General features: G+C 64.4%; 56 protein-coding genes, 1 other RNA gene and 1 pseudogene (2 of these 58 only partly in view). 36 read left to right on the top strand and 22 right to left on the bottom strand.

What is annotated here, in order from left to right; genetic code table 11:
* The 6 genes from PE067_RS21605 to PE067_RS21580 form a co-directional block, all read left to right on the top strand.
* Positions 1–1018 carry the 3' portion of a M3 family oligoendopeptidase gene (locus PE067_RS21605; RefSeq protein ID WP_276191850.1) on the top strand. 818 nt of this gene lie to the left of the window's left edge, so the window shows 1018 of its 1836 coding nt (coding positions 819–1836); the start codon falls outside the window, past its left edge; it ends in the stop codon at positions 1016–1018.
* A complete protein-coding gene (locus PE067_RS21600) occupies positions 1015–1485 on the top strand; it encodes a GNAT family protein (RefSeq protein ID WP_276191848.1) in 471 nt (156 codons plus the stop codon). The genes PE067_RS21605 and PE067_RS21600 overlap by 4 nt, the downstream gene beginning before the upstream one ends.
* Before the next feature lie 63 nt (positions 1486–1548).
* Positions 1549–2757 carry a membrane dipeptidase gene (locus tag PE067_RS21595; RefSeq protein WP_276191846.1) on the top strand — a complete coding sequence of 403 codons (1209 nt, stop codon included), beginning with the start codon at positions 1549–1551 and terminating at the stop codon, positions 2755–2757.
* Positions 2758–3054: 297 nt separating this feature from the next.
* Positions 3055–5019 (top strand): DNA topoisomerase IV subunit B, encoded by a 1965-nt coding sequence (parE, locus tag PE067_RS21590; protein ID WP_276191845.1) that lies wholly within the window; start codon positions 3055–3057, stop codon positions 5017–5019.
* Positions 5016–5342, top strand: coding sequence for a YnfA family protein (locus PE067_RS21585; protein ID WP_276191844.1), 327 nt, complete (start codon positions 5016–5018; stop codon positions 5340–5342). The genes parE and PE067_RS21585 overlap by 4 nt, the downstream gene beginning before the upstream one ends.
* 230 nt (positions 5343–5572) lie before the next feature.
* Positions 5573–7087 (top strand): YifB family Mg chelatase-like AAA ATPase, encoded by a 1515-nt coding sequence (locus PE067_RS21580; RefSeq protein ID WP_276191842.1) that lies wholly within the window; start codon positions 5573–5575, stop codon positions 7085–7087.
* 17 nt (positions 7088–7104) lie between these two features.
* On the opposite strand, the gene gshB is transcribed toward PE067_RS21580, so the two are convergent.
* The 3 genes from gshB to rsmI form a co-directional block, all read right to left on the bottom strand.
* Positions 7105–8073 carry a glutathione synthase gene (gshB, locus tag PE067_RS21575; RefSeq protein WP_276191841.1) on the bottom strand — a complete coding sequence of 323 codons (969 nt, stop codon included), beginning with the start codon at positions 8071–8073 and terminating at the stop codon, positions 7105–7107.
* A gap of 78 nt (positions 8074–8151) precedes the next feature.
* The gene (locus PE067_RS21570) at positions 8152–8568 is read right to left on the bottom strand and encodes a YraN family protein (protein ID WP_276191840.1); all 417 of its coding nucleotides are present in this window, start codon (positions 8566–8568) and stop codon (positions 8152–8154) included.
* Positions 8565–9539: a 16S rRNA (cytidine(1402)-2'-O)-methyltransferase gene (gene rsmI / locus PE067_RS21565; protein ID WP_276191839.1), complete on the bottom strand. Its 975-nt coding sequence runs from the start codon at positions 9537–9539 to the stop codon at positions 8565–8567. Before rsmI ends, PE067_RS21570 begins: the two co-directional genes overlap by 4 nt.
* Before the next feature lie 101 nt (positions 9540–9640).
* Between rsmI and PE067_RS21560 the strand changes: the two genes are divergently transcribed.
* From PE067_RS21560 to murJ, 3 genes are all read left to right on the top strand, one after another.
* On the top strand, positions 9641–10843 hold the full coding sequence (locus tag PE067_RS21560) for a penicillin-binding protein activator (protein ID WP_276191838.1): 1203 nt from the start codon (positions 9641–9643) through the stop codon (positions 10841–10843).
* Positions 10844–10923: 80 nt separating this feature from the next.
* On the top strand, positions 10924–13635 hold the full coding sequence (locus tag PE067_RS21555; protein WP_276191880.1) for a [protein-PII] uridylyltransferase: 2712 nt from the start codon (positions 10924–10926) through the stop codon (positions 13633–13635).
* 13 nt (positions 13636–13648) lie between these two features.
* A complete protein-coding gene (murJ, locus tag PE067_RS21550; protein WP_276191837.1) occupies positions 13649–15193 on the top strand; it encodes a murein biosynthesis integral membrane protein MurJ in 1545 nt (514 codons plus the stop codon).
* Positions 15194–15196: 3 nt separating this feature from the next.
* Here the strand turns inward: murJ and PE067_RS21545 are convergent, their stop codons facing one another.
* A complete protein-coding gene (locus PE067_RS21545; protein ID WP_276191836.1) occupies positions 15197–15907 on the bottom strand; it encodes a rhomboid family intramembrane serine protease in 711 nt (236 codons plus the stop codon).
* A 109-nt stretch (positions 15908–16016) separates the two neighbouring features.
* Here PE067_RS21545 and trpS point away from each other — a divergent pair, with 109 nt between their 5' ends.
* Positions 16017–17036 (top strand): tryptophan--tRNA ligase, encoded by a 1020-nt coding sequence (trpS, locus tag PE067_RS21540; protein WP_276191835.1) that lies wholly within the window; start codon positions 16017–16019, stop codon positions 17034–17036.
* Positions 17037–17080: 44 nt separating this feature from the next.
* On the top strand, positions 17081–18061 hold the full coding sequence (bmt, locus tag PE067_RS21535; RefSeq protein WP_276191834.1) for a betaine--homocysteine S-methyltransferase: 981 nt from the start codon (positions 17081–17083) through the stop codon (positions 18059–18061).
* A 254-nt stretch (positions 18062–18315) separates the two neighbouring features.
* Here bmt and PE067_RS21530 read toward each other — a convergent pair whose 3' ends face one another.
* Positions 18316–19395, bottom strand: a complete 1080-nt coding sequence (locus PE067_RS21530) for a PA0069 family radical SAM protein (protein ID WP_276191833.1) — start codon at positions 19393–19395, stop codon at positions 18316–18318.
* A 162-nt stretch (positions 19396–19557) separates the two neighbouring features.
* Here PE067_RS21530 and PE067_RS21525 point away from each other — a divergent pair, with 162 nt between their 5' ends.
* From PE067_RS21525 to PE067_RS21505, 5 genes are all read left to right on the top strand, one after another.
* Entirely contained in the window at positions 19558–19773 is a 216-nt protein-coding gene (locus PE067_RS21525; protein ID WP_276191832.1) for a hypothetical protein, read from the top strand.
* Between the two features lie 485 nt (positions 19774–20258).
* The gene (locus PE067_RS21520; RefSeq protein ID WP_276191831.1) at positions 20259–21911 is read left to right on the top strand and encodes an OFA family MFS transporter; all 1653 of its coding nucleotides are present in this window, start codon (positions 20259–20261) and stop codon (positions 21909–21911) included.
* A 59-nt stretch (positions 21912–21970) separates the two neighbouring features.
* On the top strand, positions 21971–22741 hold the full coding sequence (locus tag PE067_RS21515) for a protein kinase (protein ID WP_276191829.1): 771 nt from the start codon (positions 21971–21973) through the stop codon (positions 22739–22741).
* Complete coding sequence (locus tag PE067_RS21510; protein ID WP_276191828.1) at positions 22707–23546, top strand: PP2C family serine/threonine-protein phosphatase; 840 nt, start codon at positions 22707–22709, stop codon at positions 23544–23546. The genes PE067_RS21515 and PE067_RS21510 overlap by 35 nt, the downstream gene beginning before the upstream one ends.
* Positions 23443–23688, top strand: a complete 246-nt coding sequence (locus tag PE067_RS21505) for a hypothetical protein (protein ID WP_276191878.1) — start codon at positions 23443–23445, stop codon at positions 23686–23688. The genes PE067_RS21510 and PE067_RS21505 overlap by 104 nt, the downstream gene beginning before the upstream one ends.
* 17 nt (positions 23689–23705) lie before the next feature.
* On the opposite strand, the gene PE067_RS21500 is transcribed toward PE067_RS21505, so the two are convergent.
* Together PE067_RS21500 and PE067_RS21495 are read right to left on the bottom strand one after the other, a co-directional pair.
* Positions 23706–24515 (bottom strand): EcsC family protein, encoded by an 810-nt coding sequence (locus tag PE067_RS21500; RefSeq protein ID WP_276191827.1) that lies wholly within the window; start codon positions 24513–24515, stop codon positions 23706–23708.
* Positions 24516–24536: 21 nt separating this feature from the next.
* The gene (locus PE067_RS21495) at positions 24537–25130 is read right to left on the bottom strand and encodes an N-acetyltransferase (RefSeq protein ID WP_276191826.1); all 594 of its coding nucleotides are present in this window, start codon (positions 25128–25130) and stop codon (positions 24537–24539) included.
* Between the two features lie 269 nt (positions 25131–25399).
* Between PE067_RS21495 and PE067_RS21490 the strand changes: the two genes are divergently transcribed.
* The 7 genes from PE067_RS21490 (at position 25400) to PE067_RS21460 (ending at position 29929) form a co-directional block, all read left to right on the top strand.
* Complete coding sequence (locus PE067_RS21490; protein WP_276191823.1) at positions 25400–26011, top strand: flavin reductase family protein; 612 nt, start codon at positions 25400–25402, stop codon at positions 26009–26011.
* Positions 26008–26589: an adenine phosphoribosyltransferase gene (locus PE067_RS21485; RefSeq protein WP_276191822.1), complete on the top strand. Its 582-nt coding sequence runs from the start codon at positions 26008–26010 to the stop codon at positions 26587–26589. The genes PE067_RS21490 and PE067_RS21485 overlap by 4 nt, the downstream gene beginning before the upstream one ends.
* Positions 26590–26650: 61 nt before the next feature.
* The gene (ispH, locus tag PE067_RS21480; RefSeq protein ID WP_276191821.1) at positions 26651–27613 is read left to right on the top strand and encodes a 4-hydroxy-3-methylbut-2-enyl diphosphate reductase; all 963 of its coding nucleotides are present in this window, start codon (positions 26651–26653) and stop codon (positions 27611–27613) included.
* A 138-nt stretch (positions 27614–27751) separates the two neighbouring features.
* Positions 27752–28081 (top strand): DUF1330 domain-containing protein, encoded by a 330-nt coding sequence (locus PE067_RS21475; RefSeq protein ID WP_276191820.1) that lies wholly within the window; start codon positions 27752–27754, stop codon positions 28079–28081.
* A 69-nt stretch (positions 28082–28150) separates the two neighbouring features.
* Positions 28151–28756 carry a glutathione S-transferase family protein gene (locus PE067_RS21470; protein ID WP_276191819.1) on the top strand — a complete coding sequence of 202 codons (606 nt, stop codon included), beginning with the start codon at positions 28151–28153 and terminating at the stop codon, positions 28754–28756.
* Between the two features lie 67 nt (positions 28757–28823).
* Positions 28824–29300: a ribonuclease HI gene (gene rnhA / locus PE067_RS21465; RefSeq protein ID WP_276191817.1), complete on the top strand. Its 477-nt coding sequence runs from the start codon at positions 28824–28826 to the stop codon at positions 29298–29300.
* 2 nt (positions 29301–29302) lie between these two features.
* Entirely contained in the window at positions 29303–29929 is a 627-nt protein-coding gene (locus PE067_RS21460; protein WP_276191877.1) for a trimeric intracellular cation channel family protein, read from the top strand.
* 158 nt (positions 29930–30087) lie between these two features.
* Here PE067_RS21460 and PE067_RS21455 read toward each other — a convergent pair whose 3' ends face one another.
* The gene (locus PE067_RS21455; protein ID WP_276191816.1) at positions 30088–30489 is read right to left on the bottom strand and encodes a group III truncated hemoglobin; all 402 of its coding nucleotides are present in this window, start codon (positions 30487–30489) and stop codon (positions 30088–30090) included.
* An 85-nt stretch (positions 30490–30574) separates the two neighbouring features.
* On the opposite strand from PE067_RS21455, the gene PE067_RS21450 reads away from it, so the two are divergent.
* The 4 genes from PE067_RS21450 to grxD all read left to right on the top strand — a co-directional run bounded on the left by PE067_RS21450 (position 30575) and on the right by grxD (position 35544).
* Positions 30575–31543 carry an SRPBCC family protein gene (locus PE067_RS21450; protein WP_276191815.1) on the top strand — a complete coding sequence of 323 codons (969 nt, stop codon included), beginning with the start codon at positions 30575–30577 and terminating at the stop codon, positions 31541–31543.
* Between the two features lie 167 nt (positions 31544–31710).
* The gene (ileS, locus tag PE067_RS21445; protein WP_276191814.1) at positions 31711–34722 is read left to right on the top strand and encodes an isoleucine--tRNA ligase; all 3012 of its coding nucleotides are present in this window, start codon (positions 31711–31713) and stop codon (positions 34720–34722) included.
* 193 nt (positions 34723–34915) lie between these two features.
* Entirely contained in the window at positions 34916–35158 is a 243-nt protein-coding gene (locus PE067_RS21440; RefSeq protein ID WP_276191813.1) for a BolA/IbaG family iron-sulfur metabolism protein, read from the top strand.
* A 23-nt stretch (positions 35159–35181) separates the two neighbouring features.
* The gene (gene grxD, locus PE067_RS21435) at positions 35182–35544 is read left to right on the top strand and encodes a Grx4 family monothiol glutaredoxin (RefSeq protein WP_276191812.1); all 363 of its coding nucleotides are present in this window, start codon (positions 35182–35184) and stop codon (positions 35542–35544) included.
* Between the two features lie 50 nt (positions 35545–35594).
* Here the strand turns inward: grxD and PE067_RS21430 are convergent, their stop codons facing one another.
* On the bottom strand, positions 35595–36326 hold the full coding sequence (locus tag PE067_RS21430; protein WP_276191811.1) for a phage holin family protein: 732 nt from the start codon (positions 36324–36326) through the stop codon (positions 35595–35597).
* Between the two features lie 13 nt (positions 36327–36339).
* Positions 36340–36774: a DUF883 domain-containing protein gene (locus tag PE067_RS21425; protein ID WP_276191810.1), complete on the bottom strand. Its 435-nt coding sequence runs from the start codon at positions 36772–36774 to the stop codon at positions 36340–36342.
* 290 nt (positions 36775–37064) lie between these two features.
* Here PE067_RS21425 and gdhA point away from each other — a divergent pair.
* Positions 37065–38425, top strand: a pseudogene (gdhA, locus tag PE067_RS21420) (NADP-specific glutamate dehydrogenase).
* A 163-nt stretch (positions 38426–38588) separates the two neighbouring features.
* Positions 38589–39158, top strand: a complete 570-nt coding sequence (locus PE067_RS21415; protein ID WP_276191809.1) for a CYTH domain-containing protein — start codon at positions 38589–38591, stop codon at positions 39156–39158.
* 30 nt (positions 39159–39188) lie between these two features.
* On the opposite strand, the gene PE067_RS21410 is transcribed toward PE067_RS21415, so the two are convergent.
* The 6 genes from PE067_RS21410 to PE067_RS21385 form a co-directional block, all read right to left on the bottom strand.
* Complete coding sequence (locus PE067_RS21410) at positions 39189–40412, bottom strand: glycosyltransferase family 4 protein (protein WP_276191808.1); 1224 nt, start codon at positions 40410–40412, stop codon at positions 39189–39191.
* The gene (locus tag PE067_RS21405; protein WP_276191807.1) at positions 40409–42004 is read right to left on the bottom strand and encodes an ABC transporter ATP-binding protein; all 1596 of its coding nucleotides are present in this window, start codon (positions 42002–42004) and stop codon (positions 40409–40411) included. Before PE067_RS21405 ends, PE067_RS21410 begins: the two co-directional genes overlap by 4 nt.
* A complete protein-coding gene (locus PE067_RS21400) occupies positions 42001–43107 on the bottom strand; it encodes an ABC transporter permease (protein WP_276191806.1) in 1107 nt (368 codons plus the stop codon). The genes PE067_RS21405 and PE067_RS21400 overlap by 4 nt, the downstream gene beginning before the upstream one ends.
* Positions 43107–44249: an ABC transporter permease subunit gene (locus PE067_RS21395; RefSeq protein WP_276191805.1), complete on the bottom strand. Its 1143-nt coding sequence runs from the start codon at positions 44247–44249 to the stop codon at positions 43107–43109. The genes PE067_RS21400 and PE067_RS21395 overlap by 1 nt, the downstream gene beginning before the upstream one ends.
* Positions 44250–44291: 42 nt before the next feature.
* Positions 44292–46376: an extracellular solute-binding protein gene (locus PE067_RS21390; RefSeq protein ID WP_276191803.1), complete on the bottom strand. Its 2085-nt coding sequence runs from the start codon at positions 46374–46376 to the stop codon at positions 44292–44294.
* A 190-nt stretch (positions 46377–46566) separates the two neighbouring features.
* Entirely contained in the window at positions 46567–47091 is a 525-nt protein-coding gene (locus PE067_RS21385) for a c-type cytochrome (RefSeq protein WP_276191802.1), read from the bottom strand.
* A 161-nt stretch (positions 47092–47252) separates the two neighbouring features.
* Between PE067_RS21385 and PE067_RS21380 the strand changes: the two genes are divergently transcribed.
* Positions 47253–48122, top strand: coding sequence for a prephenate dehydratase (locus PE067_RS21380; RefSeq protein WP_276191801.1), 870 nt, complete (start codon positions 47253–47255; stop codon positions 48120–48122).
* Positions 48123–48268: 146 nt separating this feature from the next.
* On the opposite strand, the gene PE067_RS21375 is transcribed toward PE067_RS21380, so the two are convergent.
* The gene (locus PE067_RS21375) at positions 48269–48730 is read right to left on the bottom strand and encodes an SRPBCC family protein (protein ID WP_276191800.1); all 462 of its coding nucleotides are present in this window, start codon (positions 48728–48730) and stop codon (positions 48269–48271) included.
* Between the two features lie 168 nt (positions 48731–48898).
* Here PE067_RS21375 and PE067_RS21370 point away from each other — a divergent pair, with 168 nt between their 5' ends.
* Both PE067_RS21370 and ffs read left to right on the top strand, forming a co-directional pair.
* Entirely contained in the window at positions 48899–50743 is a 1845-nt protein-coding gene (locus PE067_RS21370; RefSeq protein WP_276191799.1) for a bifunctional 2',3'-cyclic-nucleotide 2'-phosphodiesterase/3'-nucleotidase, read from the top strand.
* Positions 50744–50790: 47 nt separating this feature from the next.
* Positions 50791–50889, top strand: an RNA gene (gene ffs / locus PE067_RS21365) — signal recognition particle sRNA small type.
* A gap of 38 nt (positions 50890–50927) precedes the next feature.
* Here ffs and PE067_RS21360 read toward each other — a convergent pair.
* Entirely contained in the window at positions 50928–51524 is a 597-nt protein-coding gene (locus PE067_RS21360; protein WP_276191797.1) for an HNH endonuclease, read from the bottom strand.
* 158 nt (positions 51525–51682) lie between these two features.
* Entirely contained in the window at positions 51683–52003 is a 321-nt protein-coding gene (gene sugE / locus PE067_RS21355) for a quaternary ammonium compound efflux SMR transporter SugE (protein WP_276191796.1), read from the bottom strand.
* A gap of 124 nt (positions 52004–52127) precedes the next feature.
* Here sugE and PE067_RS21350 point away from each other — a divergent pair, with 124 nt between their 5' ends.
* On the top strand, positions 52128–52562 hold the full coding sequence (locus tag PE067_RS21350) for a VOC family protein (protein ID WP_276191794.1): 435 nt from the start codon (positions 52128–52130) through the stop codon (positions 52560–52562).
* 246 nt (positions 52563–52808) lie between these two features.
* Here PE067_RS21350 and PE067_RS21345 read toward each other — a convergent pair whose 3' ends face one another.
* From PE067_RS21345 to PE067_RS21335, 3 genes are read right to left on the bottom strand one after another with little or no spacing between them, the layout of a single operon-like run.
* Entirely contained in the window at positions 52809–53462 is a 654-nt protein-coding gene (locus tag PE067_RS21345; RefSeq protein WP_276191793.1) for an alpha/beta fold hydrolase, read from the bottom strand.
* 25 nt (positions 53463–53487) lie between these two features.
* A complete protein-coding gene (locus PE067_RS21340; RefSeq protein ID WP_276191790.1) occupies positions 53488–54111 on the bottom strand; it encodes a DNA-3-methyladenine glycosylase 2 family protein in 624 nt (207 codons plus the stop codon).
* On the bottom strand, positions 54111–54767 hold the full coding sequence (locus PE067_RS21335) for a GntR family transcriptional regulator (RefSeq protein ID WP_276191789.1): 657 nt from the start codon (positions 54765–54767) through the stop codon (positions 54111–54113). The genes PE067_RS21340 and PE067_RS21335 overlap by 1 nt, the downstream gene beginning before the upstream one ends.
* Before the next feature lie 64 nt (positions 54768–54831).
* Here PE067_RS21335 and PE067_RS21330 point away from each other — a divergent pair, with 64 nt between their 5' ends.
* The 3 genes in view from PE067_RS21330 to PE067_RS21320 are tightly spaced (at most 27 nt apart) and all read left to right on the top strand, a layout consistent with a single transcriptional unit that may run on beyond the window.
* The gene (locus PE067_RS21330; protein ID WP_276191788.1) at positions 54832–55518 is read left to right on the top strand and encodes a pyrimidine 5'-nucleotidase; all 687 of its coding nucleotides are present in this window, start codon (positions 54832–54834) and stop codon (positions 55516–55518) included.
* A 27-nt stretch (positions 55519–55545) separates the two neighbouring features.
* Positions 55546–55767 carry a hypothetical protein gene (locus PE067_RS21325; protein ID WP_276191787.1) on the top strand — a complete coding sequence of 74 codons (222 nt, stop codon included), beginning with the start codon at positions 55546–55548 and terminating at the stop codon, positions 55765–55767.
* Between the two features lie 7 nt (positions 55768–55774).
* A protein-coding gene (locus PE067_RS21320) for a UbiH/UbiF family hydroxylase (protein ID WP_276191786.1) crosses the window boundary here: on the top strand, positions 55775–55837 show its 5' end (the start). Its footprint extends 1128 nt past the window's final position; 63 of the gene's 1191 nt are visible here — the first part of the coding sequence; it begins with the start codon at positions 55775–55777; the stop codon falls past the right edge of the window.

The raw sequence follows: 55837 nt of genomic DNA, 5'->3' as shown, positions 1-55837 counted from the left end.
GAATGCTGTCGAGCCTGCGGTCGTGCAGGCCCTGCGCGATGCTGTCGTTGCCGCCTATCCGCGCCTGTCGCATCGCTATTACCGGCTGAAAGCGCGCTGGCTGGGGCTGGACAAGCTGCAGATCTGGGACCGCAACGCGCCCCTGCCGACCGAAACGCCGCGCCTGATCGCATGGCCCGAGGCCGAGGCCATCGTCCTGGACGCCTATGCCGGTTTCTCGCCCGAACTCGCCGATCTGGTCCGGCCCTTCTTTGACCGGGGCTGGATCGACGCGGGCGTCAAGCCGGGCAAGGCACCCGGCGCCTTTGCCCATCCGACCGTGACCACCGTTCACCCCTATGTGCTGCTGAACTATCTGGGCAAGCCGCGCGACGTGATGACGCTGGCGCATGAGCTGGGCCACGGCGTCCACCAGCGGCTGGCGGCGGCGCAGGGGGAATTGCTGGCCTCGACGCCCCTGACGCTGGCGGAAACCGCATCCGTCTTTGGCGAGATGCTGACCTTCCGCGCGCTGTTGAAAAAGACCTCCGATCCCGTCCAGCGCAAGGCCCTGCTGGCGGGCAAGGTCGAGGATATGATCAACACGGTCGTGCGCCAGATCGCGTTTTACGATTTCGAATGCAGGCTGCATGCCGCCCGCGCCCAAGGCGAACTGACGCCCGAGGATATCAATGCGATCTGGATGTCCGTGCAGGGGGAATCGCTTGGCGATGCCTTTGAATTCATGCCCGGTTATGAAACCTTCTGGACCTATGTCCCGCATTTCGTCCACACGCCGTTTTACGTCTATGCCTATGCCTTCGGCGACGGGCTGGTGAACGCGCTTTATGCCGCCTACGAAGACGGGCTTCCCGATTTCCAGCAGAAATATTTCGACCTGCTGAAGGCGGGCGGGTCCAAGCATCACAAGGAACTGCTGGCCCCCTTCGGTCTGGACGCGACCGATCCCGCTTTCTGGGGCAAGGGGCTGGCGATGATCGAGGGGTTGATCGACGAGCTTGAAAAGCTCGAATCGTGATCACGCTGGCACCGGTCTCGCGCGACGGCATCGCGACCGTCGCCCATATCGCCGTGCGCCCCGATCAGGAAAGGTTCTGCGGCACGATTGCCGATCATTTCGCGGCCGATGAACCCGGCTGCGATTTCCACATGATCCTGCGCGACCTGCACCCGGTCGGCTTCTTCAAGATCGACCGGGCCTTTCCCCTGCATTCCCCCTTTGCCGCGCCGGATGACATCGGCTTGCGCGGCGTGATGATCGACGCGCGCGAACAGGGCAAGGGCACGGGCAAGGCGGCGATGGCGCTGCTGCGGCCCTATATCTCTGCGCGCTACACGGGCGCCGCCAATCTGGTTCTGACCGTGAATGTCATCAACGGGGCCGCGCGGGCCGTCTATCTGTCGGCGGGCTTCGTCGATGGCGGAGAATTGTACCACGGTGGCAAGATCGGGCCGCAACATGTCCTGCGCCTGCCGCTTGGCTAGCCCTTGGTCGCGCATTGCCCTATCCTCGCGCGCAAAGAGCAAAAGCAAGGGCAGACCGGCGACATGATCAAACGGATAATCGGGGGAATTCTGATGCTGGCCGTGCTGGCCGTGGCCGTGGTGCTGATCTGGGGCCCCGCCTATATGGAACGCAGCCTGAACCCGGTCACCGTCCCGCCCGAAACCTGGCCCGTCAGCGATCAGGCGCGCGCCCTGCATGAACGGCTGGTCATCGGCGACCTGCATTCCGACGCGCTGCTGTGGGATCGCGACCTGCTGGAACGTGTCGACCGCGGCCATACCGACATTCCGCGACTGGCGCAGGGCAATGTCGCCGTGCAGGTCTTCACCACCGTCACGAAAAGCCCCAAGGGCCAGAATTACAGCCAGAACAGCGCGGATGCCCCCGACAACATCACCCGGCTGTTCATCGGCCAGTTGCGCCCCATCGCGACATGGAACAGCCTGCTGGCCCGCGCGCTGGAACAGGCACGGCAGTTGCATCTGTCCGCCGAACGCGACCCGCAGGCGCTGCGCGTCATCCGCACGCGCGGCGATCTGGCGGATCTGCTGGCCGCACGCGCAGGCGGTGCGAAAACTGTCGGCAGCATCCTGGGCAGCGAGGGCGGCCATCCGCTGGAAGGCGATCTGGCCAATCTCGCCCGGCTGGACGAGGCCGGTTTCCGCATCATCGGCCTGACCCATTTCTTCGACAACGAACTGGGCGGCAGCCTGCACGGAAACGAACTGGGCGGCAGCCTGCACGGAGAGACGGGCCGCGAGGGCGAGGGCCTCAGCCCCTTTGGCCGCAATGTCATCGCCAATATGCTGGAACGCGGCATGATCGTCGATCTGGCCCATGCCTCGCCGCAGATGGTGCGCGATGTCGTCGATCTGCCCGGCGTCGTGCCGATCCTGTCGCATACCGGGATCCACGGCCGATGCGCCAGCCCGCGCAATCTGTCCGATGATCTGGTCCGCGAGATCGCGCGCAAGGGCGGGATCATCGGCATCGGTTACTGGACGGATGTCAACTGCGGGTCGCGGCCCGCCGATATCGCCGCCTCGATCCGCGCGGCGATCCGGCTCGTGGGCGAGGATCACGTCGCGCTTGGTTCGGATTACGACGGTTCGGTCGATGCGCCTTTCGATGCGGCGCATCTGGTGGTGCTGACCCAGGCCCTGATGGATGCGGGGCTGACGGAAACCCAGATCGAAAAGGTCATGGGCGGCAATATGATGCGCTTTCTGTCGGAACATCTGCCGGAATGACCCTGCCGTCCCGGATGGCGTGACGGCAGCCGGACAACGACCCGAACCGTGGGCGACATGGCTGGCATGGCAGACGATCAGCGGATCGGTCTTGCGGGTGATGGAAACCGGCCTGTGCAGGGCTTGATCCCGGCACGGGGCGGCCTCGGGCGGTTGCGGCGCGGCGGGCCTTTGACCACAACATTCTGCGCAAACCGACAGCAATCCCCCTGCCCCTTGACGCACCCGCCACGCCAGCCCTTGCCCCCAAGCGCCCCGGCATGAGATAAAGCCGCCCAAACAGAAGACGAGCAGCAGATGGCAGACGATCTTTTTCCCGCCCAAGACACGACCGCCGAAAGCTATTCGGCCGCCTCGATCGAGGTGCTGGAGGGGCTGGAGCCCGTCCGCAAACGCCCCGGCATGTATATCGGCGGCACGGATGAACGGGCGCTGCACCATCTGGTCGCGGAAATCCTGGACAACTCGATGGACGAGGCAGTGGCCGGTCACGCCAGCCGCATCGAGGTCGAGTTGCATGACGACTACAGCGTCACCATCCGCGACAACGGGCGCGGCATCCCGATTGATCCGCACCCGAAATTTCCGGGCAAGTCCGCGTTGGAGGTGATCCTGTGCACCCTGCACGCGGGCGGCAAGTTCTCGGGCGATGCCTATCAGACCTCGGGCGGGTTGCACGGGGTGGGCGCTTCGGTCGTGAACGCGCTGTCCGATCTGATGGTGGTGCAGGTTGCGCGCAACAAGGAACTGTTCGAGCAGCGCTTTTCGCGCGGGATCCCGCAAGGCCCGGTCGAAAGGATCGGCGCCGCCCCGAACCGGCGCGGCACGACCGTGACCTTCCACGCCGACGAACAGATCTTTGGCCATCATCGTTTCAAGCCCGCGCGCATGATGAAGATGGTGAAATCCAAGGCCTATCTGTTTTCCGGCGTCGAGATCCGCTGGAAATCCGCCATCGACGACGGCGAAACCCCGGCAGAGGCCGTGTTCCATTTCCCCGGCGGCCTGGCTGATTACCTGACCGAGGTCCTGGGCAATTCCTCGACCTATGCCGACCGGCCCTTTGCGGGCAGCGTCGATTTCACCGAGAAATTCAACACGCCGGGCAAGGTCGATTGGGCGATCAACTGGACGCCGTCGCGCGACGGCTTCATCCAAAGCTATTGCAACACCGTCCCGACACCCGAAGGCGGCACGCATGAGGCCGGTTTCTGGTCCGCCATCCTGCGCGGCATCCGCGCCTATGGCGATCTGATCAACAATAAGAAAGCCGCCAATATCACCCGCGACGACCTGCTGACGGGCGGCTGTGCGCTGGTCAGCTGCTTCATCCGCGAGCCGGAATTCGTCGGCCAGACCAAGGATCGTCTGGCCACGGTCGAGGCGCAGCGGCTGGTCGAAGGCGCCGTCCGCGACCATTTCGACAACTGGCTGGCGGCGGATACGAAATCGGCGGGCGCCATTCTGGACTTTCTGGTCCTGCGCGCCGAGGAACGCCTGCGCCGCAAGGCCGAAAAGGAAACCGCCCGCAAATCCGCTACGAAAAAGCTGCGCCTGCCCGGCAAGCTGGTCGATTGCTCGGCCACCAACCGCGAGGGCACCGAGCTGTTCATCGTCGAGGGTGACAGCGCGGGCGGCAGCGCCAAGATGGCGCGCGAACGCACCTCTCAGGCGCTTTTGCCGCTGAAGGGCAAGATCCTGAACGTGTTGGGCGCGGCCAGTTCCAAGCTGGGCACCAATCAGGAAATTGCCGATCTGTGTCAGGCGCTTGGCGTCGGCATGGGGACGAAATTCAACATCGACGATCTGCGTTACGACAAGATCATCATCATGACCGATGCGGATGTCGATGGCGCCCATATCGCCAGCCTGCTGATGACGTTTTTCTTTACCCAGATGCGCCCGCTGATCGACAAGGGGCACCTGTATCTGGCCTGCCCGCCGCTCTATCGTCTGACGCAGGGTGCGCAACGCATCTACGTCTCGGACGATGCCGAGAAAGAGGCGATGCTGGCCAAGGGCATCGGCGGCAAGGGCAAGATCGACGTGCAACGCTTCAAGGGTCTGGGCGAAATGGACGCCAAGGACCTGAAGGACACGACGATGAACCCCAGGACGCGCAAGCTGATCCGGGTGTCCATCGACGAGGAAGAGGGCGGCGAAACCGGCGATCTGGTCGAGCGGCTGATGGGCAAGAAACCGGAACTGCGGTTCCAGTATATTCAGGAAAACGCCCAATTCGTCGAGGAACTGGACGTTTGACCCTTGCCGGGCCGATCGCGATCTATGTGCTGGCCGCATTGGCCGAAATCGCCGGCTGCTTTGCCTTCTGGGCATGGGTGAGGCTGGGGAAATCGGTCTGGTGGCTGGTGCCCGGCATGGCCTGCCTTGCGCTTTTCGCCTGGCTGCTGACCCATATCGACACCGATTTCGCCGGCCGCGCCTATGCCGCCTATGGCGGGATCTACGTCACCGCCTCGATCGGCTGGCTGTGGCTGACCGAAGGCCAGAACCCGACAAGATGGGACCTTCTGGGCGCCACCCTCTGCGTCACCGGCGCGGCCGTTATCCTTTTGAAAAACTAGGAATTCATCTGTTTTTCGGATGGCGCGGGCAATCGTCCGCAGTGACCGGCCCATGTCGTTCATGTCGGCCTATTCCGATGAACCCCTGTCCGCGCGACAAGGGCCATGCCCGTCGATGCACGCAACGCCGAACCGTCAGCCATCCGGCGGTCCAAAGACAGCTGCCGCGTTAACCTTTTTTTAAGCCGCCCGCTGTTAACCATTCCACAGGTTTGGTGTGCGGGATGAACATGGCGACAATCGCGTATTCGGTGGCCTTCGAAGGGGTCGAGGCCCGGCTGGTCGAGGTCCAATGTGCGGTCGCCAACGGTCTGCCCGCCTTCAACATCGTGGGCCTGCCCGACAAGGCGGTCAGCGAGGCGCGCGAAAGGGTCCGCGCGGCCTTCAATGCGATTTCGGTGGCGATGCCTTCGCGCCGGATCACGGTCAACCTGTCCCCCGCCGACCTGCCGAAAGAGGGGGCGCATTTCGACCTTCCCATTGCGCTGGCAATCCTCGCCGCGCTGGAAATCGTCCCGGCGGAGGAACTGGAACGCATTGTTTCCCTGGGGGAATTGTCGCTGGACGGGCGGATCGTCACCGTCGCGGGCGCGCTGCCCGCCGCAGTTGCCGCTGCCGAGGATGACCGCGCCCTGCTCTGCCCCGCCCCCTGTGGCGGCGAGGCCGCATGGATCGACAGCGTGCCGGTTCTGGCCGCCCGAACCCTGCTGGATGCGATCAACCATCTGGGCGGGCGCGCGCCGCTGGCCCGCGCGCTGCCCGCCGAGGCCCCGAAAGCCGCAACCCATCCCGACCTTGCCGATGTGCGCGGACAGGAAAAGGCGCGCCGCGCGCTGGAAATCGCCGCCGCTGGCCGTCATCATCTGCTGATGGTTGGCCCGCCGGGCGCGGGCAAATCCATGCTGTCGGCGCGGCTGCCCGGCATCCTGCCCCCGCTGTCACCGGCCGAGGCGCTGGAAACCTCGATGATCCATTCGCTGGCGGGGCTTTTGCAGGGCGGCGGCATCTCGCGAGAGGCGCCGTTTCGCGATCCGCACCATACCGCCTCGATGGCGGCCATCGTCGGCGGCGGGCGCGGCGCGCAGCCGGGCGAGATCAGCCTTGCCCATAATGGCGTGCTGTTTCTGGACGAATTGCCCGAATTTCCCTGCCATGTGCTGGACACCCTGCGCCAGCCCATCGAAACCGGAGAGGTCGTGGTTGCCCGCGCCAATGCCCATATCCGCTACCCCTGCCGCTTTCTGCTGATCGCCGCCGCGAACCCCTGCCGCTGCGGCTATCTGGCGGATGCGGCGCGGTCCTGCGCACGGGTTCCGGGCTGCGGGACCGATTACATGGGCAAGATTTCCGGCCCCCTGATGGACCGTTTCGATCTGCGCATCGAAATTCCCGCCGTCAGCATCGCCGATCTGGACAGCAAGGCCAGTGCCGAGCCGACCGCCCCGGTCGCCGCCCGCGTGGCGGCGGCGCGGGCCGTGCAAAGCAGGCGATTTGGCGACAGCGCATCGCTGCGGGTCAATGCCGATGCCTCTGGCAGCGTGCTGGAGGAGATCGCCACCCCCGATGCCGAGGGGCGCGACCTGATCAACCGCGCCGCCGAAAAGCTGGGACTGACGGCGCGCGGCTATCACCGCATCCTGCGCACGGCGCGCACCATCGCGGATCTGGACGGTTCCGCCGATGTCCGCGCGCCGCATCTGGCCGAGGCCATCGGATACAGGCTGGCCTTTGTGCCGGGTGGCTAGGGCCGGCGCGCCCCGGTTCAGCCCCGTTTCGCCAGCCGCCCCCGTTCGGCCAACCGCCTGTCGATCGCATCCCAGATCAGCGCGGCGGCGTTGATACCGTCGAAACGCTCCAACTCCTGAATGCCGGTGGGCGAGGTCACGTTGATTTCGGTCAGCCAGCCGTCGATCACGTCGATGCCGGTGAACAGCAACCCCTTTTCACGCAGGACCGGGCCGATACGGCGGCAGATTTCCAGATCCTTGTCGCTCAGCCCGATCTGTTCGGGGCGGCCGCCGACATGCATGTTCGACCGCGCCTCGCCCTTGGCGGGGACGCGGTTGATCGCGCCGACGGGTTCGCCATCGACCAGAATGACGCGCTTGTCGCCCTGCGTGACCGCAGCCAGATACTTCTGCGCGATCACCGGCTCGCGGTTGATCGCGGTGAAGGTTTCCAGCAGCGAGGACAGGTTCGGATCGTCGGGACGCAGATGGAACACCCCCGCCCCGCCATTGCCATAAAGCGGCTTGACGATGATATCGCCATGACGGGCACGGAAATCGCGCAGGTCATTGACATCGCGGGTGATCAGCGTCGGCGGCGTCAGGTCGGGAAAGTCCAGCACCAGCAGCTTTTCCGGCGAGTTCCGCACCCAGAACGGGTCATTGACGACCAGCGTTTCATCGCGCACCCGGTCCAGCAGATGGGTCGAGGTGATATAGGACATGTTGAAGGGCGGGTCCTGCCGCAGCCAGACCACGTCGAAATCGCGCAGATCGACCGCCTGCCATTCGCCGAACGTGACATGATCGCCCTGTTCGCGGCGCAGGGTGATCGGGCGGCCATGTGCCAGCACGCGGCCCTCGGAATAGATCAGGCGGTCGGCGGTGTATTGGAACAGCCGGTGCCCGCGTTCCTGCGCCTCGATGCCAAGGCGAAAGGTGCTGTCGGCGTTGATCGAGACATCCTCGACCGGGTCCATCTGCAGGGCGACATACAGGCTCATCAGGTTCTCCACCGCTTTTCGCGGCATTTCTGAACCCTGGGGGCGGGGGATGCAAGCCACGACAGGCTGGCAAACCCGTCAGCCCTGACCAAAGGCGCCCCTGATGATGCGGATATTGCCGTCGCGATCGACCAGCGCGGCATCAAAGCGCATCGGCGTGTCGTTGCCGTCCGGCATCCCGGCCATGAAGTCCTGTGCGGTGATGCAGATCCGCTCCATCTGGCGGCGCGACAGCCGCGCCGCAGCAGCGTCATGGTCGCGGGCCTTTTTCACCTCGACAAAGACAATCATGTGGCCGTCGCGGAAAATCAGGTCGATTTCGCCCCAGGCCCCGCACCAGCGCGTGGCCAGCAGGACCAGCCCCATATCGCGGTAATGGCGCACGACCGCCTCTTCGGCCAGCTTGCCCGCAGCGTGCCCCAAGGCACCGTTCCAGCGACGCTGCGTCTGTGCCGGATTCTGGGCTGGATTCTGTGCCGGACCCTGATTGATCATTCCCGTTCCTTTGCCAATGCGATGGCCTGGGCATAGATTTCCTTGCGCGGCAGGCCAAAGCGCGCCGCGATTTCGGTTGCCGCATCCTTGACGCTGCCGCGTTCCAGCGCAGCGCGCAGCGCGTCTGTCACATCGCCCTGATCCGGCGCCGACCGGACGGGCCGGTCGCACAGGATCACCACCTCGCCCCGCAAACCTTCGTCGGGCAGGGTTTCCAGCAGGGTCAGCGGCGTGCCCCGGATGATTTCCTCGAATTTCTTGGTCAGCTCCCTGCAGATGACGATTTCCCGATCTGGTTCAGTTTCGCCCAGATCCTCTAAGAAACCCCTAACACGCCTTGGGCTTTCGAACAGGATCACGGTGGCGTCGATCCCCGCCCATTCCGCGATCCAGCGTTTGCGCGCCCCCCGCGCGGACGGCGAAAACCCGACAAAGATGAACCGGTCGCTTGGCAGCCCCGCGACGCTGAGCGCGGCCAGCATCGCCGAAGGCCCGGGCACGGCATGGACGCGCGCGCCGGCCTCTGCCGCATCCCGCGCCAGCCGATAGCCCGGATCCGCGACCAGCGGCGTTCCCGCATCCGAGGCATAGGCGACGCTGAAGCCATCAGCCAGCGCGCGCATGATCGCCGGGCGGGCGCGGTCGCCGTTATGGTCGTGATAGGCGATCAGGCGGCGCCCGCGCAGCGCGATGCCGTGGATTTCCATCAGGTGACGCAGCACGCGGGTATCTTCGGCCGCCAGCACGTCGGCATTGTTCAGCACATCCAGCGCGCGCAGCGTGATGTCGCGGGCCGTGCCGATGGGGGTGGCGACCAGATGCAGGCCGGGGTCCAGCCGCTGCGCCTGAATGCTGGCGGCGACGGGCCGGGCGGGGGTCGGCCGGGCGGGGGTCGGGTCCGGCTGCTCTGCCCCGGCGGATGCGGTTGCGGCCCTGCCCCGGTGACGTCCCGTTTCTGCCGGTTCTCGCATGGGATGTCCTTTTCGCATGATCCGCAAAGTTGCCTTGCCGGGTTTATGCCAATACTGTTCCCGCGTTAAGTCTTGATCAGAATGTCGCGGGGAATCACAGAATGTCTTTCATCGAAACGATGCGTGGCGCGACCCTGATGCGCCGTCCTCTGGCCCGGTTGGGTGCGGTTGCAACGGCGCTGTTCCTGGCGGGTTGCCAGGCTGGCCCGATGGGCAGCAGCGGGACGCAGACCGGGCAGCAGATCGACCCGCGTCAGCCCGTGCCCGTGGCGCTTCTGGTGCCCGCCGGAACCGGCAGCGCCGATCTGGACTGGCTGGCGCGGTCGCTGACCAATTCGGCGCGCATGGCGGCGGCGGACGCGCAGGGCGCGACCATCGACCTGCGTATCTACGAGGCCGGTTCCGAACCCGGGCAGGCCGTCGCCAGCGCCAACCGTGCCGTCGATGAAGGCGCCAAGATCATCCTTGGCCCGCTGTTCGCCGACAGCGCCAATGCCGTCGGCAATACCGTCGCGCCGCGTGGCGTGAACGTGCTGTCCTTTTCCAACAATGCCGATATCGCGGGTGGCAACGTCTTTGTGCTGGGCAATACCTTTGACAACGTCGCGAACCGGCTGATCCGCTACGGCGTCCGGAACGGCAAGCGCCGGATCCTGCTGGTCGCCGAAGATGACACGGCGGGTCAGGTCGCCTCACGCGCGATCGAGGGCGCCATCAGCGCCAATGGCGCGGTGCTGGCGGGCAAGGCGGTTCATCCGGTGTCGACCTCGGGGATCGACGGGATCGTGCCGAATGTCGCCTCGGCCGTGGGGTCGGGCAATGTCGATGCTGTTTTCGTGACGGCCAATCAGGGCGCGGTCCTGCCCTATCTGCTGGACAAGCTGAACGGCGCGGGCGTCAACGCGGCCAGCACCCAGATGGTCGGTCTGACCCGTTGGGACCAGCCCGCCGCGCGGCTGCAACTGCCGGGGGTTCAGGGCGGCTGGTTCGCCGTGCCCGACACCCGGATGAAGGCGCAATTCGACCAGCGTTACCGTTCCGCCTATGGCGAGGCCCCGCATGAGCTGGGTTCGCTGGCCTATGACGGCGTTGCCGCGATCTCGGCGCTGGTGCGGGCGGGCAACCGCAATGCGCTGACCACCTCGGGGCTGACGCAAAGCTCGGGCTTCAAGGGCATCAACGGCACCTTCCGGCTGAAGCGTGACGGCACCAATGAACGCGCCCTGTCGGTTGCGACGGTGCGCAACGGCCAGTTGGTCATTCTTGACCCCGCGCCGCAAAGCTTTGGTGGCTTCGGGTTCTGATCTTGACCAACCCACCCATCGACACCCCGCTGCAAAGCGCCCCGGCATTGCCCGGGGCGCATGCGTTGTTCGATCCCGAAATCTTTCTGCCGCGTCTGGAGGGCGTCCTACAGGGGCTGGCCGATCCGCGCGTGATCCGCGCCGCCACGGTATCGCTGCTGGCCGAGGCCCGCGACGAGGCCATGGCCCGGATCGAGACGGGTTTCAACACCCATCCCCGCGCCGCCCGCGAAACCGTGCGCGCGATGGCCGCGCTGACCGATGCGACCGTGATCGCGGTCCATCATGTCGCAACCACGATCCTGCACCGCCAGACCAATCCCACCGATGCCGAACGGCTGGCGGTGCTGGCCATCGGCGGTTACGGACGCGCGGAAATGGCCTTCAGATCCGATGTGGACCTGATGTTCCTGACCCCGTGGAAGGTCGGGGGCTGGGTCGAAAGCGTCGTTGAATCGATGCTTTACATGCTGTGGGACCTCAAACTGAAGGTCGGGCAATCGACCCGTTCCATCGACGACTGCCTGCGCCTTGCGGCCGAGGACATGACGATCCGCACCAGCCTGCTGGAACACCGGCTGATCTGCGGCGATGCCCAGACCGGCGAACAGTTGCGCGAACGTCTGTGGACCGATCTGTTCGACCGCACCGTCCCCGAATTCATCGAGGCCAAGCTGGCCGAACGCTCCGGCCGCCACCGCCGTCAGGGTGGCCAGCGCTATGTCCTTGAACCCAACGTCAAAGAGGGCAAGGGGGGCCTGCGCGATCTGCAGACGCTGTATTGGATCGCCAAATACATCCACCGCGTCAACCGCGCCGCCGAACTGGTCGATCTGGGTTTCTTCACGCGCGAAGAACATCTGACCTTCTGGCAGGCCGAGGATTTCCTGTGGGCCGTGCGCTGCCACCTGCATCTGATCGCGGGGCGTCCGATGGATCAGCTGACCTTCGACATGCAGGTCGAGGTTGCGCGCCGCATGGGCTATCGCGATCAGGGCGGGCGCCGCGCGGTGGAAATCTTCATGCAGGATTATTTCCTGCACGCCACCCGCGTCGGCGAACTGACCCGCGTCTTTCTGGTCGCGCTGGAAAACCGCCATCTTTACAAGGCGCCGATCCTGAATGTCCTGTTCCGCAAGCGCCGCCGCATCCGCGCCGGTTTCCGCGAGGATCGCGGGCGGCTGAACATCGCGGATGAAACCGAATTTCTCAGCGATCCCCTGAACATCCTGCGCCTGTTCGAGGAGGCCCTGCGCACCGGCATCCTCATCCACCCCGAGGCGATGCGGCTGGTCGCCTCGCATCTGTTCCTGATCGACGACGACATGCGCGCCAACCCCGAGGCGGTGCGGATCTTTCTGGACCTGCTGTTGAAACACGGCAACCCGGAACGCAGCCTGCGGCGGATGAACGAACTGGGCGTGCTGGCCGCCTTCATCCCGGAATTCGCGCCGGTCGTGGCGATGATGCAGTTCAACGTCTATCACCATTACACGGTGGACGAACATCTGATCCAATGCGTCGCCGCCCTTGCCGCGATCGAACGCGGCAAGCTGTCCGAAGACCTGCCGCTGGTGTCCGAGATCATGCGCAAAAGCGGCGTCAACCGCCGTGTGATCACACTGGCCGTGCTGTTTCACGACATCGGCAAGGGCCGCCCCGAGGATCACTCGATCCTGGGCGCCCGCATCGCGCGCCGGATTGCCACCCGTTTCGGCCTGCCGGTCGATGAGGTCGAAACCATCGAATGGCTGGTGCGCAACCATCTGCTGATGTCGGATGTGGCGCAGAAACGCGACATTTCCGACCCGCGCACGCTGCGCGATTTCGCCAAGGCGGTAAAGACCCGCAAGCGGCTGGACCTGCTGACCGTGCTGACCGTCTGCGACATTCGCGGCGTCGGCCCCGGCACATGGAACAACTGGAAAGCGATGCTGATCCGCCGCCTGCATCAGGAAACCGTCATCGCGCTGGAAAGCGGGCTGGAGGAGCTGAACCGCGACAAGCGCACCGGCGAAGCCAAACGCGCCCTGCGTCACCTGCTGACCGCCAAGGGCTGGGAGCCGCGCGAGCTGAAAAACGAACTGGCCCGTCATTACGAAAGCTACTGGCCGGGCCTGCCGACCTATACGCAGGCGGTCTTTGCCGAAATGCTGCGCCAGCCGCCCGCCGATGACGAGGTCCGCATCGACCTGCACCCCGACACCGACCGCGATGCGACCCGCGCGGCCTTTGTTCTGGCCGACCATCCGGGGATTTTCTCGCGGCTGGCGGGGGCGCTGGCGCTGGTCGGCGCGAATGTCGTCGATGCCCGCACCTATACGACCAAGGACGGCTATGCGACCGCCGTGTTCTGGACCCAGGACATCGAAGGTCGCCCCTATGACGCCGACCGTCTGCCCCGTCTGCGCCAGATGATCAAACGCACGCTCAAGGGCGAGGTCGTCGCGCGCGAGGCGCTGGCCGGGCGCGACAAGGTGAAAAAGCGCGATTCCGAATTCCGCTTTCCGACGCATGTCACCTTCGACAACGAAGGCAGCGATATCTATACGCTGATCGAGGTCGACACCCGCGACCGTCCGGGGCTGCTCTATGACCTGACGCGGACGCTGGCGGAAAACCACATCCAGATCGTCAGCGCGGTGATCGCGACATTTGGCGCGCAGGTGGTCGATACATTCTACGTCAAGGACGCCTTCGGGCTGAAACTGCATCAGGCCCACCGCCGCGAGGCGCTGGAACGCCGGTTGCGCGACGCCATCCAGAAAGGCGCCGAGCGCGCGGGCAAATAGACCGGAGACCACCATGCAACCGATCCGCCTGATCCGGGGCTTTCTGTCCGTGGGTTCCTGGACGCTGCTCAGCCGCGTCGTGGGCTTTGTCCGCGACATGATGATCGCGGCCTTTCTGGGCACCGGCCCGGTGGCGCAGGCCTATCTGGTGGCCTTTACCCTGCCCAATATGTTCCGCCGTTTCTTTGCCGAGGGCGCGTTCAACACCGCATTCGTCCCGATGTTTTCCAAACGTCTGGAAAGCGGCGAAAACCCCCGTGCCTTTGCCGAAGAGGCGTTTTCGGGGCTTGCCACGGTCGTCATCGTGCTGTGCCTGATCGCGAACTTCGCCATGCCGCTACTGGTCTATGCGCAGGCGGCGGGTTTCCGGGGGGATGAACGCTTCGATCTGGCGGTGATCTATGGCCGGATCTGCTTTCCCTATATCCTGTTCATTTCGCTGACCGCGCTGCTGTCGGGTCTGCTGAATGCGGGCGGTCGGTTTGTCGCTGCGGCATCGGCGCCGGTGCTGATGAACGTGATCCTGATCGCCGCGATGGTTCTGGCCGACCGGCTTGGCTGGGACATGGGGCTGACCATGGCGTGGTCGACGCCGGTTTCCGGCATCGCGCAGCTTGCCGTGGTCTGGTTCGCGGCGAAACGCATGGGCTTTGCCCTGCGCCTGCGCCGCCCGCGCCTGTCGCCCGACATGCGCCACCTGCTGGCCATCGCCGCCCCCGCCGTGCTGGCGGGGGGCGTCGTGCAGGTCAACCTGCTGGTCGGGCGTCAGGTCGGATCGTTCTTTGACGGGGCGATTTCGTGGCTGACCTATGCCGACCGGCTGTATCAACTGCCGCTTGGCGTCGTCGGCATCGCCATCGGCATCGTGTTGCTGCCCGATATCTCGCGCAGGCTGAAGGCCGAGGATATTCAGGGCGGCCGCAACGCCTATAACCGCGCGACCGAATTCGCGCTGTTCCTGACCATCCCGGCTGGGGTTGCGCTGGTCGTCGCCGCAGGACCGCTGATTTCCGTGCTGTTCCAGCGCGGCGCATTCGCGCCATCCGACGTTGGCCCCACCGCATTGGCGCTGGCGATCTATGGTCTGGGCCTGCCCGCCTTCGTGCTGCAAAAAGTCCTGCAACCCTTGTATTTCGCGCGCGAGGACACGCGCACGCCATTCCGTTTCGCGCTCTGGTCGATGGTCGTCAATGTCGTGCTGGCGGTCGGTCTGGCGCCGCTTGTCGGCTTTTCGGCGGCAGCATGGGGCACGACCATCGCGGGCTGGACCATGGCCGCGCAACTGTGGCTGGGCACCCGCCGGATGGGCGAGGCGGCGCAGGTCGACGACCGGCTGCGCCGCCGCCTGCCCCGTATCGTCGCGGCATCGGCGGTGATGGGGGTGGCGCTGGTTGCGCTGGTCCGGGTGCTTGACCCGGTGTTCCAGCAGCCGGGCCTGCGCTATCTGGCGCTGGCCGGGCTGGTTCTGGGCGGCATGGCCACCTATGGGGCCGCGGCGATTGCCCTTGGCGCGGTGCGGCTGAGCGATCTGAAATCGGGGCTGCGCCGCCAGCGCTAAGCCTCAGCGATGCCGCAACTGGCTGCGCACGCGGGCAAAGCCGCCGGGGATCAGGACGAAGGACAGGATAAACCCCCAGGCAAAACCGGCAAGCTCGGCGATCCAGACCGGGCGGCCGTCCTGAAACAGGATGGCAAAGACCAGTTGAAAGGCCAGCAGCATCCCGATCAGGGTAAAGGCGCGCATCCGGTTGGCGTTTTCCTGACCAAGCCGCACCCATAGCAGGAAGGTGAAGGCACCGACGAAACCGTAAACCGCCGGATAGCCCCCCATCAGCGGCGGAAACTGCCATTGCGGAAACAGCGCGCGCACCACCGTATAGGTCAGCGCCCCGCCAATCGCCGATCCGAAAAACAGCGCCAGCACCGCCCAGGGCCGGAACTGGCTGGCGACCAGATTGCCAAGCGCCAGCAGAAAGACCACGACAAAGACCGCGTTCAGAAATGACGGGTGGACAAAGGAATAGGTCAGGATGCGATAGGCCTGCGACGGTTCAAAAGTGAACAGGTTCCACATCCGCAGCACCATCTCGGGGACAAAGGCCGTGCGTTCGACCCCGATCATGCGCATGGCCAGCCCCGCGCCCTGCCCGCCGCCCAGAAAACCGAACTGCGCCAGCGCAAAGGCGGCCTCGGTGGCGATGACCGGCAGCGCCAGGATCCAGACCACGGCGGGCACCGGGTTGAGGGGGGATTGATCGTATCCGGGGCGCATCGGGCCTTCCTTTCGGGCTGTCGTCATGCGGGCTGTCATGTCAGGCTGTTGCGCCCGACCGGGTCAAGGGGTAAGCCAGCCCTGACGATTTTCCAAGCAGGTAGTGTCCATGCAGACGACCTTTCAACCGCGCATCTTTTCCGGCATCCAGCCCTCGGGCGGGCTGACCCTTGGCAACTATCTGGGCGCGCTGCGCCGCTTTGCCGGGTTTCAGGGCAGCGGGGCCGAAACCATCTATTGCGTCGTCGACCTGCATGCGATCACCGTCTGGCAAGACCCCGAAAAGCTGCGCCACAACACGCGCGAGGTCGCGGCGGCCTTCATGGCGGCGGGCGTGGACCCGGCGATTTCGGTGCTGTTCAACCAGAGCCAGGTCAGCCAGCATGCGGAACTGGCGTGGCTTTTCAATACGGTGGCCCGCGTCGGCTGGATGTATCGGATGACCCAGTTCAAGGACAAGGCGGGCAAGAACAGCGAAAACTCCAGCCTTGGGCTGCTGGCCTATCCCTCGCTGATGGCCGCCGATATTCTGGCCTATCACGCGACCGCCGTGCCGGTGGGCGACGACCAGAAACAGCATCTGGAACTGACCCGCGACATCGCGGCCAAGTTCAACCACGACTACGGGCAGGAATTCTTTCCGATCACCGAGCCGCTGATCGAAGGCAGCGCAACCCGCGTCATGTCCCTGCGCGACGGGTCGAAAAAGATGTCGAAATCCGATCCTTCGGACGCCAGCCGGATCAACCTGACCGATGATGCCGACACCATCGCGCAGAAAATCCGCAAGGCGCGCACCGATGCCGATCCCCTGCCCGGCACTTTCGATGGTCTGGCCGACCGCCCCGAGGCGCGCAATCTGGTCAATATCTACGCCGCGCTGTCGGGTGAAACGCCCGATCAGATCCTGCCGCGTTTCGAGGGTCAGGGCTTTGGCGCCTTCAAACCCGCCCTGGCCGAACTGGCCGTGTCGGTTCTGGCCCCGATCACCACGCGGATGAGCGACTTCATGGGTGACCCGGCCGAAATCGACCGTATTCTTGGCAAAGGCGCCGACCGCGCGACCGAAATCGCCCAGCCCATCGTCGAAAAGACGAAGGAGATCATGGGCATGATCCGGTCACGCTAAGGCCCCTCGCCGGTGGACCCGGCTGCTGAGCAGGAGAGAATGACGTGGCCGACGACCCGCTGAGACGCTTGCTGGCCCATCGCGACTGGCTGCTTGCCGATGGCGCCATGGGGACGAACCTTTACAACATGGGCCTGCCCCCCGGTCAGGCCCCGGACCTGTGGTGCGAAACCCATCCCGAACAGGTGTCGGACCTGCATCACGCCATGGTCGCGGCGGGGGCCGATATCCTGCTGACGAACAGCTTTGGCGCCAATGCCTGCCGCTTGCGGCTGGCGCAGGCCGAGGCGCGGGTTCATGACCTGAACGTCGCGGCCGCGACCCTCGCGCGTCGGGCTGCGGATCGCGCCGGGCGCAAGGTTCTGGTCGCGGGCTCGATGGGACCGACCGGGGAAATCATGGCGCTGATGGGTCGCCTGACCGAAGCGCAGGCGGCTGAAATCTTTGTCGAACAGGCCCGGGGTCTCAAGGCCGGGGGCGCGGATCTGCTGTGGGTCGAAACCATCAGCGCGGCCGAGGAATTGCGCGCCGCCGCCGTCGCCGCGCGCGAAACCGGCCTGCCCTGGTGCGGGATGATGAGCTTCGAGCCGGGCGGCTGGACGATGATGGGCGTGACCCCGCCGCAGCTTGCCGCGCAGGTCGAACGCCTGTCCCCCGCGCCGCAGGCTTATGGCGCGAATTGCGGCACCGGTCCGGCCGAATTGCTGCTGGCGGTGGCGGGTTTCGCGGCCTCTGGCAGCGAAAGGCCGTGGATCGCCAAGCCCAATGCCGGGGTGCCGCGCTATCAGGCGGGCAGGCTTGTCTATGACGCGACGCCCCCCGTGATGGCGGAATTCGCGGTTTTGGCCCGCGATGTCGGCGTCCGCATCATCGGCGGCTGCTGTGGCACCACGCCCGCCCATCTGGCCGCGATGCATCAGGCCCTGAACGACCGCCCGCGCGGGCCGCGCCCGACGGATGAGGCGATCTCGACCCGGATGCGGCAGGCGATGATCGATTCCGGCGCGGTGATCGACGAGGATTGAGCGGCGCCACGCCGCCCGTCGGGCGCGGATCGGCAAGGTTGTCCCATCGCCGGCCAGCAAAAAATCGTTGTCGCGGCCATTTCTGTCGAAACCTGAAAGGTGGGCCATCGCCGGCCGCCGCCATAGCCCGTTGCCGTCATCGAACGGCGGTTACTGGTTGCTGCCGGACAGTGCCTGTTTTTCAGGGTGCAAGACAAGGCGACATCAACAGGCATCCGCCCCCGACGTCACTTTGCGATGCCGCTACCCGCGCGTCAGAACAGCGAAAGCTGATCCCCGGCCTTTGGCGGCGGGGCGAAGCGGCTGCAATCCAGCACCGGCCCCTGGCGCGTCAGCCCATGGCGCCGCAAGGCCAGGCGAAAGCGTTGGCGCATCAATTCGGCCTCGATCCCCCGCCCGCGCATCCGGCTGCCGAAACGCGGATCGTTGTCGCGGCCGCCGCGCATCGCCTGAATGCGTGACATGACATGCGCGGCCTTGCCGGGATGGATCCGGTCCAGCCAGTCGCGAAACAGCGGCGCGACCTCCAGCGGCAGGCGCAGCGGGATCATGCTGGCCGAACGCGCGCCCGCATCGGCGGCGGCTGACAGGATGCGCTCGATCTCCGGCTCGGTCAGGACGGGGATGACCGGGGCGACCATGACGCGGACCGGGACGCCCGCATCCGCCAGCCCCCGGATCATCCGCAGCCGGGTCGCGGGCGTGGGGGCGCGCGGCTCCATCTGGCGGGCAAGGGTCGGGTCAAGCGTGGTCAGCGAAACGCCCACGCAGACCTGCCCCCGCGCGGCCATCGCCGACAGGATATCGGTATCGCGCAGGATCGTTGCCCCGCGCGTGACGATCGCCAGAGGGTGATTCCACGCCGCCAGCACCTGCAGACAGCCGCGCATGATGCCATGTTGCGATTCGATCGGCTGATAAGGGTCGGTATTGGTGCCAAAGGCGATCGGCGCCACCGCATAGCCACGCCGCCCGATTTCGCGCTCCAGCAGCGCGGGCGCATCGGGTTTCGCGATCAGCCGGGTTTCGAAATCCAACCCCGGAGACATCCCCAGATAGGCATGGCTGGGCCGGGCAAAGCAATAGATGCAGCCATGTTCGCAGCCGCGATAAGGATTGACCGAACGGTCGAAACCCAGATCGGGCGAGTTGTTGCGCGTCAGGATGCTGCGCGCGCGTTCGATGCTGACCTCGGTGCGCAGCAGGCTTTCACGGGGCGCGGTGTTCCAGCCGTCATCCTCGCGGATTCTGTGATAAGGCTCGAACCGGGCGGCGGGACGATGGGCCGCGCCGCGCGCCTTGAGAATCTCATCGGGGTTGCGAGGGGGCAGCATTTGGGGCACCAAACAGAACAATACAGGAACATTAATCCCGCGAACCGGTCGCCGCAACGGAATTCAGGCAAATTTTCGCGAACTTCGGAACGCGCGACGATGTGACGGGTTTTCCTTTGATGCGCGAGCCCCCATATTCCAGTCATGTAACGAGAGGTCGGGATGCCACTGCCCCATTTCCTGCTGTTGCTGGTTGCCGTGATTGCCGCAGCCGCATTGACCATCTGGGCCGCTGTTTCTGCGGGGGTGCCGGTCATTCTGCTGGGACTTGTCGCCCTGATCGCGGCGCTGCTGACCCATCTGGCGGGCAGGCTTGACGCGGGGTCACAAAACCGCCCTGCCCCGGACGGCCATTATCACCTGCCCGACGACAAGTGATCCCTCTCCGCTGTCGGATTTTCGTTTTCTGACAGGCGCTTGCCTGCATATCATCACCTGAATTCCTACCCTCACAACCGGCCCGCACGGGTCGGTTGTCCACGTCAGGCCGTCCCCGATTCAGGCGCATGACGCGCGCCCTGCCTGACCGCCCGCCCATGCAGGCGATCTATCGCGGCATTGAAACAATCCATTGGAGCGGTGGCGCGCTGTCATGCAACTTATGTATGTCATCGGTGACACCTCGCATTTCCGAGGCACCTGGGAGGGGAGCCCAGATCGACACTCAATCCGCCGCCCGCGCGGGTCAGGATTGCACCCGGCATTGGTTCAGGCCAGCGCCGGGACTGGCCCCCTGCTGCCTTGGACCACGCACGGATCCGGTCATCGACCGGCGCACGAAACATGCCCGCATGTCGGCCAGCCGGTAAGGAGAGGGACCGGCCAAGCCATTCATGCCGGCAGAGCAACACAAGGGGGAAGGAATGACCACCACTCGGGAAAACTGGGACGCGGACAGCGCCCGGCCACCACTTCTGTCGAAAGCCAGAATCGTCGCCAGACCGGGCTTCAACCGCTGGCTGGTGCCACCCGCCGCGCTGGCGATTCACCTGTGCATCGGCATGGCATACGGCTTTTCGGTCTTTTGGTTGCCGCTGTCGCGCGCCATCGGCATCACCGAGCCGGTGACCTGCGAAGGCATGTCGCTGCTGTCGGCGATGGTGACGACGACCTGCGACTGGCGGGTCGCCGATCTGGGCTGGATCTATACGTTGTTCTTTGTTCTGCTTGGATCTTCCGCCGCGATCTGGGGCGGCTGGCTGGAGGTCGCGGGCCCGCGCAAGGCGGCTGTCGTCGCCGCGCTGTGCTGGTGCGGCGGCATGGTCGTGTCGGCCATCGGCGTCATGACGCATCAGCTTTGGCTGATGTGGCTGGGGTCGGGGGTGATTGGCGGGATCGGTCTGGGGCTGGGCTATATCTCGCCCGTGTCGACCCTGATCAAATGGTTCCCCGACCGGCGCGGGCTGGCCACCGGCATGGCGGTCATGGGCTTTGGCGGGGGCGCGATGATCGGCGCACCGCTGGCCGACCGGCTGATGAACCATTTCGCCGATGCGAATTCGGTCGGGGTCTGGCAAAGCTTCATGGTCATGGCCCTAGTCTATCTGGTCTTCATGATGGCCGGCGCCTTCAGCTACCGCGTCCCGCCCGAAGGCTGGCGCCCCGAAGGATGGGAGCCGAAAGCCGCCGCCACCAGCGCCAAGGCGGCGATGATCACCGCCCATGACGTGCATCTGCGCGACGCCCACAAGACGCCGCAATTCTGGCTGATCTGGATCCTGCTGTGCCTGAACGTCTCGGCCGGGATCGGGGTAATCGGCATGGCCTCGCCCATGCTGCAGGAAATCTTTGGCGGGCGGCTGATCGGCCTGCCGGACCTGTCATTCACCCAGCTGGATCTGGAACAGAAGGCCACCATCGCCGCGATTGCGGCGGGCTTTGCCGGGCTGTTGTCGCTGTTCAATATCGGGGGACGGATCTTCTGGGCCTCGGCCTCGGACAAGCTGGGGCGCAAGGCCACCTGCTTCCTGTTCTTCGGTCTGGGGATCGTGCTTTACGCGCTGGCGCCAGGCGCCGCCGCGATGGGCAATCAGGCGCTGTTCGTCGGCATGATCTGCATCATCATTTCCATGTATGGCGGCGGGTTTTCGACCGTGCCCGCCTATCTGGCCGATATCTTCGGCACGCGTTTCGTGGGCGCGATCCACGGGCGGCTGCTGACGGCATGGGCCACGGCGGGCATCGTCGGTCCGGTCGTCGTGAACTATATCCGCGAGGCGCAGATCGGCGCGGGCGTGCCCCGCGCGCTGGTTTACAACAACACCATGTATATTCTGGCGGGCTTTCTGGCGATCGGCCTGATCGCCAATGCGCTGGTCCGCCCGGTGAATGAAAAATGGGTGATGAAGAACGCCGCCACCCCCGGCGAGGCGGCAATGCCGGTGCATCACGGTTCTTATGGCATCGGCCGGGGCCGCTTTGATCTGGTCACGGCGCTGGCCTGGGCGGCGGTTGGCATCCCCTTGCTGTGGGGGATCACAATGACGGCCGCAAAGACGGCAATCTTGCTGAACTGACATATGGGTGCGCGCCGCATACCTTCGGCGCGCGCCTTATCCTGTTGAAACGAAAAGACATGGCCAGTTTCCATCTGATCCCGCCCGACAACCCGGATCGCTTGATTTCCCTGCCCTATGCGGGTCGGGTTCCGGCGCCTCATGGGCGCAAGCTTGCGAATACGACAATCCCTGTGCGCGACCCCGCGCAACCCGGACGGATCTGGAAACTGACCCCTTGGGAAAAAGCCGAAAGCATCGCGGGGGAACTGGCGATCTATGCGCGTCTGATGGACAGCGCGGCACCCGGAGTTGTCGCGCTTCTGGGCATTTCGGGCACATCCGGGCATCTGGCCCGTGCCTATGAATTCGCCCCCTTTGGCGAGCTGTCGCATTTCCTGCGTGGTCGGCACCGCCAGCTGGAGCTGCTGGAAAGCGCGCCCGCTCGACATATCCTGATGCAGGTGGCCGCAGCAATGGCGGGGCTGCACCAGCGCGGGATCGTGCATCGCGATCTCAAGGCGGAAAATGTTCTGGTCTTTGACAACAGCGCCTTGCCGAAGGTCAAGCTGGGCGATTTCGACCGCAGCATCGAATTGACGCCGGGAACGGTAATCAACGCGCCCGTGGGTTCGCTGTTTCACATGGCGCCCGAATTGCACAGCGCGCAGCCCTATGACCACCGGGTCGATCTGTTCGCTTTCGGCATCCTGATCCACGAGGTCGCCCACGGCGGGGCGCGGCTGTTTCCGCAGGTCGCCTCTGGCGTGCCCGGCGCGCTTACGACCGGGAAATTCGCAACCGCCGTGGCCGAAGATGGCCTGCGCCCCGCACTGGCATCACCCCGATGAGGATCTGGGCGCACTGGCCCGGCGCTGCCTGTCGCATGATCCGGCGCAACGCCCCGAATTCGCCGAGATCCTGACGGCTCTCGGCCCGCCGGCACCCCTCGCGCCTGCCGCGCGCCCGTCATCGCCCCTGCCCCTGCCTGCCACGCTTGGCATGGCTGCGACCATCGGGCTGAAGCGACGCGGGATGGAGGATGCCTGCTGCGTCCTCGACCGTAGCGACGCGCGCATTCTTGCGGTCTTTGACGGGTTTCGAGGCGACCGGATCGCCGCCTTTTCAGCCCGCGCGCTGGCGCTGATTCTGGCCGATGCGCTGGAACGGTCGGGTCTGGAACGGTCGGGGGATGACGACGCGGCCGCGATCAAGGACGCCTTTGCCCATCTTCAGGCGCGGATCCGGCGGCTGGACCCGGTGGTCACGGCGGGCTCGACGGCGACAGTCGCCGTGCTGCGGCCCGGCCGGATCGGGCTGGGCTGGCTGGGCGATTCGCCCGCTTGCCTGCTGGGTGCGGGCGGGCCGCGCGATCTGATCCATCCCCATCACCCCGACGACGCAGCCGAGGCGCGGCGCATCGAAACCGCCGGCGGCCAGATTCGGCGCGAGATGCGGGTGATGGACAGCGGCGAAGAGCTGCCGCTGGGGGCCGTTGCGCGTCCACGCCCCGGATGGCTCGGGCGGGATTGCGCTGACGCGGGCGCTTGGCCTGCCCGCGCTTGCCGCCGTCATCAGCCAGCAGCCGCAGGTGGTCGAAATCCCGGTTACCCGACAGGACCGCTTTCTGATCGTGGCCAGCGATGGCGCCTTTGAAGGTCTGCGCCCGCAAGCGATTGCCGATATCGTCGATGCCGCCGAACATCCGCAGCAGGGCGCCGACCGCATCATCGCCGAAATCCTGCGGCGCGGCGCGCCCGACAATGCCAGCGTGATCGTGGCGAAACTGCCGGGCTAGCCCCGTTCAGCCGCCGCTCAGCGCCGCTTGCGCGACACCGGCGCGCGCAACTGGTTGACGCGGATCTCGAAAGCCTCGACCAGCGCCTCGCGCGGCAGGCCGGTTTCATGTTCCAGCCGCAGCAGGCCGAAATTGACCCGCGCCAGTTCCTGATAATAGCGCGCAAAGGTATAGTTGATCGATGCCCCCGCCACCGCGCCCAGGATCGGCACGGCCTGCGCGCCCAGCTTTTGCGCGAAAGAGATCGACAGTTTCGGCGCGACCTTGGCGATCAGCCCCTGAACCGAATGGCCGGTGATCGACAGCCGCGCCGCCAGCAGGCCCAGATCGGTCGCGTCATCCTCGGACAGCGGCCCGGCAGAGGCCAGAACCCGCAGCGCCTCGATCCTGACCTCGTCCGTGTCGGGGTCGAAACCATGCTCGGCGCCGACTTCCAGAATGGCGCGCAGCAACAGCGTGATCGTCACCGGCAGTTCCAGCACCGCGCCGCCCAAGCCCGCGATCCCGCCCGCCGCCCCCGATACGGTCGACAGCAGGCGGTTGAACATCGCCCCCCGGTCCCGCAGCACCCGGCGAGAGCTCGCGGCGGCGTCAAAGGCGCGGTTCAGCCCGCGATAGGTGATCCGGTCCACCCGCTTGCGGACCCCTGCCGGCACATATTCGATCAGGGTTTCGGCATTTCCGCCAATGGCTTGCAGCAGATCCATGCCGATGCCGCCGGCATCCAGATAGCGCCGCGCCAGCCGGTCGATTTCGGCATGGACGGTCGGATCGGTGATCGGCGGCAGAATCGCCTGACCTGTGCGCATCGGTCTGTTTTCGCTCATCGGCGCGGCTTTCCCAACTTGTCACATCGGGCCTGCCCCAGCCCCGCGCCGTTCGGGGTCGATCTCGACACAATCGGCGTGCAGCGAAGGGGTTTCGACGATCTCGGCCAGTCCGGCCAGCACATCCGGCCGGGTCTCGCGTTCGACCGGACCCGAGACATCAACCCATGCGCCGGGACGAAGTTCCAGCCCCAGCACACGATCCGGGTTGGTCGGAGGCGGCATTTCGACCCCATCCAGCTTTTCAAAACCGAAACGCGAATAATAAGGCGCGTCACCGACCAGCATCACCCGCGCCCAGCCCATCGCGCGGGCGCGGTCCAGGTTTTCGACCATCAGCCATGCCCCCAGACCTTCGCCCTGCGCGGTCGGGTGGACGGCAATCGGACCCAGAAGCAGGACCAAGGCATCGCCGATCCGCACCGGCCAATAGCGGATCGCGGCGGTAATCCCCCCCGCTGTGCTGCGCATGATCAGGCACAGTTCCGACACGGGCGGCACGCCGTCGCGCAGGCGATAGGATGACAGCGCGGTGCGGCCCGGGGCAAAGCACAGGTCATAAAGCGCCTCGACCTCGGGGGTGTCCTCGGGCCTTTCCACGCAAACGTCATACATTCCAGCCCCCCTCTGACTGCCCCCGATCCGGTCCCCGGCCTGGCCCGTATCCCTGACCCGTATCCTGGCCGCTTGCGTGATCCCCCGTCTTGGACCTAGACGCCCTATCATGCAATATCGCGGGGGAAAACCGGCCGGCGATCCGCGCCGGGAAATTTGATCCGACCTCGGAACCCGGCCCCGACAGCGACGTTGAGCCTGCCCCCGGACCTGCCCGCATGCCCGGCCCGACTGGCGCCCCAACCCCGCAAGAGAAAAGGATATTTCTCATGTTCTACCGCCCCCAGGATGGCCACGGCCTGCCGCATAACCCGTTCAGCGCCATCGTCGCACCCCGCCCGATCGGCTGGATTTCGACCCGTGGGGCGCATGGCGACAATCTGGCGCCCTATTCATTCTTCAACGCGACGGCCTATGTGCCGCCGCAGGTGATGTTCTGTTCGACCAGCACCAAGCCCGACCGGTCCGGAGACATGGGACCCGGCACCAAGGACAGCATGGCCCAGATTGCCGAAACGCATGTCTTTTGCGTGAACATCGCAGATGGGGCGATGCGCGATCTGGTCAATGCCAGTTCCGCCCCCCTGCCCGCCGGGGTCAGCGAGTTTCAGGCCTGCGCCATCGCCTCTGCCGAATGCGAAACCATCGACTGCCCGCGCGTGGCCGATGCCGCCGCTGCGCTGGAATGCCGGCTGACCCGAATCGTGCGTCTGGCGGGCGATGCGAATTACATGGCGCTTGGCGTCGTCACCGGCATCCATCTGCGCGACGATTGCCTGACCGGGGGTATTTTCGACCTGCGCCGCAACGGCTGGCTGGCGCGGCTTGGCTACAAGGATTACACAGCGCCCCGCGAAACCTTTGAAATGGAGCGCCCATGACTGTCCCGAACGCACCAGTCGCATCTGCCGCCCAGAACCGCAGGCAGGACCCGAAGACCGTCAAGGATTACATCCGCACCATCGTCGATTTCCCGAAGGAAGGCATCAAGTTCCGCGATGTCACCACGCTTTTCGCCGATGCGCGCGGCTTTCGCATGGCGGTCGACCAGTTGCTGACCCCCTATGCGGGCACGCGGATCGACAAGGTCGTGGGCCTTGAGGCGCGGGGTTTCATCCTTGGGGGCGCGGTGGCGCATCAGTTGACCGTCGGTTTCGTCCCGATCCGCAAAAAGGGCAAGCTGCCCGGCGCCGTCCTGTCCGAAGCCTATGCGCTGGAATATGGCGAGGCGGTGATGGAAATCCACGACGACGCCCTGCAACCGGGCGATCAGGTGCTGATCGTCGATGACCTGCTGGCGACCGGCGGCACCGCCCGCGCGGCGATCCGGCTGTGCGAAAGGCTGGGGGCCGAGGTCGTCGGCTGCGCCTTTGTCATCGACCTGCCCGATCTGGGCGGCCGCGCCCTGCTGGAAGGTTCGGGCGTCGATGTCTATGCCCTGACCAGCTTTGACGACTGACGGACAGCAATGTGACCGCGCCCCCATTGCACGGGGCGCGCAGGCGCAATAGGTGATGGCCATGACCGCGACCAACCCGACCACCGCCCTGACCCTCTATCTGGCCGCCCCGCGCGGCTACTGCGCGGGCGTGGACCGCGCCATCAAGATTGTCGAGCTTGCGCTGGAAAAATGGGGCGCCCCGGTCTATGTCCGCCATGAAATCGTCCACAATAAATTCGTCGTCGACGGGTTGCGCGACAAGGGCGCCGTCTTTGTCGAGGAACTGGACGAATGCCCCGATGACCGCCCGGTGATCTTTTCGGCCCATGGCGTCCCCAAAGCCGTCCCGATCGAGGCGCAGCGGCGCAACATGATCCATGTCGACGCCACCTGCCCGCTGGTCACCAAGGTCCATAACGAGGCGGCGCGCCACCACGACGCGGGCCTTCAGATGGTGATGATCGGCCATGCCGGCCACCCCGAGGTTCTGGGCACCATGGGCCAGTTGCCCGTGGGCGAGGTGCTGCTGGTCGAAACCGTCGAAGACGTCGCCACCATCACGCCCCGCGACCCCGAACGGCTGGCCTTCATCACCCAGACCACGCTGTCGGTCGATGACACCGCCGAAATCGTCCGCGCCCTGCAGACGCGCTTTCCGATGATCATCGGGCCGGGCAAGGAAGATATCTGTTACGCCACCACCAACCGACAGGCAGCGGTGAAACGGATCGCGCCGCTGATCGACGCGCTGCTGGTGATCGGGGCGCCGAATTCGTCGAACTCGCGCCGTCTGGTCGAGGTCGGGCGCGCGGCGGGCTGCGATTATTCGCAGCTGGTGATGCGCGCCGATCAGATCGACTGGCGCGCCATTCAGGGCGCCCGCGCCGTCGGCGTCACCGCAGGCGCCAGCGCCCCCGAGGTGCTGGTCAATGAGGTGATCGACGCCTTTCGCGACCGTTACGACGTGACCGTGGAACTGGTCGAGACCGCGCAGGAAAACATCGAATTCAAGGTGCCGCGCCTGCTGCGCAGCCCCGCCTGACCCGACCAGACCGGCCTGACCCGACCAAAGTCGCAGGCCCGGCGGATCTGTTTCGTTTGCGCAACCGCCCGCCGCCCCTCTAGGCTGTCCCCGCCGCCGGTCCCCAAGGCGGTGCCCAAAAAGGGAGGAAAAGCCAGAATGACCGTCTTTCTGATTGCCGAGGTCAAGGTCACCGATGACGCATGGATCCCGGATTACGCCGCCCGCGTCCATGACATCGCCGCCCGGCACAATGGCCGCTACCTGTCGCGCAGCGGCAGGATCGAAACGCTGGAAGGCACGCCGACCGATGTGACCCTGATCGCGCTGATCCAGTTCCCGACCCGCGACGAGGCGCTGGCCTTTGCCAATGACCCCGAATATGCGCCTTTCGGCAAGGCGCGTCAGGACGGTTCGGTCAGCCATTTCCGCCTGATCGACGACAGCGACATCGCCGGGACGATCCCCTATCTGCCCAAACCGGAATAGGCACGAAGCAGCCCCGGCCCCGCGCCGAACGCTCTGGCGCGGGGCATGGGCTTGGGGTAGATTTCGGGGATGAAACTTTATTCGATGCCCTCCTCCGGCAACAGCTATAAGGTCCGGCTGCTGCTGTCCCTGCTGGACCTGCCCTGCGAGATCGTGGATTGCGAAGATGCGACCCTCGAAATCGCGCAGGCGCGCGCGGATGGCCGCCTACCCTTTGGCAAGGTGCCGGTGCTGGAACTGGACAGTGGCCGCCTGCTGCCCGAATCCAACGCGATCCTGCTGTATCTGGCGCAGGGCAGCCACCTGATCCCCGCCGATCCCTTTCATCAGGCGCAGATGACGGCGTGGATGTTCTGGGAACAGAACCAGCATGAGGGGGTGATCGCGGTGCGCGCCGCGCTGCGCAACTACCCCTCGCGCGCGCATTTGGTGACGCCGGAGCGGCTGGCGGACCTGCTGGATCGCGGCCATCAGATCCTGGGCATGATGGAACAGCACCTGTCCGGCCGTGACTGGCTGGTCGATGGCGGCATGAGCCTGGCCGATATCTGCCTTTACGCCTATACCCACACCGCCGAGGAACGCGGCGGCTATGACATGGCGCGCTTTCCCGCCATCCGGCGCTGGTGCGCGCGCATCGCCGCCCTGCCCGGCTATCAGGAGCTTTTCGCATGAGCCGGGATGTCGTCGTCCGCCCCGCCCCGCTGGTCGGGGCGATCCATACCTCGCTGGCGTCACGCGCATGACCCGGCTGTTCGCATGGACCGACGGGGCCTGTTCCGGCAACCCCGGCCCCGGAGGCTGGGGGGTGCTGATGCGCGCCCTGAACGGCGACGAGATCGTCAAGGAACGCGAACTGTCCGGCGGCGAGCCCGATACCACCAACAACCGGATGGAACTGCTGGCCGCGATTTCCGCGCTGGAAACCCTGACCCGGCCCACGGAAATCACCGTCACCACCGACAGCGCCTATGTGAAGAACGGCATTTCCCAATGGATGCACGGCTGGAAGCGCAACGGCTGGAAAACCGCCGACCGCAAGCCGGTCAAGAATGTCGATCTGTGGCAACGGCTGGATCAGGCGCAGGCGCGCCACAAGGTCACCCGGGAATGGATCAAGGGCCATGCAGGCCATCCCGAAAACGAACGCGCGGATGAGCTGGCGCGGGCAGGCATGGCGCCGTTCAAGCCCGCCAAACCGGCAAAGGCCGCATCGTGATCCTGTCGGATCTGCAGATCGCGCTGGATTACGGCTCGGTCTTTGTCTTTGCGCTGTCGGGCGCGCTGGTCGCCAGCCGGGGCCAGCTTGATCTGGTCGGCTTCATGTTCTTTGCCGTGCTGACGGCGGTCGGCGGCGGCACGGTCCGCGACCTCTTGCTGGGGCGCGAGGAAATCTTCTGGGTGGCCCGACCCAGCCTGATCCTTGTCGCGACCGTGGCGGCGGTGATCGTCTTTCTGACCGCGCACCGGCTGGAAAGCCGCTATCGCGCGCTGCTGTGGTTCGATGCGCTGGCGCTGTCGATCGCCGTGCCCTCGGGCGTGGATTATGCCATCGACGCAGGGTTCGGCCCGGTGATCGTCGCCATGGCGGGCGTCATTACCGGCTCGCTTGGCGGGTTGATGCGCGATGTGATTTCAAACGAGGTGCCGCTGGTTTTGAAACAGGGCGAGTTGTATCTGACTGCGGCCTTCGCCGGCGCGGTCGCCGCGCTGGCCCTGCATGGGCTGGGGCTGTCGGCGTCATGGGCCATGCTGGGCTGCGCGCTGACCACCTTTGCCATGCGCGCGGGCAGCATGGTCTGGGGCTGGAAACTGCCCGTCTACAAACCCCGCCCGCCGCGCGTCTGAGCCTGCGCACCGGGCGGCCCTGCCGTGCGCCGTGTGGGGCAGCAGCCCTTGGGAAAATATCGGACTGCACCTCAGCGGTCCGTCGCGACCATTCCCCCTGCGGCCCTGTCCCTACGGTCCGGGGCTTCCACGGTCCGGGCGCACGCATCGCATGACGATCAGCGCAGGACCGGCGGCCCCGGCGGGCGGTCGCGCAGGTCCTGCACCCCCATGCGCAGCCCCGCGCCGATGCGATGGGCCAGGGCCGACCAGACCCGCGCCTGAGGCTCTGGCAGGGTGCGGCGCAGGGTTTCGTCGAACAGCGCCAGCCAGGGCGCGAAATGTTCCGCCCGGACATCGCCCGCCTGCATATGGACCCGCATCGGATTGCCGTCATATCCGCCCTGACGCAGGATCGCATTGCGCCAGAAACGGGCGATCTTTTCCTCATGCTCGGGCCAGTCGCTGACGTGATTGGCGAAAACCGGGCCCAGCACCTCATGCCGCCGGATCGCGCCGTAAAACACCGCGACGACACGGTCGATCTGTTCGGGGGTGATGTCGAAACGCGCCATGTTCATGATGACGCAGCATAAGCCTGTCCTTTCCGGCAGCAAGCTGGCAAACCGTCGCAGAAGACGGCCGCCATGATTGCAAGGATCCCCGATGTTCACCGCCGCAGCCCCATTGCTGGCGCGACTGAAGCTGGTCGTGCCCATCCTGCTGATCTATGGCTTGCTGCTTTACGCGATCATCTGGCAACCCTATCGCGGCTTTCTGCCGGCGCTGTCGGGCATGGTGCTGCTGCCCATGGCCATCGGCAGCCTGTCGGCGGCGCTGCTCGACCCGCAGGCACGCCGCCCCCTGTTCGATTCCATCCTGCTGAGCTGGGGCGCCTTTGCCGTCCTGTTCGTCGTGCTGGCCGTCCTTGCCGGAGAGGGGGTCATCTGCATGGTCATGGTGACGCCGATCTACCTGCCTGCGTCCGCCCTGGGGTGCTGGGTGACGCGGCTGTGGGTGACGCGGCAGGCGCGGCGCAATACGGTTTCCATGTTCGCCGCCCTGCCCCTGCTGGCGCTGCCCCTGGACGCGATGGTGGCATGGCCCGACCACTTGGGTTCCGTGACCACGGTGATCGAGATCGCAGCCCCCGCGCATGTGATCTGGGACCATACCGTCGAGATCCCCGACATCGACGCAAGCCGCCTGCCATGGACCTTCAGCCACGGTGTCCTGCAGGTGCCGCAGCCTTTGGATGCCCGGATCGAGGGTCAGGGCAAGGGCGCCGTCCGCCACCTGACATGGACCAAGGGCGTCACCTTTCGCGAGATCATCACCGAATGGGACCTGAACCGGCGTCTGGTCTGGGATTTCGGCTTCGACCCGCAGTCCATCCCGCCCGGCATCGACGATCATATCCGCGTGGACAGCCCCTATCTGAAACTCGCCAGCGGTGAATATGTGCTGGAGCCTCTGGACGACCAGCGCACAAGGCTGGTGCTGACGACGCGCTATCGCGTCTCGACCCCGCTCAACAGCTATCTGAAGATCTGGAGCCATGTTTTCCTGAACGATTTCCATTCCGTCGTGCTGCATGAAATCCGGCTGCGTTCGGAACAGGCGGCACGGGGTTGAGGCAAGAGGTTGCGCCTGTCGCCGCTTGAACCTTGGACAGCGTCTACCTATAACCGCAGCCATGTTTCTGACGGGCCGCAGCATACGAATTAGTCGCCCGGCGGCGTAGGGGTTCCTCGCCGTCGGGATGCTTGCTGCCTGCCTGTCTGCCAAAGGATTCCCGCCATATGAGCGATACCACCCCGAACGCGCCCCGAACCGAGACGCCCGATTACCGCGACACCGTCTTTCTGCCCGAAACCGATTTTCCGATGCGCGCGGGCCTGCCTGCCCGCGAGCCGGAATGGCTGGCCCGGTGGGAGGCGATGGATATCTACGGCCGCCTGCGCCGCAAGCCGGGCCGCGCGCCCTTTATCCTGCATGACGGCCCGCCCTATGCGAACGGCAACCTGCATATCGGCCACGCGCTGAACAAGGTGCTGAAGGATTTCATCACCCGCAGCCAGCAGATGATGGGCCGTGATGCGCGCTATGTGCCGGGCTGGGACTGCCACGGCCTGCCCATCGAATGGAAGATCGAAGAACAATACCGCGAACGCCAGCAACGCAAGGATGACGTCGATATCGTCGAATTCCGTCAGGAATGCCGCGCCTTTGCCCAAGGCTGGGTCGAAACGCAGCGCGAGCAGTTCAAGCGCCTTGGCGTCATCGGCAACTGGGACGATCCTTACCTGACGATGAACTATCACGCCGAGGCGGTGATCGCGGCGGAATTCATGAAGCTCTTGATGAACGGCGCGCTGTATCAGGGTTCGAAACCCGTGATGTGGTCGCCCGTCGAACAGACCGCGCTGGCCGAGGCAGAGGTCGAATATCACGACCACACCAGCCACACGATCTGGGTGCGGTTTAAGCCGGTCAAAGCGGTTGGCGACCTCAATCAGGCCAAGGTTACCAAGCTTGTCACTGTAGACCCGGCGGAAGGTCAGCGGCTTGAAGCCGAGGTCATCGCGGAGACGAAAGAGGATATTCTCTCCTCGTCGGTCGTGATTTGGACTACAACCCCTTGGACCATTCCGCAAAACCGCGCCGTGGCTTACGGTCCGGGGATTGCCTATGGCCTCTATGAAGTGACCGGGGCCGAAGAAAAATCTACGGCGATCACAGGTGAGCGTCTGGTTTTGGCGGATGCGCTGGCCGAAGGCGTGATGCAATCCGCCAAAGCGACAAGCTGGCAGCGTTTGCGCGAGGTTTCCACAGACGAACTTGCCGGCATGACCCTCGCCCACCCCTATCGCGGCGTCGAAGGCGGAAACGGTGAATGGGATTATGACGTGCCCATGTTGCCCGGCGACCATGTCACGGACGAAGCGGGCACGGGCTTTGTCCATACCGCCCCCAGCCACGGCGATGACGACTATCAGCTTGGCCTGAAATTCAAGCTGCCGATGACCTGGAATGTCGAACCCGATGGCAGCTACCGCAGCGATCTGCCGATCTTCGGCGGTCAGGCGATCATCGAACCCTCGGGCAAGGAAGGTCCCGCGAATGTCAGCAATATCAAGCAACTGGCCTATGCCGGGGCGCTGCTGGCCAAGGGGAAACTGAAACACAGCTACCCGCATAGCTGGCGGTCGAAAGCGCCGCTGATCTATCGCAACACGCCGCAATGGTTCGCCGCCATCGACACCGATCTGACCGATGGCATGAACGAATTCGGCACGACCATCCGCCAGCGCGCGCTGACCAGTATTGACAAGCTGGTGCGCTGGACGCCGCAGACCGGCCGCAACCGCATCTTTTCGATGGTCGAAGGCCGCCCGGATTGGGTGCTGTCGCGTCAACGTGCTTGGGGCGTGCCGCTGACCTGTTTCGTGAAAAAAGGCGCGCGTCCGACCGATGCCGATTTCCTGCTGCGCGACCAGCGTCTGAACGACCGCATCATCGAAGCCTTCGAGAAAGACGGCGCAGATGTCTGGTATCAAACGGATTTCAAGGCACATATCCTGGACGGGATCGCCAACCCCGACGATTACGATCAGGTCATGGATGTGCTGGATGTCTGGTTCGATTCCGGCTCGACCCACGCTTTCGTGTTGCGCGACCGAGTTGACGGCACGCCCGACGGCATCGCCGATCTGTATCTGGAAGGCACCGACCAGCATCGCGGCTGGTTCCAGTCATCCTTGCTGCAAGCCTGTGCGACCAAGGGCCGCGCGCCTTACAAGGGCGTGCTGACGCATGGTTTCACGCTGGACGAAAAGGGCATGAAAATGTCCAAATCGCTTGGCAATACCGTCGCGCCCGCCGATGTGATCAAGGAATATGGCGCCGATATCCTGCGGCTTTGGGTGGCGCAATCGGACTACACCGCCGATCTGCGCATCGGCAAGGAAATCCTGAAAGGCGCGGCCGACAGCTACCGGCGCCTGCGCAACACGCTGCGCTTCATGCTGGGGAACCTGTCGGGCTTTGACGACGCCGAAAAGGTCGCGCCCGGTGATATGCCGGAACTGGAACAATGGATCCTGCACCGGCTGGCGCAGATCGACCATCAGGTGCGCAAGGGCTATGACCTTTACGATTTCCAGGGGGTCTTCCAGACGCTGTTCCAGTTCGCGACCGTCGATCTGTCCTCGCTTTATTTCGATATCCGCAAGGATGCGCTGTATTGCGATGCGCCGGACAGCATCCGCCGCCGTGCGGCCCGGACGGTGCTGGACATCCTGTTCCACCGCCTGACGACATGGCTGGCCCCGATCCTGCCCTTTACGATGGAGGACGTCTGGCTGTCGCGCTTCCCCGGCGATGACAGTTCGATCCACCTGCAGGATTTCCCGGTGACGCCCGCCGACTGGCTGAACGAACCGCTGGCCCGGAAATGGGATCAGATCCGCCGCGCCCGCCGCGCCGTCACCGCCGCGCTGGAAATCAAGCGCACGGACAAGACCATCGGCGCCAGTCTGGAAGCCGCCCCGGTCGTCCATGTCGAGGACCCCGAGGTTCTGGCCGCGCTGAAAACCAGCGATTTCGCCGATGTCTGCATCACCTCGGCGCTGGTGCTGACCGCCGATCCCGCCCCGAACGAGGCCTTTCGCCTGCCGGAAATCCCCGGCATCGGCGTGGTTTTCGAACCGGCGGATGGCGAAAAATGCGAACGCTGCTGGAAGATCCTGCCGGATGTCGGCAGCCACGCCCATCCCGCGACCTGCGCGCGCTGCGACGCCGCGCTGGCGTGACATCCGATCCGCCGGGCGGCACCCGATCCGCCCGGCCCCGCCCGTTGCGCGGCAGGCGGAATATTCCGCCTCTGCACCCTTTGGACCATCTTTCAGCGCGCGCCGATATCGGCTTAACTGTCCTTGACCGCAGGCGATCTTGCGCGTCGATCTGCCATACCCTACATCAAGGGCAATAGCGAAAGGACGAGCCATGGCAATGGAAGCCCATGACATCGAGGCACTGATCCGCAACACGTTTCCCAATGCGCGGATCACGATCACCGACCTTGCCGGTGACGGGAACCACTATGCCGCCGAGGTGATCGACGAAAGCTTTCGTGGCCTGAACCGCGTGCAGCAGCAACGTGCCGTCTATGCCGCCCTGCAGGGCAAGATGGACGGGGCCAATGGCGAATTGCATGCCCTTGCGCTGACCACCAAGGCCCCCGACTGAGGGCGCATCCAAGGATCTGACGAATGACCGACGCGCGTGAACGCATCCAGGAAACCATCGACGCCAATGATGTCGTCCTGTTCATGAAGGGCACCAAGGCGATGCCGCAATGCGGTTTTTCCAGCCGCGTGGCGGGCGTGTTGAACTATATGAACGTGCCCTATCAGGACGTGAACGTTCTGGCCGATGACACCATCCGCCAGGGCATCAAGGAATTTTCCGACTGGCCGACGATCCCGCAGCTTTACGTCAAGGGTGAATTCGTCGGCGGCTGCGACATCATCACCGAAATGACCCTGTCGGGCGAGCTGGACCAGCTGCTGGACAAGGCCGGCGTCGATTACGACAAGGATGCCGCCGAAAAGATCCGCGAAGCGAACGCCTGACCCCTCGGGCCGTCCCGCGCAATCAAAAGCCCGCCTGACGGCGGGCTTTTTCAATAGCGACGGTCATCATCATACCAGTCGTCGTCGTCATCATAATAATCGTCATCATCGTCATACAGATCACCATCATCGCGACGCCGCGCCACGAATTTCTGCGCCAGCGTCAGGCCGACGGCAAAGGCCCCGATCACCGGCGCCAAAGCGGCGGCATTCGATGATTTCGCCTTTTCAAAGCCCTTTTCAAAGCCCTGGGCGATGCGTTCCTTCTGGTCATCGCCGATGCCCAGCTTCTGGCTGACCTCGTCCCCGGCGCGGCGGGCGGCACCGACCACCCTGGCCTCGGCGCTGCCGACGAAACGGTCGGCGCCATAGGATACGGAATCGACCAGCCTTTGAACGCGGTTGCCTGCGGCATCGGCAAGCTGCCCGGCCTTTTGCTGGACGCGGCCGATCGCGTCTTCGGCGCCGGTGGTCACGCGGTCCATCACCACCCCCGTCGCAAGCGAGACGCGCTCTTCGATATCGGCGCGCAGCTCATCCGAGGTGGGCGGCTTGTGCCGCGCGGAACCGGTCGCGACGATCAGGACCAGCCCGATCAGGACAAAGACCGCGCCAAGGGCCAAAGAGGCGTAAAGCGGCCCCCAATCCAGCCCATCGGCAAGCCAGGTCCACAGCGCGGCCAGCAGGAACCCCGCCCCGATCAGGATCAGGATCCCCGCCGCGAGTTTCATCGACACGCGCCGCACCCAGATCCCTGACGAACAGGTCCAGCTTTTGCGCAAAGACGTTCATGGATCAGCGACGCGAGGCAAGGATCAGGCCCAGCAGAAAGCCGACGCCCGCCGCGATGCCAAGCGCCTGCGCAGGCTTGCGCCGCACCAGATCCGACACTTCGTCGTAATAATCCTCGGCGTAATGGGCGGCTTGCGCGGCGCGACGTTCGGCGTCGTGATACAGACGCCCCGCCTCGTGCCGCGCGCGACCGGCATAATCGGCGCCTTTTTCACGCAGATGTTCATAGGCTTCCTCGCCCTTGGCATAGGCGGCATCGGCCAGATCGGCGGCATGGTCGCGGGCGCTGCCCAGCAGTTCCTCGCCGCGCGCACGGGCGGTTTCGGCCGCGTCGGATGCCGCATCGGCCACCTTGCGGGCCTTGTTCCCGATATCCTGCGCCGCGCCCCTGGCTTCGGCTTTCAGGTCCTGGGCGGCGGTTTCAGCTTTGCTGCTCATTTCGGTATCCTCGATCTGCGGCTTCGGTTCTGTGCGGATAACGACCAAGGCCCCCGCTTCGTTCCATCCGCGCGCCCCGTGCGGATCAGATTGTCCCCGGCGTCGCGCCGATCCGCAACCGCCGTCCGACAGGCGCAGCCCCGCCCGGCATGACAGATCGGTTGCGCGACAAGAAAGTTGCGTGACAGGAAAATCGACACGCTTCCCGTCTTTCTATTGCCGGAATTTTCAACTAATAGCGCAGCAACCTGCGCAATTTAAGTGCAGACCGGGAACGACTGGAGAAGCAATTGATCATTCTTGATGACAAACTGGAACCCATCTTCAACGAGGTCGCACGCCGCAACGCGGGTGAACCCGAATTCCACCAGGCCGTGCGCGAAGTGCTGGAAAGCCTGGGGCGGGTCGTCGCGAAGCGGCCTGATTACCTTGAAGACGCGCTGATCGAACGGATCTGCGAACCCGAACGCCAGATCATCTTCCGCGTGCCGTGGACCGACGACAAGGGCCGCGTCCAGATCAACCGCGGTTTCCGCGTCCAGTTTTCCTCGGCGATGGGGCCATACAAGGGCGGGCTGCGGTTCCACCCTTCGGTCAATGTCGGGATCATCAAATTCCTGGGCTTTGAACAGATTTTCAAGAACGCATTGACCGGCCTGCCCATCGGCGGCGGCAAGGGCGGTTCGGACTTTGACCCCAAGGGTCGTTCGGACGGCGAGATCATGCGCTTCTGCCAAAGCTTCATGACCGAACTGTATCGCCATCTGGGCGAATATACCGACGTTCCGGCGGGCGACATCGGCGTCGGCGCGCGGGAAATCGGCTATCTGTTCGGCCAATACAAGCGCCTGACCAACCGTTACGAGGCAGGCGTCCTGACCGGCAAGGGCCTGTTCTATGGCGGCTCGCTGGCGCGCAAGGAAGCGACCGGCTACGGCAACACCTATTTCACCGAATCCATGCTGAAAACCACCGGCGACGATTTCGACGGCAAGAAGGTCGTGGTTTCGGGTTCCGGCAATGTCGCAATCTATACGATTGAAAAGGTGCAGGAATTCGGCGGCAAGGTTATCGCATGTTCGGACAGTTCGGGCTATGTCGTCGATGAAAACGGCATTGATCTGGAACTGGTTCAGGAAATCAAGGAGGTCCGCCGCGGCCGGATTTCCGAATATGTCCGCATCAAGGGCGAAGGCAACGGCGTCTATTTCGTCAAATCCTCGGACGGGTCGATCTGGGACGTGCCTTGCGATGTCGCGATGCCTTCGGCGACGCAGAACGAACTGACCGGCAGGGATGCCAGAACGCTGGTCAAGAACGGCGTGATCGCGGTCGGCGAAGGCGCCAACATGCCCTGCACCCCGAAGCGATCCGCACCTTCCAGCAGGCCGGCGTCAAGTTCGGCCCCGGCAAGGCCGCGAATGCGGGCGGCGTCGCCACCTCGGCACTGGAAATGCAGCAAAACGCCTCGCGCGACAAATGGACCTTTGAAAAGACCGAAACCAAGCTGGCCGAGATCATGCGCGATATCCATGACAGCTGTTTCCAGACGGCCGACGAATTCGGCGCGCCGGGCGACTATGTCATCGGCGCCAATATCGCGGGCTTCATCCGCGTCGCCGAACCGATGCGCGCCTTTGGCGTGATCTGATCCACAGCCGAAAATCCCGTTTCAGGGCCGTGTCGCCCGGCCCTGAAACCCCGCCGCGCATCACGCGACAGTCGTTTTACGGTGGTGTTTTTCTCTTGTCATATGTCCTAAACAGGGGCATGGCATTACACCTGCGGATGGAAACAACCGGTCGCAAACCTGAATGCCAGTCGAAATCGAACGAAAATTCCTGACCGCCAAGGACAGTTGGCGCAGTTGCGTGACCCGTGCCACGCGCCTGCGCGACGGCATGCTGGCCTTTTACGACGGACGCAAGATCCGCATCCGTTTTTACGACGACAAGGCGACCCTGACGGTCAAGGGCCCGCGCAAGGGGCTGACGCGGGATGAATTCGAATATGAGATCCCGGCCTCTGACGGGCTGATCCTGCTGGAACGCCATTGCAAGGGCGAGGTCGTCGAAAAGACCCGCCATCATGTCATCGTCGATGGCTGTGAATGGTGCGTCGACGAATATCACGGCCTGCTGGCCGGAATCATTCTGGCCGAGATCGAATTGCCAAGCGAAGATACCCAGGTGACCCTGCCCGACTGGATCGGCAAAGAGGTCACGGGCGTCGAAAAATACCGCAAGGCCAATATGGTCAAGGCCCGCAAACGCAAGATCGCCGATGCGGCGCGACGGGCGCAGAAAAAGGCCGGATCAGCACCAGCCAGCACCACGCCCGCACCGCAGATATCCGCACCCAAGGATTTGGCCGCACGTCCCTGACGGGTGCTGCGGGCCGATGGGCATTGCGGGCTATGCCTTGGGGCCGAAACTCTCGACCCATTCGATCAGGCGCGGCAGCGATTTCGTCTTGAAATCATATTCCCGCACGATCTTGTCACGCGCCGCATCGCGCAGTTTTTGCGCCTGCGGATCGCCGGACAGGCCAAAGGTCAGCGCCGTTTCCAGCCCCTTTCGGTCAAAGAAATCGACCAGCCGCCCGTTTTCGCCATCACGGATCAGCTCACGCACCGGCGCCGTATCCGAGGCGACGATATAGGCCCCCGCCGCCATCGATTCCGTCAGCGACCAGCTCAGCACAAAGGGGTATGTCAGATAGCAATGCACCCGCGCGATCTGGATCAGCGACAGGTAATCGTCATAGGGGACGCGCCCCAGAAAATGGATGCGATCCAGATCAAGCTGCCCGTCCAGTTCGGCCAGCATCTTTGCCTTCCAGTTCGGCGCGTCCTTGGGCAGCGCGCCATAGCTGACGCCGTCGCCGCCGACCAGAACCACCTGCGCATCGGGGCGCGCGCGCATCACCTCTGGCAAGGCGCGCATGAAGCGGTGAAAGCCGCGATAGGGTTCCAGCGACCGCGACACGAAGCTGAGCACCTCATCCCCCGCCCGCAGCACCCGGCCATTGGGCAGCGTCAAGCGGGCATCGGGGTTCGGGCGCACGGTATCGGTGTCGATGCCGTCATGGATGACGGTGATCTTGCCGCGCAATTCGGGCGGAAAGGTTCCGGCCTGATAGGCGGTCGGCGACAGGCCCGCATCGGCCTGAACCATGCTCTGGATCAGATGGGCGGATCGCGCGACGGTGGTCACCCGCGTCTCATCGCTGGCCGGGTTGATTTCGGGGTCGAAACCGACATCCTGACCGCGCGTCTGATACATCAGTTCCGCATAGACCAGCAGTTTCGCATCGGGCCAGATTTCGCGCAGAAACAGCGTCTCGCCCCAACCCGAATGACCAAAGATCACATCGGGGGTAAAGCCATGACGGTCGCGCAGAGCCCGGCAACCACGCGCCGCCATCCAGCCGCGTTCGGTGTATTCGGCATAGGTCTTGCCCAGATTTTTCTGGGTCGCGGCAAGGTCCGGGCTTTTGTAGCGCACGACATTGACCTTGGAGGGGCGCTGGTTTTTCTCATCGGTCAGCGCCAGCACCTGATGGCCGCGTTCGGCCAGGGCGGGCGCCAGATGCAGGAACTGGCCGGGATAGTTCTGGTGGACAAGCAGGATTTTCATGCGCTTCTGTCGCGGAATGCGGCCTTGAGCAACTGTTTCGTGTAATCGGTCTGCGGCGCGGAAAACAGCGCCTCGCTGCTGCCCTGTTCGACGACCTCGCCCGCGCGCATGACCATGATCTGATGCGAAACCGCGCGGATCACCCGCAGGTCGTGGCTGATGAACAGGAATGTCAGCCCGTGGCGTTTCTGCAGGTTGCGCAGCAATTCGACGATCTGGACCTGCACGGTCATGTCGAGCGCGCTGGTCGGTTCGTCCAGCACGACGACCTTGGGGCGCAGGATCATGGCGCGGGCAATCGCGATGCGCTGGCGCTGGCCGCCGGAAAATTCATGCGGATAGCGGTGCATCATGTCCGGGTTCAGCCCGACCTCGGCCATGATTTCGGCCACCATGTCGCGGCGGTTGCGACCGGGTTCGACGCCGTGGACGCCCAGCCCTTCGGCGATGATCTGTTCGACCGTCATGCGCGGCGACAGGCTGCCATAGGGGTCCTGAAAGACGATCTGCATATCGCGGCGCAACCGGCGCAACTGGCGCGGCGACCATGCGCTGATATCCTGCCCCTGATAGATGATCGGCCCCTGACTTTCGATCAGCCGCATGATCGCCAGCGCCAGCGTCGTCTTGCCCGAGCCGGATCCGCCAACAATCCCAAGCGTTTCCCCTGCCCTGACGGCCAGAGTCGCGCCGTTCACCGCCTTGATATGGCCGGTGGTGCGACGCAGAAAGCCGCGCTTGATCGGGAACCAGACCCGCAGATCATCGGTCTGCACCATCACCGGCGCGGCCGGGTCGATGGGGTCCGCGATGCCATGGGGTTCCGCGGCCAGCAGGCGGCGGGTGTAGTCGTGCTGCGGATCGGCAAAGACCTGTTCGGCAGGCCCCTGTTCGACGATCACCCCGTCCTTCATCACGCAAACCCGGTCCGCGATGCGGCGCACCAGCCCAAGGTCGTGGCTGATGAACAGCATCGACAGGTTTTCATCGCGTTTCAGTTCGGCCAGCAGGTCCATGATCTGCGCCTGAATGGTCACGTCCAGCGCGGTCGTGGGCTCGTCCGCGATCAGCAGCTCCGGCCCGTTGGCCAGCGCCATGGCGATCATCACGCGCTGGCGCTGGCCGCCCGACAGTTGATGCGGAAAATCCTGCAGGCGGCTTTCGGGGTCACGGATGCCGACGCGGGTCAGCAGTTCGATGATGCGCTTGCGGGCACCGTCGCCGGTCATGCCCTGATGCAGCTTCAGGCTTTCGCCGATCTGGCGCTCGATCGTGTGCAAGGGGTTCAGCGAGGTCATCGGTTCCTGAAAGATGAAACTGATGTCATTGCCGCGCACCTCTCGCAGCAGTTTGTCGGGGGCGCTGATCAGTTCGCGGCCCTCATAGGTGACCGAGCCTTCGACAATCGCGGAATCGCCCAGCAGGCGCACGGTGCTGAGCGCGGTGACCGATTTCCCCGACCCGGATTCGCCCACGATGGCGACGGTTTCGCCGCGCCCGACCGAAAAGCTGACGCCCTTGACCGCAGGCAGCACCTGCCCGTCCTGACGGAAACCGATGCGCAGGTTGTCGACATTCAGAACCGGCGTCATTTGAAGGTCTTTCTGGGGTCGAATGCGTCCCTGATGCCTTCAAAGACAAAGACCAGGAGCGACAGCATGATGGCAAAGGTAAAGAATGCGGTGAAGCCCAGCCACGGCGCCTGCAGGTTCTGCTTGGCCTGCAGGGCCAGTTCCCCAAGCGAGGGCGCGGTGGTAGGCAGGCCGTAGCCCAGATAATCCAGCGCCGCGAGGCCAGAAATCACCCCCGTCACGACAAAGGGCAGCATGGTCAGCGTCGCGACCATGGCATTGGGCAGGATATGGCGGAACATGATGATGCGGTCGGAAACGCCCAAGGCGCGGGCGGCACGGACATATTCGAAATTCCGCGCCCGCAGGAATTCGGCGCGGACGACGCCGACCAGCGCGGGCCAGCCGAACAGAATGGTGATAAAGACCAAGAGCCAGAAGCTGCGCCCCAGAATCGCGAACAGGATGATGATGACGTAAAGCGAGGGCGTCGAGGACCAGATTTCGATGATCCGCTGAAAGATCAGGTCGGTGCGCCCGCCGAAATAGCCCTGGATCGCGCCCGCCGCGATGCCGATCAGCGAACTGACCGTGGTGACGATCAGGGTGAACAGGATCGACAGGCGAAAGCCATAGATCACCCGCGCCGCGACGTCGCGCGCCGTGTCGTCGGTGCCCAGCCAATGGCTGGCATCCGGGGGGCTGGGGGCGGTGCCGACATTGTTGATGGTGCGGTAGTGATAGGGGATCACCGGCCAGATCATCCAGCCCTTGTCCACAGCCTGCCCCGCGACCTGGCCGGTTTCCGTTGCCTGCGCGGTGGTCGTCTCGGGGTTTTCCCAGCATTCCTGGCGCCCGCCGGTGACGATCAGGCATTGCACGCTTGGGTCGGAATAGATCGCCTCGGTCCCGAATTCGCCGCCGAATGTCTTTTCGGAATGGAAGTTGTAGACCGGGAAATACAGGCTGCCGCGATAGCTGACGACGATGGGCTTGTCATTGGCGATCAGTTCCGCGAACAGCGACAGCACGAACAGCACGGTAAAGATCACCAGCGACCAGAAGGCCCGGCCATTGCGGCGGAAATTGCGCCAGCGGCGGCGGTTGAGTTCGGAAACAGCCATCAGCCCGCCCTCTTGTCGAAATCAATGCGCGGGTCGATCAGCACATACATCAGATCCGACAGGATGCCGACGATCAGCCCCATCAGGCCAAAGACATACAGCGTGCCGAAGATCACCGGGTAATTGCGCTGAACCGCCGCCTCGAACCCAAGACGGCCCAGACCTTCCAGCGAAAAGATGGTTTCAATCAGGATGGACGCGCCAAAGAACACGCCCAGAAACAGCGCCGGAAAGCCCGCGATCACGATCAGCATGGCGTTGCGAAAGACATGGCCATACAGGACGCGGCCTTCGGTCAGCCCCTTCGCGCGCGCGGTCATCACATATTGCTTGTTGATTTCATCCAGAAAGCTGTTTTTCGTCAGCAGGGTCAGCGTTGCAAAGCTGGAAATGGATGTGGCGACGACCGGCAGCGTGATGTGCCACGCGTAATCCTTGACCTTGCCCCACCACGACAGATCCGCGAAATTGTCGCTGGTCAGCCCGCGCAAGGGAAATATCTGCCAGTATGACCCGCCCGCGAACAGCACCATCAGCAGGACCGCGAACAGGAATGCCGGGATCGCGTAACCCACGATGATGATGCCGCTGGTCCATGTGTCAGCGGGCGTCCCCGCCCGGACCGCCTTGCGGATGCCAAGCGGGATCGAGATCAGATAGGCCAAGAGCGTCGACCACAATCCAAGCGTGATCGACACCGGCATCCGTTCCAGCACCAGATCGACGACCGAGGTGGAATGGAAAAAGCTTTGCCCGAAATCGAAGCGCAGATAGTTGCCCATCATGATGAAGAAACGCTCGGTCGCGCCCAGCTTGACCTTTTCGCAATCGGGCGCGCTCAGGTCGGGTTCGCCCTGATGTTCGGCGGTGCAGGAAATCCGCGCGAAACCCATCTGGACCTCCAGCTGGTCCAGCAATTCGGGCGGCAGGCCCTGGGCGCCTGCATATTGGTGGCTCTGCGCGCCCTGCACATCGCCCCCGCCGGAAATATTGCGGAACGCATCGCCTTCGCCCTGAACGCGGGCAATGACCTGTTCGATCGGGCCGCCCGGCACGAATTGCGTCAGCACGAAGTTGATCAGCATGATCCCGATCAGCGTCGGTATGACCAGCAGCAATCGCCGTGAAAGATAGGCCAGCATCGCGCTATTGTCCCTGCTCTTGTTTTATCGGGCCCCGCATCTTCACCGCAGCGCCCCGGCTTCTTTCAGCTTTTGCGCCTTATCGGCGTCATACCACCAGAAATCAAGCTCACCCAGGGCATAGGGGGGCAGCGTGTCGGGGTGGTCGTAGATGTCGTAAAAGGCGACGGTATGATCGCCCTTATACCATTGCGGCACCATGAAACGCAGCGACCGCAGCGCGCGGTCCAGCGCATGGACGCGAGTGGTCAGCTCTTCTTCGGTGGTGGATTGCTCGACCATGCGGATCAGCCGGTCGATGGCGGGATTGGCCAGCCCCATGGCGTTGAAGACATCGCCGACGCTGTCCGGAACCAAAAACTGATGCAGCGCCGATCCCGGCAGCAGATCGGGCCGAAGCTGCGTCGTGATCATGTCGTAATCATGGCTGCGGCGGCGGTTTTCATACAGGGCATCATCGACGCGGGTCATCATCGCATCGACGCCCAGAACGCGCAGGTTTTCGACATAGGGGTTCAGCACGCGGTCAAAGGTCTGGCTGTCGTTCAGGATCTCGACCGTCAGGGGCTGGCCCGCCTCATTGCGGCGCATGCCATCGGGCGCAGGCTGGACCTGCATGCGCATGAACAGCCCCGCCGTCACCGCCAGCAGGATCAGCGCGCCGCTGCTTGCCCACCGGCGCCTGCCGGAATGGCGCAGCGCCGCGATGCCGGCAAAGGCCAGGATCAGCGCGACCAGACCGATGGTCGGCAGGATGCCCGCGCGGGGATGGGGCGGCGCGGGACGTTCGATCCAGCCCGCCGCATCCAGCAGCGACGCCGCGCGGCGCAGATTGCTGCGGTCCAGCTGGCGCTTGCCCGATGTCGGCGCCATCACGGCGGGTTCGTCCAGCACGCCCGCGGGCAGATCGGCGGCCAGCGGTTCCAGAACCGCGCGCTCGGCCGCCGTGGGCAGGCCCTGCGCGGCCAGATAGGAATTTTCCCAGACCGAATTCACGCGCTGATACAGCCCGTAAAACAGCGTGTCATTCGACCATTCGAAATTGAACATCAGGCCGATCGCCTCGCGCACGCGGATGTCCGAAAACTTGTCGCGGCGCAGGTTGATGGCGAAAATCTGGCCGGTGGCGACATCGCCGTCATGCAGCGTCTGTTTCACGACATGGCCGCGCCGGATCGCCGGAAAATCGTAGCCGGTGGACCAGATCAGCGACGACGCCTCGTTGCGGAAGGTGTAGGAGCCGGCCTTGAACCCTTCGAATGCGGATTGGTAATCGGCGTAATATTCGATGCGGATGCGGTCGAAATTGTTGCGGCCGATATTGATCGGCAGATCCTTGCCCCAGTAATCGGGATTGCGCTGCCAGGTGATGCTGCGTCCGTCCCGCGTGGCGCCGAACATATAGGGCCCCGACCCGATCAGGGGCGTGTTCGACGCGCGGTCCGGGCTGATCCCGTCACGTTCGAACTGCGCGCGGGACAGAACCGGCAGCGATCCCGCCTCTTGAATGATGGTGCGGCGCGGATAGTCGGGTTTGAAGTTGAAGCGGATGCGGCGGTCGTCCAGCACCTCGACGCTGTCGATCTGCTGGGCGACGACGGTGCGGTAGGATGACAGCCCCTTGTCGCGAAAGGTGTCGGACGAAAACAGCACATCTTCGGTCGTCAGGGGCGAGCCGTCGGAAAAGGTGATGCCCTCGCGCAGGGTAAAGATCACCCAGTCCTTCGACGGCGGATATTCGATCGTCTCGCACAGCAGGCAATAGGCCTCGCCCACCGTGTCGGCGGTGCCGGTCATCAGCGTTTCATGCGCGATCGAGGACAGGATCGCGGCGCGGCCCTGAATGGTATAGGGGTTGAAATTGTCGAAACCGCCGGAAAACCACTGCGATATCTCGCCGCCCTTGGGCGCGTCGGGGTTCACATAGGGCAGATGCGCGAAATCGGCGGGCAGCGAGGGTTCGCCGTAAACCGCGACTCCGTGAGAGATGATGGTTTCGGGCTGCGCCGCCGGTGCCGCCTGCGTTTCAGGCGGATCCTGCGGCGCGGGCTGGCCCTGATCCTGCGCAAGGCCCGCGGTCGCGACGGATACGGCGGCGGTCATGGCAAGAATCAGGCAGTGGCGCATCTATCGGTTCCGACGAATTCTGTGACCGTCACGCTAACAGCCGGGGCGCAGGGTTCAACCGGCAAATGCGTGAACTGCCCCGCCTGGCCGGATCACGAAACCTCTGGCCGCACAACGAAAAAGGGGCACGGGATCGTTACCCGTGCCCCTTTTCCCGATTCTGCGATCCACCGGAATTCGGTTGGCGGGATCAGTTGGTGCCTTCCAGATATTTGATCAGATCGGCGCGTTCCTTGGCGCTGCGGATACCGGCAAAGGCCATTTTGGTGCCCGGGGTCGCGGCTTTCGGGTTGGTCAGGAAGTGGTCAAGCTCTTCCGGGGTCCAGTCGCCACCATGGGCGGCCATCGCATCGGAATAGTTGAAGCCCGCGACGGAACCGGCAGCGCGGCCGACAATGCCGTTCAGATGCGGGCCGGTGCCGTCCGCGCCGTCCAGCTTGTGGCAGGCGCGGCATTTGCCGAATGCCTTTTCACCGGCTGCTGCATCGGCTGCGGCATAGACTTCGGCAAAGGCGGGACCTTCGTCGACCGGGGCTTCGGCTGCACCGGCGGTTTCCTCGACCGGAATCGAATAGGCCTGCGCATGTTCGCCATCGCCATGCCCCTGCGGGCCGACGTGATAGAGCGCCGAGGCACCCCAGGAGGCCAGCATCAAAAACAGCAACGAGCCGATAATCGCGCCCGAGGCCTTGGTGATGGTCATGGTATCGAACATGTCTGCGGGTCCCTTGTGCGGTCTCTCCGTGGAATTGGCCGTATCTACGCGCTTTCACTTGTCCTGTTCAAGGTATAGTTGTTCGGCTGGCGTGACAACTGCGGCCATCTGATGTCGCCGCGACACGCACGGATACAGCATCGACGGGCGGGCAAAGCGATATGACGGACAATGTGATAGCCTTTCAGGGCGAACTGGGGGCCTACAGCCATCAGGCCTGCCGCATCTCGCGGCCCGGAATGGAGGTCCTGCCCTGCCGCACCTTCGAGGATGTGGTCGAAGCCGTGCGCAACAAAAAGGCCGGGCTGGCCATGCTGCCGGTCGAAAATTCGACCTATGGCCGGGTCGCCGATATCCATCACCTGCTGCCCGAAAGCGGGCTGCACATCATCGACGAGGCATTCGTTCGCGTTCATATCAGCCTGCTGGCCCTGCCCGGCACGCAGCTTGATCAGGTCACCGACGCCATGAGCCATACGGTCCTGCTGGGTCAGTGCCGCAACTTTCTGCGCAACCACAGCATCCGCAGCGTGACCGGCGCCGATACCGCCGGTTCCGCGATGGAGGTGGCCCGCCGCGGCATTCCGTCGCTGGCGGCCCTCGCCTCGCCCATTGCGGGCGAAATCTATGGTCTGGATGAGCTTGCTGCCGAAATCGAGGATTTCAAGAACAACACCACCCGCTTTCTGGTCATGTCGCGCGAGGCAAACCACGACCGGCGCCCCAACCCTGCCGGGGGCGATCTGATGATGACCAGCTTCGTCTTTCGCGTCCGCAACCTGCCCGCCGCGCTTTACAAGGCGATGGGCGGATTCGCGACGAATGGCGTCAACATGACCAAACTGGAAAGCTATATGGTCAACGGCTCCTTTACCGCGACGCAGTTCTATGCCGATATCGAAGGCCATCCCGACGATGCCCCCGTCGCCCGCGCGCTGGAAGAACTGGCCTATTTCACCTCAAGCCTGGATATTCTGGGCGTCTATCCCGCCGACCCGCGCCGCACCGGCGCCACCCGCGCGGCGGGCTGACCGGACGGGCTGGACTGCCCGGCACGAAAACGCACAAGCCGGGCGCGCCCGGCTTGTTGTCCACAGAATCACCCGCACAATCACCCTGTTACTGATCGCGGCGTCATATCCGCCATCCGGCCGGTGTCCGCCCGTGGTGCCAGCCTTCAGGCCGCCGCCGCGCGGGTCACATCGCCCAGCAATTCCGCGACGCGCAGCGCGAATTTGCGATCCAGCTGCGATTTTCCCAGTTTTGCGGTCTGCAGCAGCAGGCGGGCCTTCATGCTGCGCGGGCGAATATCCGCCTCGAACTGCAGACGCGCCCGCGTCCGGGTCAGCGCGATCACCGTCATGTCCAGCGAAACCTCGAACATGTCCGACACGCCTTCCATGCTGATGTTTTCGGGCCGGTCGAAACGGGTCACATCCAGCCGCAGGTGACGCGCCTTGCCGCGCCAATCGAAATTGATCAGCCAGGCCATGCCCGCCCCCGGCTCGCTGGCCGGATCGACACGGCGGACGACGGCGCCCCGGCGCGTCAGCAGACGCTCCAGCCGGTCGAAATCGCTGATCACATCGAACAGATATTCAGGCGAAAGATCAGTATCCTGACGGGTCGAAAACTTCATTCCTGCGACCTTCTCAATTCATCCCGGTTCAACATCGGTTTCGTCCAACCCTCGCTGGTTGCAGCCACAGATAAAGCTGCGGGCACATATCTAATATGACAATCGGCGCTTGCACAGTCGTAGCGACCTGGGCAAAAAAAACAACTAATGGTTGTTCAATAGTGCATTATGTCAGAAACGAAAACAGTCAGTACGCTTGGCATTCGGGTTCTGGCAACGACCGATCTCCATATGAATTTGCTTGGCTACGATTATTTTCTGGACCGGGAAAGTCGTGGCACCGGCCTTGCCGCCGTCGCGGGGCTGATCGGGGAATCACGTGCAACTCATGGGAACTGCCTGCTTTTTGACAATGGCGATTCACTTCAGGGAACCCCTCTGGGCGATTATGTTGCCGAAAGCCGGACCGCCCGTCCGGGGATGTCCCATCCGCTTGTGATCGCCATGAACCAACTTCGCTACGACGCTGCAACTGTTGGCAACCACGATTTCGCCTTTGGTAGCGATTTCTTGCTCAAATCGCTTGCCGATGCGCGTTTTCCGCTGGTCTCGACCAATCTGCACATGCGGCAGGCAGGTTTGATCCGCCGCAGCATCATGCTGGAGCGCCGCTTTCTCGACGATCAGGGCCGGGCGCATGACCTGCGCATCGGTGTTCTGGGCTTTCTGCCGCCGCAGACCACCGATTGGGACAGCGCCCTGCGCGCCGAGATGCGCGTCGACGACATCATCGACACGGCCCGGATCGCGGTGCCAAAGCTCAAGGCCGAAGGCGCCGATATCATCATCGCGCTGGCCCATAGCGGCATTGCCGGTCCGGCGATCCGGCCGGGGATGGAAAACGCCGCCGTCCCGCTGGCCGAAGTGCCGGGCATAGATGCGCTGGTCACCGGCCATATTCACCGCACCTTCCCCTCGGCCGATTTTCCGCCGGGTCCGGGCATCGACCCGCTGCGCGGGCTGCTGCATGGCAAACCGGCGGTCATGGCGGGGTTCTGGGGGTCGCATCTGGGGGTGATCGACCTTGAGCTGACGCGCAACAATCAGGGCTGGCAGGTCACCGGCAGCAGCGCCCGCGTGCTGGCGGTTCCGCCGGATGCCACGCCCGCGCCCGCCATCACCGCCGCGCTGGACCACGACCATCAGGCCACCATCCGCCATTTCGCGCGCCGGATCGCACGCACACCGGCGCCCATGCACAGTTTTCTGTCGCTGATCGGGCATGACGCCGGGCTGAATCTGGTCAATCAGGCGCAATCCGATTTCGTCCGGGCCGCGCTGGCCGGACATCCGGTCGCACGCCTGCCCGTCATCTCTGCCGCGGCGCCTGGCCGCGCGGGCGGTCGCGGCGGGCCAAGCCACTATACCGATATGCCCGCAGGCGATCTGACCCTGCGCAGCCTCGCGGATCTGTATCTTTACCCCAACCGGATCTGTGCGCTGGAGGTAACGGGCGCGCAAGTGACCGACTGGCTTGAGCGTGCCGCCGGAATCTTTTGCCAGATCCGGCCCGGTCAAGGCGATCAGCCGCTGCTGGATCCGAATTTCCCCAGCTATAATTTCGACGTGATTTCGGGGCTGGAATGGCGCATCGACCTGTCCGGACCGGCGCGCTACGATCCGACCGGCGCCCTGAATCACCCGCGCGCACAGCGCATCCGCGACCTGACCCATGCGGGCCGCCCGGTCGCGGCGGATGCCCGCTTCATTCTGGTCACGAACGGCTATCGCCTGTCGGAATGCGGGGTTTATGCCCCGCTGGCCCGCCGCGACCAGTTGGTGATCGACGGGGGCGAGCGCACACGCGACATTCTGCGACGCCATGTCGCGCGCGCCGGGACCGTCGCGCCGCCCTCGGCCCTGGGGTTTCGCTTTGCGCCGGTCGCGGGGGCCAGCGTCCTTTTCGACAGCAGCCCGGCCGTGACCGGCCATCTCGACATGATCGCCGGAATGTCGCCGCAGGTCATCGGCACCACCCCCGCCGGTTTCACCCGCCTGCGCCTGCATCTGTGACAAAGTTTTGACGGTTGCATTCCCCCCGCCACCGCCCTATCTAGGGGCGAGAGGTTGGCGCGGGCAGGCACCTCGCCAACCCGGTCAGGTCCGGAAGGAAGCAGCCGTAACGAGCCCCGCTTGGGTCGTTGTCCAGCCTCTCACCTTTTCCACACGGATTGCATTGCGGGCCGTTCCCGCCGTCTTAGCCGGCGATAAGTTCCACGTCCCAATACAGAAAATCCAGCCAGCTTTCGTGCAGGTGGTTCGGCGGAAAGCGGCGGCCTGCGGCGTGCAGGTCGGCGGCGCTTGGGCGGGCGGGTTTGCGGGCCAGCGTCAGACCCGAATTCCGCAGCGAACGGTTCGCCTTTTTCAGGTTGCAGGGCGAACAGGCCGCGACGACGTTTTCCCAGCTTGTGATCCCGCCCCGCGAACGCGGCACGACATGGTCAAAGGTCAGATCGCCGCGCGCGCCGCAATACTGGCAGCAGAATTCGTCCCTCAGAAAAAGATTGAAGCGCGTGAATGCCACGCGCTTCTGGGGTTTCACGAAATCTTTCAGGACGACCACACTGGGTATGCGTATGGCCTGACGCTGGCTTCGGACGGTTTCATCATATTCGGCGATGATGCTGACGCGGTCCAGCACCACGGCCTTGACCGCCTCTTGCCAGGGCAGCAGCGACAGCGGGTAATAGGACAGCGGGCGGAAATCCGCATTCAGCACCAGTGCCGGGAAATGCTTCAGCGCCGCCGGCTCTCTGACGAAATGGGTCCTGAAATCGCCCGTCTCTTTTCGCATCCCCGTTTCTTTTCGCATCCTTGTCGCTCCGCTTGTTCTTCGGAACCTCTGGTCACGGCCTGACTATATATCGCGTCGCGGGGCTGACAAGCGCATGAATATGGTCCCAACGCAAGATAATCCCAGTGCTGTGACACAGGCATGACGGCACCGCGCCACTAAGCCGGGCTGGAAATCTTCATCAAAATCAAGCCGGAAACGATCAGCCCGGCGGCCAGCACCCGCATCACGGTTGCCGGTTCGTTCAGGACAAAGATCCCGACCAGAAAAGCACCGACCGCGCCGATTCCCGTCCAGATCGCATAGGCGGTGCCAAGCGGCAACTGCCGCATCGCCAGCGCCAGGAACCAGAAGCTGACCAGCATCCCGACGATTGTCACGACCGACGGCCAGAGCTTTGTGAAACCCTGGGATTCCTTCAGGGCAAAGGCCCAGACCACTTCGAACAATCCGGCGATGAACAGCAATATCCAGGGCATGTGGCGCGATTTCCTTTTGCGGGTGGGAAATGATTTTCCTGTCAGGAAACAGATCAGGCAATCATTCCCCGCGCAAGGGGGCACACAGGGGGGAACGAAACCGCCCGCCGGATGGTTGGGAAGCATGGACAGACCCGGCATCCTCTCGACACTGGAATCGGCGCTTTATGCCGATGATCTGGCTGCGGCTGCGGCTTTCTGGGAAAATGTCATGGGGCTGGAGCGGATAGCGCTGGTGCCGGATCGCCATGTTTTCTATCGCGTCGGCTCCGGCGTGCTGCTGATTTTCCGGGCAGAGGCCACGCAGGTTGCGCCTGCCTCCGATGCCCGCCTGCCCGTCCTGCCCCATGGTGCCACCGGTCCCGGCCATTACTGCATGGCCGTCAGCGGCAAGGATCTGGACGGTTGGCGGGCATGGCTGGAAGGACAGGGCATCGCGATCGAGGCGGATTTCACCTGGCCCAAGGGCGGCCAGTCGCCAGAAGGGCGGTCGATCTATTTCCGCGACCCGGCAGGGAATTCGATCGAACTGGCCGATCCGCGGATCTGGGATCGCTGATCCCTCCAGATAAAAAGGTCGCCGCATCCGCGCGGCGACCCAATTCCGATGTCGGAAGAAACGGCGTCAGCGGCACGATTTCCGCGCAGCGGCCTGCACCGGAACGGCCCGTGTTCCGACAGCGCGCAAGGCAAGAACGCCTGCGGGAACCAGACAAAGGACAGTCATCCAGATCAGTTCCATATTACTTCCTCCTGTCGTTTCGATGACAGCGTAATACGCCCGCAGGGGGTTGCAAGCGCGAAATCAGGCGCCCAGCTTTTCACGAAGGAAAGACAGTGCCACCGAAAGCCCGTCGGGCGAGATGCCGTGGCCGGTGTTCTTCATGACATGGGTGTAAACCTCGAACCCGTCATTCACCAGAGCATCCGCCGCCAAACCCATGCTTTCAAAGGGAACCATCTGATCCTGATCGCCATGGGCCAGCAGCACAGGCGGGCGGGAGACGACCTCTGCGATCAGTTCGGGCGCGAGCAGCCGACCGGAAAAGCCGACGATCCCCGCCACGGGCTGTTCGCGACGCGGCAGGACATGCAGCGCCATCATCGTGCCCTGCGAAAAGCCGACCACGGCCAGCCGGTCCGGCGTGACGGATTCGTCGCGCAACACCTTGTCCAGAAATGCGTTCACATCCTCAATGGACAGGGCCATCGAGGACCGCGCCGCCTCCTCGGTCGAACCGTCCAGCCAGGGAATCGGGAACCACTGATAGCCCATCGGATTGTTGACGCAGGGTTCGGGCGCATCGGGGGCATAGAATGCGGTATCGGGCAGATGCGGCGCCAGCGGGTCGGCCAGCCCCAGCAGGTCGGCACCATCCGCGCCATAACCATGCAGAAAGACGACAACGGATTTCGCCTGTTTCGGCCCCTTGCGGCCGGATTTCAACTCTCGTGCCATCAGCTTCCTCTTGGATGTGGTCGGGCTAGCGAATGCCCTCGCCGCCCTTTGCCTGCCGGTAGTAAGCCCATAGCCCCCGCGCCGCAACCGAACGCCAGGGGCGCCAGGGTTCGGCCAGGGCGGTCAGGCCCGCAGGGCCGGGCCGGTCCGGCAGGTCGTACAGCAGCCGCGCCGATTCGGCCAAGGCAAGGTCCCCCGCCGCAAAGGCATCGGCACGGCCAAGCGCGAATTTCAGATAGATATCCGCCGTCCAGCGACCGATTCCGGGCAGCGCGGTCAGGCTGTCGATCACCGCATCGTCGGACATGTCGCGCAAGCCGGTCCAATCGACTCCCGCCTGAACAATGCCGCGCAAATATTTGATTTTCGGGCGCGACAGGCCCACCGCACGCAGATCGTCATCCGCCGCCCCGGCAATCGCCGCCTGATCGACCAGCCCCGCCGCCTGCATCCGCCCGGCAATCGCCGCCGCCGCCGCGGTCGAAATCTGCTGCGACACCACCGCGTCGCAGATCGCCGCGAAACCGTCCGGCCTGCGTCGCAGGGGCAAGGGGCCAAGCTGCGGCAATATCCGCGCCCAGACCGGACAGACGGCGGCCAGATGGGCCGCGCCCTCGTCCAGATCTGCCGGGGTTTCGATCAGGCGCATTACAGTTCGTTGTCGATACCCGTGGCGGGCTGTTCGCCGAACTGCCGGGCCTCTTCCTTCAGCCGCGTCTCGAAAGCGTTCGAGATATGCCGCCTAAGCGATTGTTCTGCCAGCGCGGAATCCCCAGATGCAATGGCATCGACCAGGGCCTGATGCTCTTCCAGCGCCACCGCACCGCGCCCCTTGGCGGCCAGGGTCGTGCGCGCCATCAGCGCCATGCTGCGATGCACCAGATCCAGTTGCTGCACCAGATAGCGATTGTGCGAGGCCAGATGCACCTGATGGTGAAAGCGGCGATTGGCCCGCGCCAGTGCCTGCGGGTCGTTCACGATGGCCTGATCCTCAGCCACCATGGCGCCCAGCACGCGGATTTCCTCGGGTGAGGCATTGCGGGCGGCAAGGCGGGCGGCCAACGCCTCCAGCTCGGCGCGGACGGTATAAAGCTCGGCCAGCTGGTTGTGATCCAGCGTCGCGATGATCAGCGAACGGCCATCGCGTTTCAGCATCGACTGCGTTTCCAGCCGTTGCAGCGCCTCGCGGACCGGGGTGCGCGACACGCCGAAACGCTCGGCCAGCTCGGATTCGACCAGACGGTCGCCGGGACGGAACACGCCGGTTTCGATGGCGCTGACGATCAGGGAATAAGCATCTTTCATGCCGCGACGTTCTGACACCCGCCGCCGGATTGCAAGCAAACTGCATCAGGGCTAGGCAGAAGCGATGAAACTGAACCATGTCGATACCTGGATCTTTGATCTGGACAACACGCTTTACGCGCCCGAGGTGCGGCTGTTCGACCAGATCGAGCGGCGCATGACGCAATATGTCATGCGCGTCACCGGCGCCCCCGAGGCCGAAGCCAGCCGCCTGCGCAACCATTACTGGCGCCAGCACGGCACGACGCTGGCCGGGCTGATGGCGGAACATGCGGTCGATCCCGTGCCCTATCTGCGCGAGGTCCATGACATCGACTTTTCCGCGCTGACCCCGGATCCCGATCTGGCCGCGCTGATCAGCGCCCTGCCCGGCCGCAAGATCGTCCATACCAACGGCGATTCGACCTATGCGCGGCGCGTGCTGGAACATCGCGGGCTGGATATCTTCGAGGCGGTCTATGGCATCGAAGAGGTCGCCTTTCACCCCAAGCCCGACGCCCGCGCCTATCATGCGGTGATCGCGGCACATGGCCTTGCCCCCACCCGCGCCGCCATGTTCGAGGACGACCCCCGCAATCTGCTCGTGCCCGATGCGCTTGGCATGGCGACGATCCTGGTCGGCTCTGGCCTGACCGGCGCCGATCCGGTGGAACTTGATCAGGATCATGGCGCGCATGTCCATCACCGCACTAATGACCTGAGCGATTTCCTTCGCGGGCTTGCTGGCGACAGCCGGTCCGTGACACCATGACGACAGGCTGACGCCAGGAGCAAACAGATGAGCAACCACGCCAAAACCGCCGCCGAAACCATGCCCCATGCCGCAGATGACCGCGCCGAGGCGCGCACGGTCCGCGCCATCATGCTGGTGCTTTTGCTGGTGGTCGCCGTTGTGGTCGCGATCACATGGATCTGGGGCCTGCCCGGCCTGACCATGGTCGCGCTGGCGGCGGCGGCCCTGGTGATGGTGATGCTGGTCGCCTATGCGGCGGGGTTCTGACGCGGCCATGCCCGATACGCAGGTCGATATCCTTGTCTCGGGCGGCGGGATTGCCGGGCTGGTCGCGGCT

Origin of the sequence: Paracoccus sp. DMF-8 (assembly GCF_029309835.1) — a bacterium.
Taxonomy (GTDB): Bacteria; Pseudomonadota; Alphaproteobacteria; order Rhodobacterales; family Rhodobacteraceae; genus Paracoccus.
Note: the sequence above shows the minus strand (reverse complement) of the source record. Positions and strands in the feature narration are given on the sequence as shown.

What these genes read in the sequence shown, in the direction of transcription:
- PE067_RS21490 (WP_276191823.1), top strand. Translation starts at nt 25,400, where the DNA reads ATGTTCTACCGCCCCCAGGATGGCCACGGCCTGCCGCATAACCCGTTC.
- PE067_RS21360 (WP_276191797.1), bottom strand. Translation starts at nt 51,524, where the DNA reads ATGCGAAAAGAGACGGGCGATTTCAGGACCCATTTCGTCAGAGAGCCG.
- PE067_RS21340 (WP_276191790.1), bottom strand. Translation starts at nt 54,111, where the DNA reads ATGCGCCTGATCGAAACCCCGGCAGATCTGGACGAGGGCGCGGCCCAT.
- PE067_RS21470 (WP_276191819.1), top strand. Translation starts at nt 28,151, where the DNA reads ATGAAACTTTATTCGATGCCCTCCTCCGGCAACAGCTATAAGGTCCGG.
- murJ (WP_276191837.1), top strand. Translation starts at nt 13,649, where the DNA reads ATGCAACCGATCCGCCTGATCCGGGGCTTTCTGTCCGTGGGTTCCTGG.
- PE067_RS21415 (WP_276191809.1), top strand. Translation starts at nt 38,589, where the DNA reads ATGCCAGTCGAAATCGAACGAAAATTCCTGACCGCCAAGGACAGTTGG.
- PE067_RS21545 (WP_276191836.1), bottom strand. Translation starts at nt 15,907, where the DNA reads ATGCGCCCCGGATACGATCAATCCCCCCTCAACCCGGTGCCCGCCGTG.
- ileS (WP_276191814.1), top strand. Translation starts at nt 31,711, where the DNA reads ATGAGCGATACCACCCCGAACGCGCCCCGAACCGAGACGCCCGATTAC.
- ispH (WP_276191821.1), top strand. Translation starts at nt 26,651, where the DNA reads ATGACCGCGACCAACCCGACCACCGCCCTGACCCTCTATCTGGCCGCC.
- PE067_RS21375 (WP_276191800.1), bottom strand. Translation starts at nt 48,730, where the DNA reads ATGAAGTTTTCGACCCGTCAGGATACTGATCTTTCGCCTGAATATCTG.
- PE067_RS21390 (WP_276191803.1), bottom strand. Translation starts at nt 46,376, where the DNA reads ATGCGCCACTGCCTGATTCTTGCCATGACCGCCGCCGTATCCGTCGCG.
- PE067_RS21370 (WP_276191799.1), top strand. Translation starts at nt 48,899, where the DNA reads ATGTCAGAAACGAAAACAGTCAGTACGCTTGGCATTCGGGTTCTGGCA.
- PE067_RS21410 (WP_276191808.1), bottom strand. Translation starts at nt 40,412, where the DNA reads ATGAAAATCCTGCTTGTCCACCAGAACTATCCCGGCCAGTTCCTGCAT.
- PE067_RS21450 (WP_276191815.1), top strand. Translation starts at nt 30,575, where the DNA reads ATGTTCACCGCCGCAGCCCCATTGCTGGCGCGACTGAAGCTGGTCGTG.
- trpS (WP_276191835.1), top strand. Translation starts at nt 16,017, where the DNA reads ATGCAGACGACCTTTCAACCGCGCATCTTTTCCGGCATCCAGCCCTCG.
- PE067_RS21405 (WP_276191807.1), bottom strand. Translation starts at nt 42,004, where the DNA reads ATGACGCCGGTTCTGAATGTCGACAACCTGCGCATCGGTTTCCGTCAG.
- PE067_RS21455 (WP_276191816.1), bottom strand. Translation starts at nt 30,489, where the DNA reads ATGAACATGGCGCGTTTCGACATCACCCCCGAACAGATCGACCGTGTC.
- PE067_RS21330 (WP_276191788.1), top strand. Translation starts at nt 54,832, where the DNA reads ATGAAACTGAACCATGTCGATACCTGGATCTTTGATCTGGACAACACG.
- gshB (WP_276191841.1), bottom strand. Translation starts at nt 8,073, where the DNA reads ATGAGCCTGTATGTCGCCCTGCAGATGGACCCGGTCGAGGATGTCTCG.
- PE067_RS21485 (WP_276191822.1), top strand. Translation starts at nt 26,008, where the DNA reads ATGACTGTCCCGAACGCACCAGTCGCATCTGCCGCCCAGAACCGCAGG.
- PE067_RS21440 (WP_276191813.1), top strand. Translation starts at nt 34,916, where the DNA reads ATGGCAATGGAAGCCCATGACATCGAGGCACTGATCCGCAACACGTTT.
- PE067_RS21335 (WP_276191789.1), bottom strand. Translation starts at nt 54,767, where the DNA reads ATGAAAGATGCTTATTCCCTGATCGTCAGCGCCATCGAAACCGGCGTG.
- PE067_RS21380 (WP_276191801.1), top strand. Translation starts at nt 47,253, where the DNA reads ATGACGGACAATGTGATAGCCTTTCAGGGCGAACTGGGGGCCTACAGC.
- PE067_RS21500 (WP_276191827.1), bottom strand. Translation starts at nt 24,515, where the DNA reads ATGAGCGAAAACAGACCGATGCGCACAGGTCAGGCGATTCTGCCGCCG.
- PE067_RS21475 (WP_276191820.1), top strand. Translation starts at nt 27,752, where the DNA reads ATGACCGTCTTTCTGATTGCCGAGGTCAAGGTCACCGATGACGCATGG.
- PE067_RS21530 (WP_276191833.1), bottom strand. Translation starts at nt 19,395, where the DNA reads ATGCTGCCCCCTCGCAACCCCGATGAGATTCTCAAGGCGCGCGGCGCG.
- rsmI (WP_276191839.1), bottom strand. Translation starts at nt 9,539, where the DNA reads ATGCGAGAACCGGCAGAAACGGGACGTCACCGGGGCAGGGCCGCAACC.
- PE067_RS21560 (WP_276191838.1), top strand. Translation starts at nt 9,641, where the DNA reads ATGTCTTTCATCGAAACGATGCGTGGCGCGACCCTGATGCGCCGTCCT.
- PE067_RS21325 (WP_276191787.1), top strand. Translation starts at nt 55,546, where the DNA reads ATGAGCAACCACGCCAAAACCGCCGCCGAAACCATGCCCCATGCCGCA.
- PE067_RS21400 (WP_276191806.1), bottom strand. Translation starts at nt 43,107, where the DNA reads ATGGCTGTTTCCGAACTCAACCGCCGCCGCTGGCGCAATTTCCGCCGC.
- PE067_RS21595 (WP_276191846.1), top strand. Translation starts at nt 1,549, where the DNA reads ATGATCAAACGGATAATCGGGGGAATTCTGATGCTGGCCGTGCTGGCC.
- PE067_RS21345 (WP_276191793.1), bottom strand. Translation starts at nt 53,462, where the DNA reads ATGGCACGAGAGTTGAAATCCGGCCGCAAGGGGCCGAAACAGGCGAAA.
- PE067_RS21425 (WP_276191810.1), bottom strand. Translation starts at nt 36,774, where the DNA reads ATGAGCAGCAAAGCTGAAACCGCCGCCCAGGACCTGAAAGCCGAAGCC.
- parE (WP_276191845.1), top strand. Translation starts at nt 3,055, where the DNA reads ATGGCAGACGATCTTTTTCCCGCCCAAGACACGACCGCCGAAAGCTAT.
- PE067_RS21515 (WP_276191829.1), top strand. Translation starts at nt 21,971, where the DNA reads ATGGCCAGTTTCCATCTGATCCCGCCCGACAACCCGGATCGCTTGATT.
- PE067_RS21350 (WP_276191794.1), top strand. Translation starts at nt 52,128, where the DNA reads ATGGACAGACCCGGCATCCTCTCGACACTGGAATCGGCGCTTTATGCC.
- grxD (WP_276191812.1), top strand. Translation starts at nt 35,182, where the DNA reads ATGACCGACGCGCGTGAACGCATCCAGGAAACCATCGACGCCAATGAT.
- PE067_RS21395 (WP_276191805.1), bottom strand. Translation starts at nt 44,249, where the DNA reads ATGCTGGCCTATCTTTCACGGCGATTGCTGCTGGTCATACCGACGCTG.
- sugE (WP_276191796.1), bottom strand. Translation starts at nt 52,003, where the DNA reads ATGCCCTGGATATTGCTGTTCATCGCCGGATTGTTCGAAGTGGTCTGG.
- PE067_RS21495 (WP_276191826.1), bottom strand. Translation starts at nt 25,130, where the DNA reads ATGTATGACGTTTGCGTGGAAAGGCCCGAGGACACCCCCGAGGTCGAG.
- PE067_RS21385 (WP_276191802.1), bottom strand. Translation starts at nt 47,091, where the DNA reads ATGTTCGATACCATGACCATCACCAAGGCCTCGGGCGCGATTATCGGC.
- PE067_RS21510 (WP_276191828.1), top strand. Translation starts at nt 22,707, where the DNA reads ATGGCCTGCGCCCCGCACTGGCATCACCCCGATGAGGATCTGGGCGCA.
- PE067_RS21580 (WP_276191842.1), top strand. Translation starts at nt 5,573, where the DNA reads ATGGCGACAATCGCGTATTCGGTGGCCTTCGAAGGGGTCGAGGCCCGG.
- PE067_RS21570 (WP_276191840.1), bottom strand. Translation starts at nt 8,568, where the DNA reads ATGATCAATCAGGGTCCGGCACAGAATCCAGCCCAGAATCCGGCACAG.
- PE067_RS21525 (WP_276191832.1), top strand. Translation starts at nt 19,558, where the DNA reads ATGCCACTGCCCCATTTCCTGCTGTTGCTGGTTGCCGTGATTGCCGCA.
- rnhA (WP_276191817.1), top strand. Translation starts at nt 28,824, where the DNA reads ATGACCCGGCTGTTCGCATGGACCGACGGGGCCTGTTCCGGCAACCCC.
- PE067_RS21520 (WP_276191831.1), top strand. Translation starts at nt 20,259, where the DNA reads ATGACCACCACTCGGGAAAACTGGGACGCGGACAGCGCCCGGCCACCA.